Source organism: Bradyrhizobium sp. AUGA SZCCT0222 (genome assembly GCF_018130205.1).
Lineage (GTDB): Bacteria > Pseudomonadota > Alphaproteobacteria > Rhizobiales > Xanthobacteraceae > Bradyrhizobium.
Genome location: NZ_JAFCLX010000021.1, coordinates 56484 through 114154 on the forward strand (window position 1 = coordinate 56484; position 57671 = coordinate 114154).

Here is a 57671-nt window from a genome sequence, read left to right on the forward strand (position 1 = left end):
GGCAGCTTCAGCGTGAAGCAGGGCTGCATCGGAAAGCCGTCATATGGGCTGAGCGGCCATTGGCTCTCGCTAATTCCGGGCGGCAGGCCGTAGCACCAGCCGTGATCGGTATCGGTCCCGCGGGCGGGCGCGGTCTTGAGGAGTTCGAGGTCGTAGGCGGTGTTTGGCGGCGCCAGGCTCATGCGGGGGGTCCTGTTGGTTCGAGCCCTCTTAGTGGCTGGCAGCGTCGCCGCGGTTCAGTCGCAGCAAGCGTGCGGGCAAAAAAAATCCGGCTGCGATGCAGCCGGATTTTGTCCGTCGAATGATACCCGGCGTCTGGCTTCAGCAGGTCGCCTTGCCGCAGCGGGCGATGCCGATCTTTTCCTTGAGGGTCTCGACGCCGACCGCGCCGATCACGACCTGCTTGCCGATCACATAGCTCGGGGTGCCATTCATGCCCATGGCTTCGGCGAGCTTCATGTTCTCCTCGAGCGTGGCGCGAATTTCGGGGCTTGCCAGATCCTTTTCGAGCCTGGCCATGTCGAGGCCGGCTTCCTTGGCGACCGCAAGCGCGCGGGCCTTGTCGGCGGCGCCGCGGCCGGTGAGCAGCTTCTGGTGGAAGTCGAGATATTTCTTTCCGGTCGGATCCTGCATCCGCACCGCGACCCCGACCTGGGCGGCTTCGACTGAACCTGTGCTCAGCACCGGGAATTCCTTGAGCACGACCTTCAGCTTGGGATCGCCCTTCATCAATTCCATCATGTCGAGCATCGCGCGCTTGCAGTAGCCGCAATTGTAATCGAAGAACTCGACGAAGGTGACGTCGCCGTCCTTGTTACCGAGCGTCACGTTGCGCGGCGAGTTGAAGATCGCATTGGCATTCTTGGCGATGCCGGCCTGATGCTTCTCGGCTTCGGCGGCGGACTGGCGCCTGGTCAGTTCGGCCATCGCCTCTTCCAGCACCTCGGGATGGGCGATCAGGTACTCCCGGACGATGGTCTCGATGTCTTTGCGCTGGACATCGGAGAAGCTCTGCGCGGAAGCCGGCAGCGACGCGCCGCACAGGGCGATCGCAAGCAGGGCGGAAGCAAGGTAGCGGAGCAAAGGCATCGGTAAATCCTTGGGTGGCGAGTTCCGGGCCGTTCTCATGAAGGCCGGCACTTGGAATACGCTGGGTGTTCAGGTTCGATTGTAGTGCAACTCAGTTTATTTCCGGTAGCGGCGCTAGTTGCTTCTTTGGCCGGGAAGCGGCTTGGCGCTCACAATATCGTCAGCTTTGACCCATCCCGGGGTCCCGATCGCGAACCGCGTCTTGGCCCGCGAGGCAAGGTCGCGCGCGGTCTTGTTGTCGCCGCGCAGGTAGGCGGCCTGGGCCGATGCCAAATCGGCCTGCGCGTAGTCGCCCTTGCGGCCATAGGCCATCGCGAGCTGCATGTAGCCGATCGGGGCTTCGGTCTCGCGCGCCAGTGCCGAGCGCAGGATCGCGATCGCCTCTTCGGTGTAGGCCTTGTTGTCGGACGCCACCAGCGCCTGCCCAAGTAACATCTCGATGAGCGGAGCGTTGTTGGAAAGCTGTGCGGCCTTGCGCAGCGGCGCGATGGCCTCGGCCGGCTTGCCGCCTTCCAGCAAAGCCTGGCCGCGGAGTTCGTAGAAATAGGCATTGGCCGGTTGCAGCTGGATCAGCCCGTCGATCTGGGCCAGCGCGCTGCGCAGGTCGCCATGCAGATAGGTGGTGATGGCGCGCGCATAACGCGCAGGCACGCCGGTGTTGGACAGCGGATAGCGCCGGAACACGGTGTCCTGCCGCTCCATGAAGCCGGAGATCTTGGCGCGCACCATGTCGTGGCGCATTTGCAGGGCCGGGTCGTCCTTCTTGTCCCAATAGGGGCTGGAACGCGCGAGCTCTTCCAGGGCGCGGACGCGCTCGGCCGGCATCGGGTGCGACTGCACGTAGGGGTCGGTGCCGCGCGCCGCGAACAGGCTCTCGTCGGAGAAGCGCTTGAAGGTCTCGTACATGCCGCGGGCCGACTGGCCGGTGGCATTGAGGAATTTCACCCCGGCCTTGTCGGCATTTTCCTCCTGCTGCCGCACATAGGAAAGCAGGGTGCGCTTGATCACCTCGGCGGGTGCCGACATCGCGGCGGCGCCGGCATTGGCCAGGCCGCTGCTGCCGCCACCGCGCGTGCCCGCCACCATGGCGCCGGCGCCGAGCAGCATGGCGATGATCATCTGGGTCTGCGCTTCCGCCAGCCGCTCGCGAAGTTTTGCGAGGTGACCGCCGGCCAGATGGCCGGTCTCGTGCGCGAGCACGCCGATGATCTGGTTCGGCGTCTCCGATTGCATCATCGCGCCATAGTTGACGAAGATGCGGCGGCCGTCGGCGACGAAAGCGTTGAAGACGCCTTCGTTGATGATCACCATCTGGATGTTCTGCTTCTCCATGCCGGCGGCGCGCAGGATCGGCCTTGTGTAGTCGCGCAGCAATTGCTCCGACTCGGTATCGCGCAGCACCGGGGGGCCCTTGTTCTGGGCCGCCGCGAGCGTCGGCGTCATGACAAGCGCGGCCGCCGTGGCGAGGGCGGTCAGTTTCAGCGTCGTTTTGCGGTGCGCGAGGCGGAACAGCATGAAGCGATCTATTGGGCGTTGGCGGCGGAACTGGCGGCAATCGGCGGTCGGGCCGGGCAGCCCTGATTAAATCAGAACCGAACGCCAGTCTCTTGTTTTGACGCTTTTTTCTTCCCGCGGACCGGTATCCACTTGGCTTGAAAGGGCTATAAGGAGCCACCGAATACGGCCGGTCTGGGGCGGTAACGGGTGCCGGAACTCGAAATCGGCGTTATCAGATCAAATTGCAGATAGCGATGCTCGAATCGACTCTTACGGACCACGCCAAAACCCTGCTAACGGCTTCCAGCCGGAGCGATGTTCCGCCTTTCATGGTGATGGACGTGATGGCGGCGGCGGCCCGCATCGAGGCGGCCGGCGGCCACGTCATCCACATGGAGGTCGGCCAGCCGGCAGCGCCGGCTCCGAAGACCGCGCTGGCGGCGGCGCGTCTCGCGCTCGACGACGGCCGGATCGATTATACCTCCGCGCTCGGCATTCCCTCGCTGCGGGCGCGCATCGCCCGGCACTACCGCGATACTTACGGCTGCAGCGTTGATCCCGAGCGGATCGTGGTCACCACGGGCTCGTCGGGCGGCTTCATCCTGGCCTTCCTTGCGATGTTCGAACCGGGCGACCGCGTGGCGGTGACCGTGCCCGGTTATCCGCCGTACCGGCACATCCTCACCGCGCTCGGCTGCGAGCCGGTGCTGATCGAGACCACGAGCGAGACGCGCCACGCGCTGACCGGCGAAGCGTTGCTGGCCGCGCATCGCAAGACGCCGCTCAAGGGCGTGCTGGTCGGCAGTCCCGCCAATCCGACGGGAACCATGATGTCGCGGGAGGCGCTCACCAGCCTGATGGCGGCGGCCGAGAGCGCCGGCATTCGCTTCATATCGGACGAGATCTATCACGGCCTCGATTACGCATTTCCGGCGGTGTCCGCCGCCGAGTTGTCGCCGCAGGCCTTGGTGATCAATTCGTTCTCGAAATATTTCTGCATGACCGGCTGGCGCGTCGGCTGGATGGTGGTGCCGGAGCCGCTGGTGCGGCCGATCGAACGGTTGCAGCAGAACCTGTCGATCTCGGTGCCGACGCTGTCGCAGATCGCAGCGGAGGCCGCGTTCCAGGGGGCGGCGGAAATGGAAGCGATCAAGCGCGGCTATCAAAAGAACCGCCGCATCCTGATCGATGGATTGCCGAAAGCCGGCCTGACCAATTTCCTGCCGGCCGATGGCGCGTTCTATCTCTACGCCGACGTCTCGCAATTCACGTCCGACAGCTTTGAATTCGCCAGCCGGATGCTGGAGAAGGCCCACGTCGCGGCCACGCCGGGCGTCGATTTCGACCCGATTCACGGGCGCGCCTTTGTGCGCTTCTCCTATGCGCGCTCTTCCGACGAGATGCGCGAAGCCGTGAGCCGCATCGCGCGCTGGCTCGGGTAGGGCGCGTCAGCCACCATCATCATCCATATCTGCCATTTGAATCGGGGAACCATCTTGTCCGACACATCTCAGCCTGTCGCTGCACCGCATTTTCCGCTCGCCGCCGTACTGTGGCCGCATCCTGTAGATCGATCCGGTCTGATGCGCGGCGTGATCCTGATTGCATTGGGAACCGCGCTGCTGACCCTGTCGGCGAAGGTCAATCTGCCTTTGTTCTATGTGCCGATGACGCTGCAGACGCTGGTCGTATTGATGATCGGGGCGGCCTATGGCTGGCGCCTCGGCAGCGCAACCATCGTGGCCTATCTCGCCGAAGGCGCAATCGGATTTCCGGTATTCGCAGGCCCCGTCGGAGGTCTTGCGCCGTTGCTCGGGCCCACGGCCGGATATCTCTACGGCTTCGTGGCGGCGGCCTTCGTCACGGGATGGCTGAGCGAGCGTGGCTGGGATCGGTCAATACCTCTGCTTTTCATCGCCATGGGACTTGGCCACGTCATCATTCTCGCGGCCGGGTTCGCCTGGCTGGCATTTGGCATCAAGCTCGGCGTAGAAAAGGCATGGCTGGTCGGCATAGCGCCGTTCATCGCGGCGTCGCTGATCAAGAACGCGCTCGGCGCTACGCTCGTACCTTTGTTCCGCTGCCCATTCGACCGCCGCTGTCAGATCCCGTTCGGACACCGGCGCAACGCCACCGATTTCCGCTGGCCGAAATAATTTGGCTGTGCTAGCGGGCGGGGGTGTGGCAGAACGCCGCAGGTCGAACGGGAGTAGACGTCATGGCGGCAACGATTGCGGCTGAAGCGCCGGTGAGCGCAGGCAGGCCCTGGTACAAGATTCTCTACGTCCAGGTGCTGATCGCCATCGTGCTCGGCGCGCTGACCGGCTGGCTGTGGCCGGCGCTCGCGACCAACGACTGGATCAAGGCGCTCGGTGACGGCTTCATCAAGCTGATCAAGATGGTGATCGCGCCGATCATCTTCTGCACCGTGGTGTCGGGCATCGCCCATATCCAGGACGCCAAGAAGGTCGGCCGCATCGGCATCAAGGCGCTGATCTATTTCGAAATCGTCTCGACCTTTGCGCTGATGATCGGGCTACTCATCGGCAATGTGGTCAAGCCGGGCCATGGCTTTGGCGGCGCGATGGCTGACGCGGCCAAGGTCGCCGGCTTTGCCAAGCAGGCCGAGGCCCAGAAGTCGGTCGATTTCTTCCTGCACATCATTCCCGACACCGTCGTCGGCGCCTTCGCGCAGGGCGAAATCCTGCAGGTGCTGCTGTTTTCGATCCTGTTCGGCTTTTCGGTCATGGCGCTCGGCAAGCGTGGCCATAGCCTGCGTTCCTTCATCGACGACGCAGCGCATGCGGTGTTCGGCGTGATCGCGATCGTGATGAGGGCCGCGCCGATTGGCGCGTTCGGCGCCATGGCCTATACCATCGGCAAGTTCGGCACCGGCGCCATCGTGAACCTGGTCGGGCTGATCGCGACCTTCTATGTCACCGCGGCGCTGTTCGTCTTTATCGTGCTCGGCACCATCGCCCGCACGGTCGGTTTCTCGATCTTCAAGTTCCTGTCCTACATCAAGGACGAGCTGTTGATTGTGCTCGGCACCTCGTCGTCCGAGAGCGCGCTGCCTTCGCTGATGGAAAAGCTGGAGCGGCTCGGCTGCTCGAAGTCGGTCGTCGGCCTGGTGGTGCCGACCGGTTACTCGTTCAACCTCGACGGCACCAACATCTACATGACGCTGGCGACGCTGTTCATTGCGCAGGCGCTCGGTTTCGATCTCACGATGGGCCAGCAGATCACCATCCTGTTGGTGGCGATGCTGACCTCGAAGGGTGCCTCGGGCATAACAGGCGCGGGCTTCATCACGCTGGCGGCAACGCTCGCGGTGGTCGATCCGCGGCTGGTGCCCGGCATGGCCATCGTGCTTGGCATCGACAAGTTCATGAGCGAGTGCCGCGCGCTGACCAACCTCTGCGGCAATGGCGTCGCCTGCGTCGTGGTGTCGTGGTGGGAGGGCGAACTCGATCAGGAGAAGCTGCATGCCAATCTCAACAAGCAGATCGATCCGACCGACATGGAGACCGCGCTCTCGACCGATTGACGATCGCTAGAGCCCCGTTCCGATGAATCGGAACGGGGCTCCAGATTCTTGATTTGACGCGTTTTCTTAACGCGAACCGGTATCCACTTCGCTGGAAAACGCTCTATTGAAGATCGCGTTGCTGCAACAAAAAAACCGCCCGGCGTTACCGGGCGGTTTTTCCGTTTGAACTTAGGTCGTCCTTATTAGGTCGTCCTTATTCGCCGCTGCCGAAACGCCGTGACCACCAGCCGGCCTTGCGCGGCGCGGCTTCACTGGTTGCGGCAGGCGCGGGCTCAGCGGGCACGGGAGCAGGGGCCGTTGCCGCCGGCTCCGCCTCGCTATGGCTGACGGCCGGTGCTGGCTCGGACGGGGCGCTGGTCAGGAACGAGACTTTTTCGCGCACCGTCGAACGCCGCCGCGCGGCGGCCCGGTCGGCCTCCTGTGCGGTTTCCTCAGGCGTCGGCGTCGGCGCGCTGCTGACGGTTTCGAGCGAGGCGTGTTCCGCGGGCTGCCATTGCGGTTGCGGCGGCTGCGAAACGGGCTCGGGTTCAACCAATGTCGGCGCCGGCTCAGAAGAGGGCCCGTCGAAATCGGCTACCGCGCTGGCGACTTCCGAAACCGGGGTCGGTCCGAGTTCGTCGGAGATCGATCCGGCGAGACCGTCTTCCGGTCCGCCGCCACGCCGGCGGCGTCCGCCGCGACGTCCGCGACGGCGCGGGCGCCGCTCGCCGTTTGGTCCCTGTTCGCCGCGCGCAACAGCTCCCTGTTCGTCGCCCTCGTCGTCGTCGGCTTCGCCGTCGTCGGCAACCGTGACCGCGCCATCGGCGCTTTCGGGTGCAACGCGCAGGGCGTCATTGTCGTCGCGCGGGGCTGCGCCTTCGCGCGGCTCACCACGGCCGCGGCGGCGCCGGCGCCGCTTGCGGCGGTGGCCGTCGGCTTCGCTTTCACCGGCGACTTCTTCGCCGCCTGCGGCTTCCTCGGTCAGACCTTCGGTCTCTTCGGTCTCGACTTCACCTTCGACATCGAACGGCTCTTCGTCGTCATAGGCTTCCTCGACCTGGGACGGGGAGGCCGCGGCCTGCGCTGCGAGCAAGGCCTTGGCTGCTTCCAGCGTGTGCACCTGTTCGCCGCGATCGATGATGAACGATTGCTGGCCGGCCACGGTGGGATCGGCGACCACCGCAAGCGTGACCTTGAAGGCGTTTTCGAGATCGCGCAGATGTCCGCGCTTGTGGTTGAGGACGTAGAGCGCGACGTCGGTGCGGGTGCGTACCACCAGATTGTGGGTCGCGCCTTTCATCAGAATTTCTTCGATGCCGCGCAGCAATTGCAGCGCCACCGACGACACCGAGCGGACATGGCCGCTGCCGCCGCAATGTGCGCAGGGCTCGGTCGAACTCTCCAGCACGCTGGCGCGGATGCGCTGGCGTGACATTTCCAACAGGCCGAAATGCGAGATGCGGCCGACCTGGATGCGGGCGCGGTCCTGCCGCAGGCAGTCGCTCAACTTGCGCTCGACCGCGCGGTTGTTGCGCTTCTCGTCCATGTCGATGAAGTCGATGACGATCAGGCCCGCGAGATCGCGCAGACGCAGCTGCCGCGCGACTTCCTCTGACGCTTCGAGGTTGGTCTTGAGCGCGGTGTCCTCGATGTGGTGCTCGCGGGTCGAACGGCCGGAGTTGACGTCGATCGAGACCAAAGCTTCGGTCTGGTTGATGACGATGTAGCCGCCCGAGCGCAATTGCACCGTCGGCGAGAACATCGCATCGAGCTGGCTCTCGACGCCCATCCTTGAGAACAGCGGCTGGCCGTCGCGATATTGCCGGACCGCCCGCACGTTCGAGGGCATCAGCATCTTCATGAAGTCGCGGGCTTCATCATAGCCGGCCTGGCCGGCGACCTGGATTTCGTCGATTTCCTTGTTGTAGAGGTCGCGCAGCGAACGCTTGATCAGCGAGCCTTCCTCGTAGACCAGCGTCGGCGCCTGCGACTTCAGCGTCATGTCGCGCACGGTTTCCCACATGCGGATCAGATATTCGAAGTCGCGCTTGATTTCGGGCTTGGTGCGCGAGGCGCCGGCGGTGCGCAGGATGATGCCCATGCCCTCGGGCACGTCGAGATCCTGCACCACTTCCTTGAGCCGCGAACGGTCCTGGGCCGAGGTGATCTTGCGGCTGATGCCGCCGCCGCGCGCGGTGTTGGGCATCAGCACGGCGTAACGGCCGGCCAATGACAGATACGTGGTCAGCGCCGCGCCCTTGTTGCCGCGCTCTTCCTTGACGACCTGCACCAGCATGACCTGGCGGCGCTTGATGACTTCCTGGATCTTGTACTGGCGGCGCGGGCGGAAGGCGCGCTCCGGCACTTCCTCGAGCACATCGTCGCCACCGACGGATTCGACGACTTCCTCTTCGGCATCGTCGCCATCGTCTTCATCGTCCTGCGCTTCGTCGTCTTGCTCGTCGCCTTCCGGCGCGGGGGCACGATCCTCGTGGGAGGCGGCGGCGTATTCCTCGCCGGCATGCTCGGCGCGCGGCGCATCATCGGCATGGGCGGCGTTTTCGAGCGCGTGTTCGTCGTCGTGCCTTACGTCGTGCGCCGGCTCGTCGTGATGCGCATGATCCTCGTGGCTTTCGGAACTGGACGTTGCCTCTGCCGGCGCGGCGACGGCCTCAACCGGTGCCGCATCGGGTTGGAATGAAGCTACCGGGGCTTCGGCGGCGGCATGATCAGGGGCGTGATCCTGGACGCGATCTTGGGAGCGATCTTGGGCGTGATCTTCCTGGGGATGACCCTGTTCATGCGAATGATCGTCGTGATGATGCGCAACGTGCCCATGATCGTGGCCGTGCTCGGCTGAATCGGCGGGATGGTGATCGCCATCATGGGCGTGGGCTTCGTCGGGGTGCGCGCCATCATGCAAGCGCTGCGCCTCGCCTTCATAGGGCTGGGCGGCCTGCGCCGGATCGATCGCGGCGTTGTCGACGACGTCGCTCTGGACTCGCTCGCCATGGCCGCGGCGGCGGGCGTTGCGGTGGCGTGAACGGCCGCGGTGACGGTTGGAGGAGCGGTTCTCGCTCTCTTCCTCGGCCTCGCGATGGGCGCGTTCGTCGGCCTCGATCAGTGCCTGCCGGTCGGCGACCGGGATCTGGTAATAGTCGGGATGGATTTCGCTGAAGGCCAGGAAGCCGTGGCGGTTGCCGCCATATTCGATGAAGGCCGCCTGCAGTGACGGCTCTACGCGCGTGACCTTGGCGAGGTAGATATTGCCGCGCAGTTGTTTGCGCTGGGCGGTCTCGAAATCAAATTCTTCGACGCGATTGCCGCGGACCACGACGACCCGGGTCTCTTCCGGGTGGGTGGCATCGATCAACATCTTGTTGGGCATTTTGGAGCTCTTGACGGCGGCGGGCGCGGTGCAAGGCGCGCGCATATTGCGCGGCCCGGTGACGCGACGGTCCACCTGATTCGGGGGTGAGGGGAAGGCCAAAACGCAAACCTTGGCGCCGCGCCGAACGGGGACCCACCGGAACAAGGCGACGCGCGAAGCTCTCGCTTCGCATCGGCGCGATCGATCCGTGGATCCTGGTCGGCAACACAGTCTGGCGCATCAAGCGTCGGCCCGTCTGAACATGTTGGCGGCAAAATTGACCGCCGTGTCTATCGCTGAAGGCCCGGCGCGGCGCCAAAGCGCTCGCCGGCCATCGCATATCGGACCGTTTGGGGTCCGGATAATCAGTTCTGCCGTGTTTTAAACCGTCCCTGGAGCAAGATAGTACCTTGCAAGTTAGTACCTGGGAGCGGACGCCGCTCGGGCTCGAAACCGCCACTCCGTGTCAGCCGCGCGCAGCGCTGGCTGGTGGAGGGGATCGGGAAAGACGCAGGAAACTTCGGCTTCGAAGGTTCCGGCGCTGCACCGGGAGGCTGAACGCGACACAACCGGGAGTATTAGCCGTCAGCACCTCGTACATACGTGGATTGCCCGCCCGGTGCAAGGGAAGCATCAGGGAAGCGTCGCAGCACGGCAACACTCATCCCTTTTCGCTTTTGGATCCTTAAGGTTCGATTAACCCTGTGGTTCTAATGCGGTAAGAGAGCTGCTCGGAGGCGTCGAATCGTTGGCTAACCGCGCAAATCACCGGGTTTTGCTGGGGCGCGGCCTGTTGTGCGCCGCAGCATTTCTGTGTGCCAATTTCATCACCCCGAGCGCGGCGCAGGGGCCTGCGCCTGGTCCCGCTGCGGCAAGCGCCCCCCGTCCAACCCCGGTCGCCGCCTCGAATTTTCCGGTCGCCTCCGATGCAAGACTGGCCGGCGATAGCAAACAAACCCGCTTCGTCCTCGATCTCGACAGGCCGATCCAGTTTCGCGCCTTTGCGCTGGCCGATCCCTATCGCGTGGTCGTTGATATTCCCCAGGTCAGCTTCAAGCTGGCCGCGGGCACCGGCAGCACGGGGCGCGGGCTGGTCAAGGCGTTCCGCTATGGCCTTGTCATGCCGGGCGGTTCGCGAATCGTGTTCGACCTGACGGGACCGGCCAAGGTCGCGAAATCCTATGTGCTGGAGGCGGCCAACGACCAGCCGCCGCGGCTGGTGCTGGAGCTGGAAGAGGTAGACCGGACCGCCTTCGTGCAGTTGCTGGCGCCCGAGAATCGCCCCGAACTGAGGCCCGCGATTGCGGCAGCCAATGCCGCGGTCGGGCCGGACGATGCAGCGGCGGCGGCAAAGCCCGCACAGACGCAGGATACCCGTCCCCTGATCGTGATCGATCCCGGTCATGGCGGCATCGACAACGGCACCCAGGCCGGCGGCGAGATGGAAAAGAATCTGGTGCTCGGATTTGGCCTCGCGCTGCGCGATCGCATCGAGAAATCGGGCAAATACCGCGTCGTCATGACCCGTACGGACGATACGTTCATTCCGTTGAACGACCGCGTGAAGGTCGCACGCACCCAGTCGGCCGCGCTGTTCGTCTCGATCCATGCCGACGCCCTGCCGCGGCGGGAGGGCGATGCCCACGGCGCCACCATCTACACCTTGTCTGACAAGGCCTCCGATGCTGAAGCCGAGCGGCTGGCCGAGGCCGAGAACAAGTCGGACGCCATTGGCGGCGTCAATCTCACCGACGAGCCGACCGAAGTCGCCGACATCCTGATCGACCTGGCGCAGCGCGAGACCCGAACGTTTTCAAACCGGTTTGCCCGCATCTTGATGGGCGAGATGAAGACGACGGTGCGGATGCACAAGCACCCGTTGAAATCCGCCGGCTTCCGCGTCTTGAAGGCGCCGGACGTGCCCTCGGTGCTGGTCGAACTCGGCTATGTCTCGAACAAGGGTGACCTCGAGCTCCTGATGTCGGAGAACTGGCGCAACAAGACCGTCGGATCGATGGCGCAGGCGATTGATGCATTTTTTGCCAAACGGCTGGCAACCGCCGGGCCCGGCAAATGAAAAGCCGTATGAAAATGCTGATTAAATGCACGCGATGCCATGGAGGAAGCCCTAGTTTGGCCACAGCGGCAGCGGTATAGAAACTGACGCAGGGTCTTCGGAATCGGCCATTATTGTCCGTCGGCCCGTTTATTGTTGGTACGCGCAACGGCGGTCCGTTGGGCGAGGGCTTGAGCGCTTCGATTTGCGCTTGGATTTTGATGGCAAGGCAGACGCCGAAAGTCACGGCGCAAGGGTTGGAACGGAACTTCGATCATGCGCTTGCTGGTGCGGTTTTTGGGTTTCTTGTTCGCCGCCGGAACCGTGGTGTTCCTGGTTGGCGTCGCCGGCGTTGCCGGCGCGATCTGGCATTTCTCCAAGGACTTGCCGGACTATTCGCAGCTTCAGGATTATGAACCGCCCGTGATGACGCGCGTGCACGCCTCCGACGGCGCGCTGCTCGGCGAGTATTCCAAGGAGCGTCGGCTCTATCTGCCGATCCAGGCGGTACCGAAGCTCGTCATCAACGCGTTCCTCGCGGCCGAAGACAAGAACTTCTACGAGCATGGCGGCATCGACTTCACCGGCATGGCGCGCGCGGCGGTGCTGTATGCGCAGAACTACGGTTCCAACCGCCGGCCGCAGGGTGCGTCGACCATCACCCAGCAGGTCGCAAAGAACTTCCTGTTGACCAACGAGGTCTCCTTCGCCCGCAAGATCAAGGAAGCCTTGCTGGCGATGCGCATCGAGCGCGCCTATTCGAAGGACCGCATCCTCGAACTCTATCTCAATGAAATCTATCTCGGCCTCGGCGCCTACGGCATCGCCGCGGCGTCGCTGGTCTATTTCGACAAGTCGGTGAACGAACTCACGATCTCGGAAGCCTCGTATCTGGCGGCGCTGCCGAAAGCGCCGGCGGCGCTGCATCCGGTGCGCAACCGCGACCGCGCGATCGAGCGCCGCAACTACGTCGTCGATCGTCTCGTCGAAAACGGCTGGATCAAGCAGGCCGATGCCGACAAGGCGCGCAAGGATCAGCTCCTCGTCACCAGCCGCGGTACCGGCGCGCATATCTTCGCCGGCGAATATTTCGCCGAGGAAGTCCGGCGCGACATCTTCGAACGCTACGGCGAAAAGAAGCTCTATGAAGGCGGCCTATCGGTCCGGGCGACGCTCGACCCGAAGATGCAGGTGATGGCGCGCAAGACCATGGCGGCCGGCATGGTCAATTACGATGAGGCGCAGGGCTGGCGGGGTGCGCCGAGCAAGCTCGACATTTCCGGCGACTGGGGCGTGAAGCTGGCCGACGTCAAAGCGCTGGGCGATATCGCGCCCTGGCGGATGGCTGTGGTGCTGGAGACCAGCGACCAGTCGGCGCGGGTCGGGTTCCAGCCGGGCCGCGAGCTTGGCGGCGCCGTCGCCAAGCAACGGCAGACCGGCATCATCACGATCGATGGCGTCAAATGGGCCAAGGCGGCGTCGGGGCCGACCAAGGGCAGGACGCCGACATCGGTCGCGCAAGTGCTGGCGCCGGGCGATGTGATTTATGTCGATCCCCTGTTCGGCAAGGACGGCAATCCGGTTGAGGGGCAGTACCGGCTGCGCCAATTGCCTGAAGTGTCGGGTGCGATGGTGGCGATGGACCCATGGACCGGACGCGTGCTGGCCATGGTCGGCGGGTTCTCGTTCGACCAGAGCCAATTCAACCGCGCGACGCAAGCCTACCGGCAGCCGGGCTCCTCGTTCAAGCCGCTGGTCTATTCGGCGGCCATGGACAATGGCTACACGCCGTCGACCGTCGTGGTCGACGCGCCGATCGAAATCGATCAGGGGCAGGGCGCCGGCGTCTGGCGCCCGGAAAACTATTCGTCCGGCAAATACAACGGTCCGGTGACGCTGCGCAACGCGCTGCGGCAATCGCTCAATACGGTGACGGTGCGGCTGGCGCAGGACATCGGCATGCCGCTGATCGGCGAATATTCACGGCGCTTCGGCGTTTACGACGAACTGCCGAACTATCTGTCCTATTCGCTCGGCGCCGGTGAAACCACGGTCATGCGCATGGTCACGGCCTATTCGATGTTCGCCAATGGCGGCCGCCGCGTGAAGCCGACCTTGATCGACCGCATCCAGGACCGTTACGGCCATACGATCTTCAAGCATGACGCGCGCGAATGCCGTGGTTGCGATGCGCCCGGCGGCTGGAAGAATCAGCCCGAACCGCAACTGGTCGATCGCCGCGAGCAGGTGCTCGATCCGATGACGGCGTATCAGATCACCTCGATGATGGAATATGTCGTGCAGGCCGGCACCGCGACTGTCGTAAAGGAAGTCGGCAAGCCGATCGCCGGCAAGACCGGAACCACCAACGACGCCAAAGATGCCTGGTTCATCGGCTTCTCGCCGGACCTCGTGGTCGGCATCTATGTCGGCTACGACAAGCCGCGTACTCTCGGCGGCAAGGCGACCGGCGGCGCGCTGGCCGCGCCGATCGCGCGCGACTTCCTCAAGCTCGCGCTCGCCGACAAGGCCGCGATCCCGTTCAAGGTGCCGGCCGGAATCAAGCTGGTTCGCGTCGATGCCAAGAGCGGCATGCGCGCAGGTCCCGGCGAAGGTGGCCGGACCATCCTGGAGGCCTTCAAGCCGGGTACCGCGCCGCCGGACAATTACTCCGTCATTGGCGTGGCAGATGCCGATGGGCGCGCCCCGCAGGGATATCCGGCAGGATATCAGGGGGGATATCAGTCGCCTGACTCCGGCCACATCATGCGGCCCGGCGGGCTGTACTAGGCTTGTTGGTGTGAAGAAACCGCTTGGGACCAAGCCCCAGGCGGATTGCGCTTTGTGAGAGACGCCGCTACATCCCTGCGAGCATCTATAGTTAGCGGTTTGCACCGCAGATCAGAGACACCATGCGCGCCGAAGTCGAACGCCTCGTTGAAGAGATCAAGCAGTCAGTCGGGCTGCTGAGGAGGCATCTTTGACGTCGAACAGTCCACGGCACGTCTAGCCGAGCTGAACAAGCTCGCCGAAGATCCCAATCTCTGGAACGATCCGCAGAAGGCCCAGAAGCTGATGCAGGAGCGCACCTCGCTGGAGGATGCGCTGCAGGGCATCGGCAAGGTCGAGCGCGAGCTCAACGACAATGTCGAGATGATCGAACTTGGCGAAGCCGAGAACGATGCCGGTGTCGTCACCGAAGCCGAGAACGCGCTGAAGGCGCTGAAAAAGGAAGTGGCGCGCCGCGAACTCGAGGCGCTGCTGTCGGGCGAGGCCGACCGTTTCGATTCCTATCTCGAGGTCCATGCCGGCGCGGGCGGCACCGAAAGCCAGGACTGGGCCGAGATGCTGCTGCGCATGTATACGCGCTGGGCCGAGAAGCACGGCTTCAAGATCGAATATCTCGAAGAGACGCAAGGCGAAGAAGCCGGCATCAAATCCGCGACCATCCAGATCTCGGGCCACAACGCCTATGGCTGGCTCAAGACCGAGGCGGGCGTGCACCGGTTGGTGCGGATATCGCCGTATGATTCCAACGCGCGCCGTCACACCTCGTTCTCGTCGGTCGCGATCTTTCCCGTGGTCGACAACAGCATCAAGATCGACATCGCGGAGTCCGACGTGCGCACCGACACCATGCGCTCGGGCGGTGCCGGTGGTCAGCACGTCAACAAGACCGAATCCGCGGTGCGGCTGACGCATATTCCGACCGGCGTCGCGGTGGTCTGTCAGGCCGGCCGCTCGCAGCACAAGAACAAGGCGCAGGCCTGGGACATGTTGCGCGCGCGGCTTTACGAGATCGAGCTGAAGAAGCGCGAGGAGCAGGCCGCCGCCGATCAGGCCGCCAAGACCGATATCGGCTGGGGCCACCAGATCCGCTCCTACGTGTTGCAGCCCTACCAGATGGTCAAGGATTTGCGCACCGGTGTGCAGACCTCGGACACGTCGGGCGTGCTCGACGGCGATCTCGACGAGTTCATGGCTGCGACGCTGGCACAGCGTGCGTTCGGCACCGGACCGGGCTCGGTCGAGGATGTGGATTAACCCATGGCCAGAGTTGCTTTCATCGGATTGGGACGGATGGGCCACGGCATGGCCGGCCGTTATCTCGACGCGGGATTCACCGTCTCGGTGTGGAATCGCAGCAAGGCCAAGGCGGAAGATCTGATCGCACGCGGCGCACGATGGGCAACGTCGCCGGAGGATGCCGCGATTGACGCCGATGCCGTCGTGACCATGGTCGCCGACGACAACGCGTCGCGCGAGGTATGGCTCACCAAGGATGGCGCCGCCGCCAATATGAAGGCCGGCGCGCTGGCGATTGAATGCTCCACGGTGTCCCACCAGCACGCGCTTCACATGGCGGGTGTGTTGGGCGCGCGTGGACTGATCTACATCGATAGTCCGGTGACCGGCCTGCCGGATGCGGCGGCTGCGGGCAAGCTGACGCTGTTGGTGGGCGCCGATCCCGCCGATCTTGAATTAGCGCGGCCCTATCTGGTGCCGCTCTCGACCACCATCCGTCATTTCGGCGCCGTCGGTTCCGGCACCGTCTACAAGCTGATCAACAATCTGATGGGCGCGATCCAGATCGCCGGCATTGCCGAGGGGCTGGCGATCGCCGAGCAGGCCGGGCTCGACATGAAGCTGGTGCTGGAAGCGGTTGAGACCGGCGTCGCCGCAAGCCCGCAGGTGATCCGGCATTCCAAGCGGATGGCGGAACGCAATTTTGTCGGCGCGACCTTCACCGCAGCGCTGCGCCAGAAGGATGCGGCTTACGCCGTTGCGTTGGCCGAAAGCCTGTTGTCGGCGCCGCCGATCATGGGACGCGCGGCGGTGCAGTCCTACGACCGCGCCAAGGCCTACGCGCCCGACGACGACGAAGGCAAGATGATCGAGATCGTGTCGCGCCCGAAATAGGCGCGCCTCCGTTCGGGAATCGGGTGGGAAAGACTCGCGCGCCGGAATAGATCTGCGTCAAACGCAGATATGAGCCGCAATGACCGCTAATGATGTCAGGATCGACGCCCGCGACTGGTCGCTGCTCGGCGTGCTGTCGGTCCTGTGGGGCGGCTCGTTCTTTTTCAACGGCGTGGTGCTGCGCGAATTGCCGCCGCTGACACTGGTGCTGCTGCGCGTGGCGCTGGCCTCAATCATCCTGCTGCCTCTGCTGTGGGTCTACCGGATCGATTTTCCCAAAGGGGTTTCAGGCTGGAAGCCGTTCTTCGCGATCGGGCTCTTCAACAACGTATTGCCGTTCTCGCTGATCGTGGCGGGGCAGACGACTATCCCGAGCGGGCTGGCCTCGATCCTCAACGCCACCACGCCGTTGTTTACCGTTGTGGTGATGGCGGCGGCCGGTGAGGAGAAGCTGCAGGCGCGGCGGATCGCCGGCGTCGTCGTGGGGCTGATCGGCGTCGTCATCCTGCGCGGCTGGAATTTTGACGGCGACGGATTTTGGAGCGGGCAGGGCATCGGCATCCTGCTCTGCCTTGCGGGCGCGTTCAGTTATGGTTTGGCGGCGCTGCTGGCGCGACGGCTGCTGTCGAACTCGCCGCCGCTGGGAACGGCGACGTTCCAGTTGCTGGCCTCGAGCATCATGATGATGGTTGTCGCCGGCTTCGTCGAACGCCCCTGGCAATTGCCGATGCCAGGCGTTGCGACGTGGCTCGCGGTGATGGGTCTGGCTGTCCTGTCGACGGCGCTGGCCTATATCGTGTTCTTCCAGATCCTGCGGCGCTCCGGCGCTACCAACGTCATGCTGGTGACGCTGTTGATTCCGGTCACCGCTATCGTGCTCGGCTATTTGGTGCTGGGCGAGGAGATTTCGCTGCGCGAGATCGCGGGCGCGCTGGTGATCGGCAGCGCGCTGCTGTTGATCGACGGGCGGGTGCTCGGGTTATTTCGACGGCCGGCTGTTATCGGATAGATGGCGCTTAGCCGGTGTGTTCGGTGTATTTTTTGTAGATCCAGCGCCTTCCGTCATGACGCCGCCAGACCTGGCCGGTCAGCAACCGTCCGGTGATGGATCGCCGCGGAATGAAAATCTTCCGCAAGTGCCAGACCTCGGCCCAGGCGGGCTTCGGACTGAGGCTCAATATTCGTAACCGCTCCTGGCTTTCAATATGCATGGCGCGCGCTCACGATTTAACGAGGCCGCCGGGCGGAATATGATCGCTCGACGGCGAAGTTAACAGGGGTTGGGACGGATCAAATCGTCCACTGCATGCACGATACCGCGCGGCGGTCGTGACGCAATCGCAGTCGCTGGTTAAGCTAACCTGTCAACCTTACCGTCGGCTCTTCCACTGCGCTAACCAGCCGGAAAATCGCCCGCTGTCGCGCTCGCCGCCGTGCCAGGCGGCATAAACCGCGCCGTCATCTGCGACCAGCACGACGGCATCGAGCCCCTTGGAGCGGCGCAGCGTGTCGATGGCCTGTTGCGGCGTCTGCGCGATTGGACCGGCGACATTGAAGGACGTGTTGACGGATATCTCGACGCCGACGTGACGGCCGAGCGCCTTCAGATAAGCATGGGTGAGGGGATCGTCATCCGCATTGACGATCTGAATTCGGCCGGTGCCGTCGGCATGAATCGCCGCCGGAATTTTGTCCCGCGCGCCCGGCTTCGATTGCGCCGTCAGCACCATGTAATTGTAGGCGTTGTAACTGGCATCGGAGGCGCCCGGCAGCAGCTCGAAATATTGGTGGGCAGCTTCCAGCGTTGCCATCGGCGCCAGCGGGCGGATCGCCTCGCGGTACTTGACGCGCTCGTTGAGCCGCTCGCGCGCGTTGGGATCGCAGGGATTGGCGAGGATCGAGCGGTGGCCGAGCGCGCGCGGACCGGTCTCGGCGGCGCCCTGATAGAGCGCAATCACGCCGCTCTGCGCAACCACGAACGCCATCAGGTCGGCGACGGCGTCGCGCCCATCAGCGGTCGAGATATCGCCAATGCGCTGCGAGGCGATATCATCGGCTCCGAGCGCGCTCACAATGGCTTCGTTGGAGGGTGGCAGGCCGCAATAGAACGCATGTGTCATCGGCGCGCCGCGCGGGGCGCCCGCCAGATGCGCGAACAGCCACGCCGCGCCGATGGTGACGCCGGGATCGCCGGGCACCGGCGGCACCCACAGATGCAGGCGCGCGTTGCGCTGCTGGGCGCCGGCGAACCACGCTTCATTGAAATGCTCGAGCAGGCGCATGTTGCCGATCGCGTTCAGCGCCACGCCGCCGGTGAGCACCAGCCGGCTCGCGCCCGTGATGCGCAACAGGTGATCCACGACGTGGATCATGGCATCCTCGAACACCAATTGCGTCGCGGCGGCCTTGTCGAGGCGATCCTTGGTATCGGGACGGTGATGGATGTCCTCGACGCGCAGCACCGCGTCGGGATTCCAGAGCTGCTCGGGCTTGAGCGGTGGCCCCAGGATGTCGGTGAGCGCCGCCTTGTAAGGGTTGTCGAACGGATCGCAATACCAGTTGGCCATTGTGCGATTGAGCCTGACTTCACCGGCTTCGCCGAAGTGCAGGACGTTTCGCAGCCGCGCGTAATACGGATTTGTCGCGCGGTTCATGTCGCCCCAGGCCGCCGCGCCCATATAGCGGCCTTCGCTGGAGAGCCAGGTCCAGCCGCCCTGCGTCGATGAAATCACGCTGTAGAACGCGCCCAGTGAATCGAACATGCTGTCGTTGCAGTAGAGCCGGCGCATCTTGCCGTTCTGGACGACGTACAGCGTGATCGACCCCTGATCGCCGGTGCCATCGAGTACCGCCACCGCAACCGGCTCGCCGTCGTCGGCGAAGGGCGACGCCGCATAGGAAAACCAGGCATGGTTGTCGTGATGCGGCAGGCAGATCAGTGGCACGCGTTCGGAAAGCACCAGTTGCTTCGCTAGGATCTTCGGAGTGCGCGTCATCTGGTCGAGACGCCGTCCGTCGAAGCCGGCGGCTTCGGTGGTGCGCAGCAGCTTGAGGCTTTGCGGGATTTCTTCCAGCACCGAGCGTGCCAATGTTCCCGCCAATGTCGGGTAGTCCCAGCTGGTCAGCCAGGCGTCGATATCGCCGATGTCGCGCCCGATGCCGCGCAAGGCTGCAACCATCGCGTCAACAGAGGCGCGCGGATATTCCGTCGTGTGCTTGTTGCCGGAAAAGCGTTCTTCCTCGTTGTTGAGGATCAGGCGGGGGCCATGGGCCTGCGTCACCTCGACCAGCGCCACGCCTGAATTGTGCGTGCCGGGCGCGCCGAGGCCGGCGAGATAGACCGTTTCCCCGCGCGCGAGCTTGTCGCGCACATGCGCGATCCGCCCATCGGCAAATTTTGAGCCGAGCTGGTGAAAGCCGGCTGCGCCAAACGCCTTCGCAGCCAGCCATCGCGCGGCCCGGAATCCACCTGCGGCGAGCTTCGGATGTCGGGGGCCAATGCGTGTTGTCGGGTTCAATTCCAAGGAAGCCTTGCAGGGGAAAGGTGTCGCCATGCATCAATCATAAAAGGCGGCGCGCAACAATGCTGTTTCATCCAGCGGAATAAGCGGCCGCTTGCCAGCCCGCGCGGGGCTTGCGACACTTTGCCAAAATTATAAACGACATAATAATAAACGACTTGGGAGAGAACGATGACGGCTCGAATCCGAACTCTGGTTGCCATGACGGCGATCGCCGCGATGACCGCGACCGCAGCCCACGCGCAGAAGAAATACGATCCGGGCGCGTCCGATACCGAAATCAAGATCGGCAACATCATGCCCTATAGCGGCCCGGCCTCCGCCTACGGCACCATCGGCAAGGCTCAGGCCGCCTATTTCAACAAGATCAACGCCGAAGGCGGCATCAACGGCCGCAAGATCAGTTTCATCAGCTATGACGACGCCTACAGTCCGCCCAAGGCCGTCGAGCAGGCACGCAAGCTGGTGGAGAGTGACGAGGTTTTGCTGGTCTTCCAGCCGCTCGGCACGCCGTCGAACTCGGCGATCCAGAAATACATGAACGCAAAGAAAGTCCCGCAGCTTTTCGTGGCGACAGGGGCCACCAAGTTTGGCGATCCGCAGAATTTTCCGTGGACCATGGGCTGGCAGCCAAACTACCAGAGCGAGGGCCGGATCTACGCGGCCTACATCCTGAAGAATTATCCGAACGGCAAGATCGCCGCGATCTGGCAGAACGACGACGCCGGCCGGGATCAGATGAAGGGATTGCGCGACGGCCTCGGTACCAAGGCCAACATGATCATCGCGGACAAATCATACGAGGTTGCCGACCCCACCATCGATTCGCAGATCGTGGCGCTGAAAGATTCCGGCGCCGACATCTTCATGACGTGGGCAGCGCCCAAGGGCGCGGCGCAGGCGATCCGCAAGGTCGCGGAACTCGGCTGGAAGCCGGTCTACCTGCTCGGCAACGTCTCGACGTCGGTGGCCACCGTGCTCAAGCCGGCCGGATTGGACAACGCCAAGGGCATTATCTCGACAGCCTACATCAAGGATCCGACCGATCCCGTGTGGAAGGACGATCCCGGCATCAAGGCGTGGGCCACCTTCATGGACAAGTATTTTCCGGACGGCGACAAGACCAACAACAACAACGTCTACGGCTATGCGACGGCGCAGACCATGGTCCAGGTGCTCAAACAATGCGGCGACAACCTCACGCGCGAGAACGTGATGAAGCAGGCCGCCAGCCTGAAAGGCTTTACCAGCGATGTGCTGCTGCCCGGCATCCAGATCAACACCGGCCCGAACGATTTCTTTCCGATCGAACAGATGCAGCTGATGAAGTTCAACGGCGTAAGCTGGGAGCTGTTCGGCGACATCATCGCGGGTGAGGTGGGGCACTAGACGGGATGCCTTTGGGTTGATTCTATCCCGCGCAACAGACTCGCCGTCATCCTGAGGTGCGAGCGCAGCGAGCCTCGAAGGATGGGCCACGGGCCGTGCTCATCCTTCGAGGCGCGCAAGAGCGCGCACCTCAGGATGACGGGGAGAACTGTGCGAGCGCTAACCCAATCTAAGGTCATCACGCACCAGGTGAGAAGCGCCGTCGCCGGACTGCTTCAGCTCATCCTGCGCAGGGTCGAGGACGGCGTTTCGCCGAATTTCCGGCCGTAGGCGTGCGCCATGCGGCTGAGATGGGTAAATCCGAGTTCGAACGCGATCTCCGTGATGCTCTCGCCTGGGCGGGCACTGGTCAGCCGGGCATTGAGGTGCGCCAGCCTGATATCGAGCAGCATCTGCGAAATCGACGTGCCGAAATGGCGGCGGAAGCCGATCTGCAGCGCGCGGATGCCGACGCCGGTGATTTCGGCGAGTTGGGCCAAATCGAGCGGCTCGGCTGCGTGGGCATGCAGACAGTCCCGCGCCCGCCGCAGCGGTCGCGGCAGCGTTTCGGCGTGGCCGCCGAATACTTGCATCGCGTCGCTCCGGCTGTGGTGCTGACCATGGAGCAGGGAGCCGAGCAGCGTTTCGCGCAGTTCGGCCGCCGCAACCGCTGCCAGGCGGCGGTTTGGTCCGAGACGCTCGGCCAGATCGACCAGGTCGGCGGCTCGTGACCGCAGCTCGCGCCCACAGGCCTGGTTGAGATCGATCGCCGGCGTAAACTCGACCGCACCGGCCGGCTTTCCCGAAAGCGCCGCGGCCCGCTGTTCGACCAGCCGCCGGTCAACCAGAAGGATGAGCTGGGCGCAATCGCCGTCCCATGTCATCCGCGTCGGGATCGTCGGGGACAGCAGCGAAGCGCGCGTGCCCGGGCTGCTTTCAACCTCGCAGGCCGCGGTGGCTATTCGCGCCGATCCGTGCAGCGGAATCTGCAGCAGAAAGAAGCGGTCGAGGCAGCCGGGATCGATCGATACCGATCCGCCATAGGCGACATAGTTGATGGAGAACCCGTCGAAGGCGGCGCAATTGTGCAGGGCGTAGAAACCCGGCGCCGACGGGCGATTGGGCGTCAACTGATGGGGGCAGAAGATGCGTCCGATCGCCTCGGCAGCGGCATCGACATCGCCGGTCGATACGCGGTTGAACGCGGCCAGCCTGGCGTCTCGAACCTTCTCCGCAACGGCTGCGCCCATCGTCGTCACACGGCCTTCGGGTTTGTTTGAACCCTATAATATCTCCGGGACGGGTGCTTGGAAAGGCGATTTGGCAGCGGATTGTGCCCGATCGTTGCGCAGCCGGCGACAACAGCGTCACGACGATCGTGCGCCGCAGCATCGCCTGTGCGGCCAAAAGAAATCCTTCGGCGCCGATGGCGGATTCGTTTTGCGGCTAGACGGCCCGGCGGGATCCTGTGCAAACACGACGGATTGATCCGGACGGACAAATTATCCAACAGGAGGCGGCACATGACGGCGCTCGAAAAGGGTATCACCGCTGATGGCACCGGCTACGGCGGCGTGACCTGGAATATCCTGGGTCAGGTCTATTTCCCGAAGGCGGTGACCGATTCCACCTTCGCCTTCGAGACCAACAGCGACCCCGGCCAGTTCGTGCCGGTCCATATCCATCCGACCCAGGACGAATTCATCCTGGTGCAGGAAGGTGAACTCGATCTCAAGCTCGACGGCGTCTGGGTGAAGGCGAAGGCCGGCGACCTGGTGCGTCTGCCGCGCGGCATTCCGCACGGTTACTTCAACAAGTCAGACAAGCCCGCGCGTGCGCTGTTCTGGGTTTCGCCGATGCAGAAGCTCGAAGCGCTGTTCAACCGGCTGCACAATTTGACCGACCCCGCGGAGGTGGTCCGGGTTTCCGCCGAGCACGAGGTGAACTTCCTGCCGCCGGAGGCCAACGAATAGCGGCGCGAGCTTTCACCTTCACGACGGAGACAAATCCATGGTCAAGCAAAAGCAGGTCTGCATCATCGGCGCCGGCGTGTCCGGGCTTGCTGCGGCCAAGGCGTTTTCGTCGCGCGGACACCGCGTCACCATTGTCGAGCGCAGCGGCGATCTCGGCGGCGTGTGGGAGCCGGCCAGATCCTATCCCGATGTGCAGACCCAGAGCCCGAAGGAGCTTTACCGCTACACCGACAAGGCCATGCCGGCATCTTATCCGGAATGGCCGAAGGGTCCGCAGGTCCATGCCTATCTGGCTGAATACGCCCGCGATTACGGCCTCGATCGATTGATCCGCTTCAATACCGAGGTGGTGCAAATGAATGGCCGCCCGGACTCACAGCCGGGCTGGCGGCTCGACCTTCGCAGCCCCGCCGGCAGCACGCAGGAGGATTTTGACTTCGTCGCTGTTTGCATCGGGCAGTTCAACGAACCGCAGACCCTCAACCTTCGCGGCGAGGAGGCATTCAAGGCGCAGGGCGGGCGCATCCTGCACTCCTCGCAATACAACGATGCCGGCCTCGCCAGGGGCAAGAAGGTGGTGGTGCTCGGCGGCTCGAAATCGGCCACCGACATTGCGGTCAACGCGGTCAATTCCGGCGCCAGCGACGTCACGCTGGTGTACCGCGAACCGGTGTGGCGGATTCCCTACTTCATCGGCGGCCTGATCAACTTCAAACGCATCCTCTACATCCGCGCGCAGGAGGAGATGTTCAAGAGCTGGGGCATTGGGGCGCTGTCGCGGTTCAAGCACGCGGTGGCGAAGCCGTTTGTCTGGGCCAACTGGCGCGGCCTGGAAAGCATGCTGAAGCTGCAGCTCAAGCTGAAGAAGTGCGACATGGTTCCGAAGCAGCGCATCGAGGACGGCGTCAATTGCTCGGTGCCGATCGCCACGCCGGACTTCTTTCCGATGGTGGCCGATGGCCGGATCAAGGCGATCCGCGGCAGCTTCGACCATTACGACGGCAACAGCATCGTGATGACCGGCGGCGAGCGCGTTGCGGCCGACGTCGCCATCCTCGCCATCGGCTACAAGCTCGGCGTGCCGTTCCTGCCACAGGCGCTTCGTGAACGGCTGGTGGACGCCGATGGCCAATACAGGCTCTACCGGCTGATCGCCAACGCGGACCTGCCGGACATGGGTTTTGTCGGCTTCAACTCCAGCTTCTGCACGGTGCTGTGCGCCGATCTGGCGGCAAACTGGCTGGTCCGTTACGCCGACGGCCAGTTGGCGCAGCAGCCGAGCCCGGCCGAGATGCGCGACAATATCGAATTGATGCTGAACTTCAAGCGCGTGGAGCGGCCGGCGGCCGGCGTCTATGGCGGGTTGTGCGTGGCGCCCTACCACTTCAAGCATTTCGACGAGTTGCTGGCCGACATCGGGACAACAGCACGCCGGCGCAGCGCACTGGCGGAGAAATTTACCCCGCCCGATGCGGATGCGTATGCGCGGTTTCTCGCCTCTGCACCGGACTACAAGGTATCGGCATGAAGCGGGGGGAGACGGCCAATAACCGAGCTAGGCCGCATTCCGGCTCGCAGTAATTTCTGAAGATCGAGGGCCCCATATCGTCGCGCGCAGCGACATGCCACCAGCGACGCCGACGCCGAGCACGTACATCCAGCCCTCGTGAAAATCGAACAGGTGCGAGTTCAAGAGCGAGCTGACGAAGTTCTGCACAACGGTGATGAGGCCGATCCAGGCCGCCAGGCCTTCACCGCGGAACAGCAGCAGATGGCTCAACCACATCCCGTACAGCGTAATGACGCCGAGCAGTCCCCATTGCACGGCAACGTTGAGGGTCTGGTTGTGCGGATTGCTGACCACCTCGGCCGACAGCCCGGTCTGCCCGGCTGCGCGCGCGAACAGCTGCCTGGTCGAACCGGTGCCATGGCCGAACAAGGGGGCATCGGCAAAGAAGCCGAGCGACTTGCGCCAGTAGTGCAATCGTTGCGCCGTCGACACCACCGTGTTGGTCTCATAGCCCTGATACTCGGTCGCAATGTCGGCGATGCGCTGCCGCAGATAGGGCGAGGTCGACCAGACGATGGCGGCGGCAACGATGGCCGCCGCAAACAGCGCCGGCATGGTGCGCCGGCTCAGATGCAAGGCGGTGAACAGCACCAGCAGCACCGGCATGTAGACGAGCGCCGTCCGCGCCGAGGCCACGAACATCATGTTCGCAACGAATGCCAGCGACAGCACCAGCCAGCCGATCGCCACGGCCAGCCGCCGCTCGCGGATCGCGATCAGCGCCGGCAACGCCAGCGCAAACGCACACAGCGCGAACTCCTGGCTCTGGTCGATATAGTTCTTGACCGGGACCCCGTCCGAAACCGTCCGCGTGATCTTGAACGCCGGATAGAACAACACGATCCAGGACAGCACCATCATCAGCGTGCAGGAACCGAGGAAGGCCGCGAAGACCCACATGGCGCGCTGCGAACGCTGAAAGTGAAACAGCAGAAACGGAATCACCAGCAGCTTCGCCGCCGGCTTGATGCCGCTCAGGCTTTCCGACCAGGTGCCATCGGTCCAGAGCACGCCCAGAACAGCGAGCGCGACGAACGCCAGGGGCAGGGCGCACGCCGGATGCGCCAGATGGCGGGCGAACGGGCCCCAATCGAGCGTCGGAATGAGGACGATGAGCCAGAGCACGATCAGGATCGCTGTGGCGGAGGTCGACCACGGCAGCGCCGCCGCGGTCAGGGCCGCCAGGATATAGGCATTGCGGACATCGACCGCCAGACGGCGCAGCGTGCCGCGCCATCCCGCTTGGCCGGCCGGTCCGGCATGATCGCACAGCAAATTACGCTCGACGCTCGTCATCGCAGCATCCCAGGGTTCTGCAAGGTTCTGAAGGTCTCGTCCGGCCGTCGCCAGAACGGCGTCGGCGTTTTCGGCTGCGTCCTATTGCGCGGCGACCAGGTACTCGACGGTTCTGGGCGGAGCGAGAAGGTCGCGGGCCTGGGTCTGGGGACCGAAGCGTTCCACCAGTTCGCCGCGGCGCTCGCGAATTTTGCGGCGCCATTCATCCTGACAGGACAGCACCCGGGTGACGGACGCGCAGATGGATTCGGTCGAGAACGGATCGAAATAGTCGGCAAGCTCGCCCGCCACTTCGCGAAACACCGGAATGTCCGAGCATAGAACGGGCGTGTTGGCCGCCAGCGCTTCGATGATGGGCACGCCAAAGCCTTCGGCCAGGCTGGGCATGATCAGGCCGTGCGCATCTGATATCAGCGTGGCCTTGTCATGTTCCTCGACATAGCCCGCAAACCGGACGTTCGGCGGCGGATTGCGCATGAGGCTGGTGCCGCCGGCGTAACCGATCACGACGAGGTCGGCATGGGGCATCTTGCGGAACGCGCGGACCACCGCGTTGAGATTCTTTCGCGGTTCTGCCGAAACGATCACGACAAAGGTCGGTTGTCCCGGCCGTGCGGTCGAAACCGGCACCGGCATCGGCACCGGCGCGAGCCGGAACGGTTCGAAGCGCGTACGCGGGTAGACCACCCGCGCCGGAAGGTAGAAGAATTGCGGCAGCAGATCGCGGAAGCGGTTCATGCTGTAGTTGGAAACGAAGGCCAACTCGTCGGCCTGATGCAGGCTGGTCATCAGGCGCGACAGGAACAGGCGCGTCGCGACGTCGCTCAGTTTCAGATCCGTGAGCGGCAGCAGGTCATGGACCACGCAGATGACCTTGGCGTTGGGGCCGCGCTTGATCGCAACCCGCGTCGGCGTATCGACCAGGATGACGTCATAATCGCGGGCATCGATCTGCGGCGGTGGCAGCTGGGTCAGCGCCGAAGCGTCCTGGTAGCTGTAAAATCCGGGCTCGAGCAAAAAGTCGCGAAACAGTTCGAGGTGGCGCAAATCGGTCGGGATGTATTCCAGCCCGGCGGTCTTGTTCTCGATCAGCTTGACCCGCAGGGGCAGAAGCCCGATCGCCCGCAGCAGGCACGCGCCGAATTCCCACGAGGTGCACGCGCGGATCCGGTGTTTGACCCAGTCGATCGTGCGCCGCACCGCGCTCCGCGCCACCGGCTCGTTCATGTCGGCTTCGTCCAGAAACCGGTAGAGCGCCAGCAGCTCGATCAGGCGCGAATCCGCAGGGAACAGTTGCGCGCGCCGCTGCCGGGTCCGGAGCTGACGATAGCGGCGCGTCGTCTCGACGAGCAGCGTCAGGTCGTGGCCGTCGGCGGCGAGCGACCGGATCAGCTCGCGCGTGAAATGAAAAATGCCGCGCTTGTGGTTCGGCTCGCCGAGCGCCTCGCTGACAACCAGGATCTTCATGCTCTCTTCTCTTCCAGTTCGAATTGGCGTTCGGGATATCTGTCGAGCGGTACCGTGCGTACGATGCGCCCTTGATCGAGGTTGATGACGCTGGTGCAGGTGCGGCGCAGCAGCGCCTGATCGTGGGACGCGATGATCACGATCGCGGCCATCGAGACCAGCTTGAGCATCCGCTGCTCGGCCTTCGCCGAGAATTTTTCGTCGACCACACTCAGCCACTCGTCGAGCAGCAGGATGTCGGCCGGAAACGCCGTGGCGGTGGCGAACAGCACCCGCATCAGCATGCCCGAGGAGAACATGCGCAGTGGCATGTGCCGCATGCGTTCTTCGAGCTCGGTGAACTGCCAGATCTCGTCCACGACGGCCTGCGTGGGCTTGTGTCCGCTGATCCGCAGCAGCAGGCGGATATTGTCGTCAGCCACAAAATCCATGTTGGCGCCTGCGTTCAGGCCGATCAGCGGCACGACATTGCCTGATATCTCCATGCGGCCGCGCGTCGGCGGATAAACGCCGGCAAGCAGCCGCAGCAGGGTCGATTTTCCGGAGCCGTTCGGTCCGGCAAGGCCGATGCGCGCACCGGCGGCGGCTTCCAGCGAAATGTTGTCGATGGCGCGGATCGTGCGCGTCTCGCTCCGCTCGTTGAGCAACCGTCCGAGCAGGCGGCGCTTGACCGAGAAGTCGTAGGCTCCATAGAGCGGATAGTCGAGACTGACGTCGCGCAGGCTGATGCTGACCATGATTCAGATCCAGAACGCGGCTTTGCGCAGCTGCTTGACCGTCACGATGCTCGCTACCGCGAGTACGGCGACGCACACCAGGGCGTAAACGGTGCTCATCATGCTGACATGACCGGTCGCCAGCGGTTCGCGCCACACCGCGAACAAATGCGTTAGCGGGTTGAGCCGCATGACCGTGGAATTCGGATTGATCATCTCCGCCGTCCAGATCACCGGAGAGGACAGGAAGGCCAGCGTCAGGGTCGATTCGATGATCGGCTTCATGTCGCGGAATCGCGTTGCCAATGCGCCGAGGACCAGGCCGAGGCCAAGCGTGCAGGCGACGAACAGCGCAAATCCCGGCAGGGCGGCGATACAGCCTTCGATATCGGTCCGGGCCAAAGCAAGCCAGAGGATAAACGGCACGCTGGCATTGTGGAGCGCGAACAGCGCCTGCCGGAACAGGCATTGCAGCAGGAAGGTCACCGGCGGCAGCGCGCGATCCTTGATCAGGCCGGCCGAACTCTGCAGCGCCGTCGTCGCGTCCAGCACGACATTGTTGAGAAAGGTCCAGGCCGTCAGGCTGATCGCCAGCATCGGAAGCCGCGCGACGGCGTTGGCGTTGGACAAATGTCCGATCACCGAGCCCAGCACCGCGACCATGATCGCCATCTGGATCGACATCCAGAACGGACCGAGCAGCGAGCGGACGTAACGGTGACGCATATCCGACCAGGCGAGGGTGGCCGCGATCCTGACAGCGCCGACGAGCCCGGCGGTTTCGGGTCGCATGGTGCGGGCGGACCGCACCTCCGCCTTGCTGGTGACGGCATCGAGATAGATCGCCTCGATCGCCTGCTTGAATTGCGTGGTGGAATATTTCGACATGGCGCGCCGCCGGGCGGCAAGGCCCATGCGCTGACGTCGCTCCGGGTCGCGGATCAGGATGTCGATCGCTTCGGCAAGCTTGCCGTGATCGCCCGGCGGCACGGTGATGGCCTCGATCCCGTCACGTGCGATGTGCGGAACGGCGGTGTCGAGCGACGTGTTGATGACCGGGCGACCTGCCGCCATCGCTTCCAGTTGAACCAGTCCGAAGGTTTCCGCCGACGTCACCGACGGCATCACGAAGACATCAGCGATGTACATCAGTTTGACCAGTTCACTGTCGGGAACGGAGCCGAGCAGACGTACGCGATCGGCGACGCCGAGGCTCAGGATCAACTGCTCCAGCCTCGCGCGTTCGCGGCCCTCGCCAACGATCCAGACCTCGAAGTTCTGGCCGACAGCGGCGCGGATCAGCACGTCGAAGCCCTTGTAGGGAACAAGGCGGCCGCAAGCGAGCACCAGCCGCCCGCGATCATGCCCGACCTTGAGGTCCGGGTGACGCGGGACCGGTCGCCCATACTTCGAAACGTCGATGCCAAAGGGGACGACGTGGCATTTGTCGGCGAATTCACGCAGCAACGGGGTTTCGTCCAGCAGGGCGCGATCGGAGACGATGATCGCTTCCGCCCGCGAGAGCGTCCGGCGCATCAGTGGTTCGACGAACCGCCTGAGCCTGGCGTGCGTGACGATGTCGGCATGCCAGTGCACGACGAGCGGCCGCTTGCGGCCAAACCCCAGCGCGAACACCAGGTCGGCCAGTGGAAACGGCGCATGCAGCACCAGCAGATCGTGCTGTGCGATCCGGCGCCACAGCCGCAACGGATAGGTCGGCGCAAACGGCAGTGACAGGATGTCTCCGAACGAGCGCACGCGCTCGACCGGCACGTCGTGCACGACGATCCGGCGGCGTCCATTCGCGCTGGAACAGACCAGCACGGCGAAGGCGAAGCTGGCCTTCAGTCCGGTGCAGATGTCGCGGATCACGGTGAGAGTCCCGCCGAACAGGTCGGGATAATAAACCTTGAAGATGTGAAGCACCGACAGGCGGCGGGCGGAAGCGTCGATCGAAGTCATCATGCAGCTCGCGCCGGTCAGCGGATCAAAAGGGCAGCGACGAACGGCGTCGCCAGCGCGGCAAAAAAGGTCACGCAGCGGATCAGCGCCGGCAGCACGGGCACGACGACCGCCGGCCTCGCGCTTTGGGCGAGGTGACGTGCCGCCGGGAGGAATGGAGCGGAATTGCGGGGCGAAAGGACGTGCATGGTTGGGTTCCCCTGGTTGGATGATTTGCGTATATGTGGGAAAATTTCACACGTCAATAACCAACCGCAAAAAAGTGGGATTGTGTCCCACGCCGGGCGCGGCTACAATTTCGCCATGAGTGCTAACCAGCCGCCGCCAAAGCCGGCCTCGCATCAACCGATCGCCGCGGACCGTCTGCAGGCGCCGCTGGCGCGTCTGTTGCGTCCGCTGGTGAGGTTATGCATCCGCGGCGGCATGACGTTTCCCGCGCTGGCGCAGCTGCTGCGCGAACTCTTCGTCAATGTCGCCGAGCATGACTTCGCGCTTGACGGCAAGGAGCAGACCGACAGCCGGGTCAGCCTGCTGACCGGGATCCATCGCAAGGAAGTGGCCCGGCTGCGCGGCGCCGGAACGCCCGTCAACGAAACGCCGGCCACGCTGTCGCGTACCAGCGCGATCATCGCCCGCTGGATGGCCGCGCCCGAATTCACCGACAAGGCCGGCGACCCCTTGCCATTGCCGCGCACCGCTGATGGCGATGCGCCGTCGTTCGAGGCGCTCGTCGAATCGGTCACCAAGGATGTCCGGCCGCGCGCGGTGCTGGACGAATGGCTCGACCGGCAACTTGTCAGCATCAACGCGAATGAAGAGATCGTGCTGGTGGATACCGCCTTCGTTCCGCGCGGCGACGACGATCGCAAATGGCACTATCTCGGCCGCAACCTGCACGACCACGTCGCCGCGGCGGCGGACAACGTTTCGGCCGTCACGCCGCGCTTCCTCGAGCGCGCGGTGCATTACGACGGCCTGTCGCCCAAATTGGCCAAGCGCCTCGAAGCACGTTCGCGCGAACTTGCGATGGACGCGCTGAAGACCGCCAACCGCGAAGCCAACCGCGCGGTCGCCAAGGACAAGGGCGGCGACGCCAGGTGGAATTTCGGCGTCTATATCTACCACGAGGCGCCGGACGGCGATGACGCCAAAGAAGGCGGCCAATCATGAGCAAACCGCCGATCATCACCCGGCGGTCGCTGCTGGCGGGGTTTTGGCTGGCTAGCGTGTCCTCGGCCTGGGCACAGGTCCGGGGCGGCCGCAGCGGCGACGATCAGGGTATCGGCGGCACCGGCGCCGCGAGAATCGGCGACGATCACGGTATCGGCGGTACCGGCATTGTCGGGGTCATCCAGCGTTTCGGCAGCATCTTCGTCAACGGCGAACGCATCGGCTATGCGCCTGACGTGCCGGTGCGGATCAACGGCGAGTCGGCGTCGGTGAAGGCGCTGCGGATCGGACACGTCGCCCGCGTCGTGGCGATGCGCCAGGCCAATGGCGCGCTGACCACCCGCGGTATCTCGGCCGTCAGCGAAGTGATCGGACCGATCCAATCCGTCGGGGCAGGCGAGATGTCGGTGCTGGGTCAGAAGGTGGCGTTCGCGGGGCGCGAAAGCTGGCGTCCCGGCACCTATGTTGCGGTGTCCGGGCTCCGCCGAACCGACGGCGTCATCGTCGCCAGCCTCATCGAGAAGCGCCGCGACAACGCCACGCGGGTTACAGGATTGCTCGAGCGCGATCGCGATGGGGTGCGGATCGGTGGCTTGCGCCTTGCGGGCGCGGATCTGGCGCTGGCCGGTCAGCGCGTTCACGCCGAGGGCCAGTTTGCGCAAGGCGTGATGCAGGTCGCGCGCGCCAGACGGGACGATTTTTCCGATCTGACCGGCGCCAGCCGTTTGTCGATCGAAGGCTATGTGCGAAGGGTCGGCGACAATCTGCAATTCGGATCGGGCTATGTCGCGCGCGATGTGTCGCGCTTCCAGCCTGCGGCCGGCGACGCACGCGTGGTCGTCAACGCCGTGCTCGACAGCTCGCACGGCCTGCGGGTGGAATCCGTTCAATCTGTCAGCCAATTCCCGGGTGCCTCGATCGGAAATCCGGCTGGCCCTGCCAGAGCTCCGGGCTCAGCTCCCGGTCAGGGCGGCACACACGTTCCCGGCGGTTCACCGCAAGGGCCGGCTTCCGGCCCGGGTCGGGCCAGCGATCCCGGTGCTCCCACGTCACCCGGCGGCGGCCCCGGATTCCCGGGCGGCCCTTCAGGACCGGGCGGATTCGGGGGTCCCGGTGGCGGTGGCCCAGGCGGCTTCGGCGGAGGTGGAATGGGCGGAGGCGGTGGTCGGCGGTAGTTGCTCCGCCGATGCAACATGCACCGGCATCATCGCTTCCGGTTCTAGCCGGCGCTGAGCCGCACGCCGGCGCGCAAAAACTTCTGCGGATCGACCGCGTCGCCGTCGATCCGTGTTTCATAATGCAGATGCGGACCGGTCGAGCGGCCGGTTGAGCCGACCGCACCGATCACCTGTCCGATCTTGACGACGTCGCCGACCCTGACGTGGATCTCCGACAGATGGCCGTAGCGGGTCGACAGCCCATTGCCGTGGTCGATCTCGACCATGCGGCCATAGCCGCCCATCCATCCCGATGAAGCCACTTTGCCGTTCGCGGTTGCGCGCACGGGATCGCCGGTCGCCGCGCGGAAATCGAGACCGGTATGCATCGCCGGCCGACCGAGGAAAGGATCGCTGCGAACGCCGAAGCCGGAGGTGAACTCGACCTCGCCGACGACGGGTTTGCGATAGGGCACCAGGGCCAGCGTGCGGTTAAGTCGCTCGACCTGGGCACGGGTGGTGTTGATCCGGTTGAGCTGGCGCTCGAACGGGCCGGCATCGGCCCCAAGCTTCACCGGAACGAAGGGACCGCCGACGCCCGAGCGTGGCGTCGCGGCTTCGAGTTGCGCCATGTCGAGACCGAGATCGGTGAACACGCCGCGCATCCGGCGGACGCGCGATTCCATGCTGTCTTCGACCGAGCTCAGCGCCGCCATCTGGCGCCGCTCAACCTGGTCGAGCGAGGTCTGCAGGCGGACTAGGACGTTGTCGACGCCCTGAACCTTGGCGTACTGGTTGGCTTGCTGCTTGACCACGACCGGTGCGCGCGACTCCAGACGGGCTTCACGATCCGGCGGCGCCACAAAGATCACGGTGTCGCTGATCGGGCTGGGCTTCGGTGTCCCGGGAGCGGGGGTCTCGGCGGCGGCGCCGCGGGCCGGCGGCCGGATCGATCCGGTGGCCGTGCTGTCCGGAATCGAACCGAGCGCGGTGGCGCGGGATTCCAGCGCGGTCTGGCGCTTCATGATCTGGTCGAGCTTCTGGTCGAACTGTTCCTGGTCGAGCAATTGGCGGCTGGTGGTGCGATCGACCTTGGCGCGTAGCTCGGCGATGCGGTCTTCATAGGCGTATTGCATCTCGGCCTGGCGGGCGATCAGCCGGGTCAGGACGTCGTCGCGAAAGGCGAAATAGGTGGCGGTCGCCGCCGACCACATTCCGAGCACGATGATCGTGCCGACGACGATCCAGAACACCACGGGCCCGAACCGCACCTGCTTGCCGGCATGGACAATGGCATAGCCGTCATTGGCCGGGGGGAGTGCCGCGGCCTGCGCCACGGGACGTCGCGCCCGGCTGTCATGGGGATGATGGTGCTGGTGGTACTCGGAATGATGACCGGAACGGTACGACATCGGCTCTCCCGCGCCGGTCGGACTGGGGTTCCGTACGGCTCAATTTGCGAGGCCGATTTGACCCACTCATGGTTAATTTTTGGGAAATGGAACCTGGAAAACTATAATCCTTGCGCTGTGGCCAATACCTCGTCGGCGTGGCCATCGACCCGCACGTTGCGCCAGATTTTGGCGATCTTGCCGTCCTTGCCGATCAGAACGGTCGTGCGAAGAATCCCGAGGAAGGTCCTGCCATACATGGATTTTTCGCCCCAGGCGCCATAGGCTTCCAGCATCTCGTGTTTTTCATCCGAAATCAGAGGAATCGAGAGCTGGTGCTTGTCGCGAAAGGACTCCTGGGCCTTCACGGTGTCGGCGGAGATGCCCAGGACGGCCGTTCCGCTTTCGGCGAACGCGTCCTTGAGGCGGGTGAAATCGATTGCCTCCCTCGTGCAGCCGGGAGTATCGGCGCGCGGGTAGAAGAACAGGACCAGTTTCCGCCCGGCGTAATCGGCCAGGGATACGCTGTCGCCACCATCCCGGGGCAGCTGGAAGCTGGGCGCTTTGGCGCCTTCAACCCGACCTGAGACCAAGCCTGGTTTGCTGTCCGGCTTCGCAGCGGCCTCGGGAATGGGCGTCAAATCAGGCTTCGGTGCCGTCGATGGCTTGGATTTTAACGATTTCGACGCGGGCTTGTGGGATTCTTTGGTCAAGGCGCCCTTGGCTGCCGTGCCGGACTTCTTCGCGACCACCTTGCCGGCCTTGGCCGCGGGCGTTTTGACTGGAGCTTTCGAGCCACTGCGGGCTGCCTTCGCCGGGATCGTTTTGTGGGCGGATTTCTTGGCAGGCGTCTTCGCGGGTGACTTGGCTGGTGTCTTTGCGGATCCCTTGGAGGATTTCTTGCGCGTTTTCTTGGACATACGCCTTCCTTTCGTCGCTTTCGGCGGATCAACCAATAGGGTATTGCGGGTCTTGTCCCGGCCTATCGGATTCGCTCCGGCCGCTGGGCAAGTTTGATGACCTCGGAGTATGGTTACAAGGAATTCGACGCACCACCCGTCCGCTCGTTGAAGGTCCGTTTGATTGAGTCGGCGATTGAGTCCTTGGGCCTGGCTACGAGTAACAGTATTAATCGAGGATTGGCAGCGATGCCGACACAGGAGCGCTCGATACAGATCGATGGGCGCGCCTGCGGCGACGATCAACCTCAGCGCCAGCACCGAGAGGCAATGGCTAGGAATAGTTCGCCCCAAAGTCCTGGGCTCCAAGGTTCTGGGCTCAAAGGTTCTGGACCCCAGGGTTCCGGACCCCAAGGGTCGAATCCGCGTGCTGAGGCTCATATCTCGGAATGGGATGACGAGGCCGGCTGGGATACCGACCAGGACGAGGCGGCGCGCCACCGCGCACGGCGATTATTGTCCCGTTCCAATTCCCGTTTTCACCGCTTCAGCGACAATGTCTCGGCGCTGAACCGATGGGTCACCGGCGAACGTTGGGTCAAGCGCCTGACGGTCGTGATTGCGGTGCTGGCCGTGATCTTTGCCAGCTGTTTCGGCGGGCTTTGGTGGCGGCTCGGCGCCGGGCCGATCAATCTCGACCTGGCGACGCCCTGGCTTGCGGCGGCGATCGAGGAAAATATCGGGCACGGCAATACGGTCGAGGTCGGTGGCACGCAAATCGAGCGCGCCGGCAAAATTCGAATCGCGGTGCGTATCCGCGACATCGTGGTCAGGGATCGCGACCAGGCGATTGTCGCAAGCGCCCCGAAAGCCGAAGTGAGATTATCCGGCACCGCGTTGTTGATGGGGCGGCTTCGCGCCGAGAGCCTCAATTTGGTCGATGCCGAACTCGCGGTACGAATCACACCGGATGGCCAGGTGACGGTATCCGCCGGTGACACGGCCAAACCATTGGCGACCGGCGTAGCCTCCAAGCACGACGCTGGCTTGGCGCCCACATTCCCGCGGCCGGCACCGCCGCCTGGCACGCCGGCGCCCGAGACGGCACAGAACGGATTGCTGGCCGGCCTCGATTGGCTCGACAGCCTGAGCCTGACCGGTCTCGACGGACAAAATCTCAACGAAATCGGCTTGAAGAACGGCAATCTGGTCGTCGACGACCAGCAGCGCGGCAACAAATGGACGTTCGACAATATCAGCATGAGCCTTCGCCGGCCGAGCGCCGGTGGAGTGGCGCTGAGCGTGGGCGAGGAGGGCGCCCGACCATGGTCGCTGCGGGCGGTGATCGGGCCGCCGACCAACGGCGTGCGCTCGGTCGATCTGCGTGCCGACAAGGTGCCGACGGCCAATATTCTGCTGGCGATGCGGGTCAAGGATCTCACCTACAGCGCAAACCTGCCGCTCTCGGGCGAACTGAAAGGCGAACTCGGCCGCGATGGCCTGCCGACCTATTTCCGCGGCAAGCTGACCGCCGGTGCCGGCCACATCATCGACAGCGATACGCCCGATTATCCGATGGCGATCGATGCGGCGGAAATGAACGTCGAATGGGATTCCGCGCGGCGCGTGCTGGTCGCCCCGTTCAAGATCATTTCCGGTGCCAACCGGGTCACGCTGCTCGGCCATCTGGAGCCGCCGAATGGAACCACCACCGAATGGCAGGCCGGGTTGAGTGGCGGCACCATCGTGCTGGCCGGCAATGAGGGCGAACAGCCGCTGATCTTCAATCGCATCGCGATCGGCATGCGCTTCGACACAGACAGGAAGCGCTTTTTGCTGACGCAGGCCGATATCAGCAATGGCGAGATCGGCGTCGCCGGAACCGGCAGCGTCGATTATTCCGGCGAGGCGCGGCTCCAGCTTGGCTTTGCCGGTACGCCGATGTCGGCCGCCGCGCTCAAACGGATGTGGCCGGTCCTGATCGTGCCGGAAGTGCGCGAATGGGTGATCGAGCGGATCGAACGCGGCACGCTCCAGCGCATCGAGGTCGGCGTCAATTCGCCGGTGCGAAATTTGTCGCGCAAGGGCCCGCCGATTCCCGACGACGGCCTGGCGGTCAATATCACGGCGACGGGCGTGACGGTGCGCCCCGTCGATGACATGCCGGTCGTACGCGACGCCGACCTGAAGGCGCGGGTGACGGGCCGCACCGCCACCGTCAACATCGGCCAGGGCATCGCCGATACGCCGGCCGGTCGCAAGGTCACCATTTCGGATTTCAGCTTCGAGGTGCCGGACATGGCGCCGAAGCCATCGCCTGCAAAGGTCAAGTTCCGCATCGACGGCACCATTCCGGCGGCGGCCGAGATTCTGGCATCCGATCGCCTCAGCGACGTATCCGCCACCTTCGTCGATCCGAACGCGAGCAAGGGAAATGTGACGGCCACCGTCATGCTCGGCATGCCGGTCAAGGGCGTGCTGACCAAGGCCGATACCACTTATTCCGTGACCGCCGATCTCGGCGGGGTTTCCATCGACAAGCTGGTGATGAACCAGAAGCTGGAGGCCAACACGCTGAAGGTCGTTGCCAACAATAACGGCTATCAGGTCAGGGGCGACGTCAAGATCAACGGCCAGGCGGCGTCGCTGGATTATCGCAAGCCGAACGAAGGCGACGCCGACATCAAGCTGTCGGCGACACTGGATGACGCCAGCCGCGCGCGTCTTGGGCTCGATCTTGGTCCGGCCGTCAGCGGCGCGATCCCGATCAAGTTGATCGGCAAGATCGGCGAAAACGACACCCGCGTCGGTATCGAGGCCGATCTCACCTCGCTCCGGCTCGACAACATCCTGCCGGGTTGGGTCAAGGTGCCGGGCAGGTCCGGCAAGGCGACCTTCAGCGTCGTCAAAAAGGAGCAGTCGACGCTGTTCCAGGACATCGTCGTCGATGGCGGCGGCGTCTCGATCAAGGGCTCGCTGGAAGTCGACGCGAATGGCGAGCTGATGACCGCGAACTTCCCGACCTACTCGCCGTCGGAAGGCGACAAGACCTCGCTGAAAGCCGAACGCAATGCCGATGGCGTCGTGAAGGTGACGATGCGCGGCGACGTGTTCGACGGCCGTGGCTTCCTCAAATCGGCGATCTCGGGCAAGGAAGCCGACGCCAAGAAGACCAAGAACATCGATCTGGACATCGACGTCAAGCTCGGCGCGGTCGCCGGCCACAATGGCGAGGCGCTGCGCAGCGTCGACGCCAAGATGTCCCGGCGCAATGGCGTCATCAAGACGTTTGCGATGACGGGCAAGGTCGGGCGCGATTCGCCGGTGTCCGCCGATTTGCGCGGTCGCGTGCAGGGGCAGGGGCGTGACCTGATCATTCTGCAGACCAATGACGCCGGGGCGTTCCTCCGCTTCACCGATACCAACTCGAAGGTCTTCGGCGGTCAGCTCTCACTCGCGATGGAACCGCCGACGGTCGAACCATCAGCCAAAGAGGGCCTGATCAATATCCGCGACTTCTCCGTCAAAGGCGTTCCTGAACTGGAGCGCGCGGCGGCGGGCGGACCGGCAGGCGTACAGAACGGCGTGTCGTTCTCGGCGTTGCGCGCGGAATTCACCCGGCAAAGCGGACATCTCACGATCCGGGACGGCGTCGTGAAGGGCCCGACCATCGGCGCCACCATCGAAGGCACGCTCGATTATATCGGCAACTCCGTGCGCATGAGCGGGACCTTCGTTCCGATGTACGGGCTCAACAACATGTTCGGCCAGATTCCAGTGCTTGGGCTGTTCCTCGGCGGCGGCAGCAATGAGGGCCTGATCGGCGTCACCTATGAGGTCGTCGGCACGCCGGCAGCGCCGGTGTTGCGCGTCAATCCGATTTCAGCGATGGCGCCCGGCGTGCTGCGCAAGATTTTCGAGTTCAACACCGGCAAGCAGAACAACCCGATCGAATTCCCGCCGACCAATAATTAGGGCGTGAACTGTTGAGGGATTTTGTCATCAGCGATTGATCTGGCCAATCGGCATCGTCCCGCGCTAGCTTTCAAAAAACCGGGAGGCTGGCGTCATGCAGATCACCAACGTCCGTGCGCATCATATCCGCATCCCCTATGACGCTGGCGTGGCGAGCTTCAAACAGGGCGCCTCGGCGATATCGGCGCTCGAAATCGTTCTTGTCGAGGTCTCGACCGATGCCGGACTGACCGGCTGGGGTGACGCCTTCAGCTATGTGTGCCCGCGATCCTGTGCCACCGCCATCGATGAAATGATTGCGCCGCAGGCCCGGGGTCTCGAGGTCCCCGACGCCGCGGACATTCCCGCCTTCATGGATCGCATCCAGCGCAATCTGCATCTGTTCGGCCGCTACGGCATCACGATGTTCGCGATCTCCGCCCTCGATATCGCGTTGTGGGACCTCGCGGCGCGCATGCAAGGCGTCCCGCTTCACCGCCTGTTGGGTGCGCGCAAGCGGGCGCGGATTCCGGCCTATGCCAGCCTGCTGCGGATCGGAACACCCGATCTCGTCGCCAGCGAATGCGAGGCGGCGCTGCGGCGGGGTTACACCGCCATCAAGCTTCATGAGACGACGGTATCAGCCGTATTCGCCGCACGGCGCGCGATCGGCGACGGCATCCCGCTGATGGTCGATATGAACTGCCCGATGACGTCGGCGGAAGCCATCGCCTTCGCGCATGAATGCAAGGCGGCCGCGCCGATGTTTCTGGAGGAGCCGGTATGGCCGCCGGAAGATTTTGCCGCGCTGGCGGAGACCCGCACGAAGGGCGGGCTCGATATTGCCGCCGGTGAGAATGCCTGCACCGTCAATCAATTTCGCCTGATGATGGATGCGGGCGCGGTCAGCTACGCGCAGCCCTCGGTGACCAAGGTCGGCGGCATCACCGAATATCTGAAGGTGGTTGATCTGGCCGATCAAATGGGCGTCAGGCTGGCGCCGCATTCGCCCTATTTCGGTCCGGGCCTTCTGGCGACGCTGCAGTTGCTGTCGCTGCGTGACGACAAGACCTTCGTCGAGTTCTTTTATATGAAGCGTGCCGCGTGCCTTTGGCGCGGTGCGATCGATGTCGGAGCCGATGGCGCGGTCGCGGTGCCGGAAGGGCCGGGGCTCGGTTACGAGCCGGACCGCGAGGTCATGGAGCGTTATCGGGTCTAGCGGGGGCTTCACCCGGCCGTACGGCCCTTGTTGTGGCCCTGTACCGCCGTCGAAGGCGGTGTCAGGAACGCATCGAAGCGCTCCTTGACGATGGCGTAACATTCGCATGACGCCTTCTCTAAGCCCGCTCGGTCAAGTACCTGGATGGTGCCGCGGCGATAATGGATGAGACCGGCGGTCTGCATCGACTGTGCGGCAAGCGTTACGGATTTTCGGTTCGCGCCGAGCATATGCGAAAGAAACTCGTGTGTGTAAGGCAGCGCTTCACCGCCGGCGCGGTCGTGCATCATCAATAGCCACCTGCACATGCGCTCTTCCGTCGTGTGCATGGAATTGCAGGCAACCGTCTGCTGAACCTGTGAAAGCAGGGTCTCCGAGTAACTCACGAACAGATCGCGCACGTGTTCGCTGCTTTTGAATTCATACCGCAATAGCTCGATCGGGCAACGGACTGTATGACCTGGCAGTTGCACAAGACAGCGGTTGAACGAGACGCGGCTGTACATGGCCGCAAAGAGGCCGAACGCACCTTCGCGACCGATGTTGGCAGTCTCGATGGCGGCGCCATTCTCCAGAACGGTCAATAGCGACAGAACCGAGCCTTGCGGAAAATAGGCGTGCTTGAGCAGACCGCCGGCATCGCAGACCATTTCTTCGAGCTGAAAATCGATGGGCTCGAGGTAGGAATCTATTCTCTTGCGGCTGTCCGGCTCCAGGGCGCCGAGCAGTTGATTGCTTCGCGGGTCATGGTCCATTTGTGCCTGGGACATCGCTTTTGGCAGCGTGTTGATGCGAGTGCTTCGGGCCGATCATCACAAGAGTAGAGTCTATGAGATCGGGCAGGTTAGATTTGCACGAATATGGTGCTCACGTCTGAGCAAAACAGCTCAGTGGACATTGCTGGGTTCCCGATAGGGATGGCCCAAGGGAGGCGCCAGCGTACACAGCGCCTCGACCAGCGCCGCAGTCTGGTAAGGCTTTGGGAGAAAGCAGCTGTCCTGCGGAAGTTCGAAGGGCTGTAGCCGCACTTGTCCCGATACGACGAGAATTTTGATTGGCGGCCAGCGGTTGCGCACCGCGTGGGCCAATTGCAATCCGTTCATGCTGCCGGGCATGTCGATATCTGTGAGCAGCAACGCAATGTCTAAGCGGGATTCCAGCAGGGCCATCGCTGCGTCTGCATCAGCAGCTTCAATGACTGCAAAGCCTGCTTCCTCAACAATCTCTGCGACACACATCCGCAGCAGTGTGTCGTCCTCTACGATCAGAACGATGGTCGGTGATTTGCTGGGCAATTCTGCAGCCATGTTGACGGGAACTTTCCAAAGCGGGCTACTGGCTGCCGTGTCCCAAATTTGCCTGCTCGGTCAATTCGGCTGCCATCCGCAGACACTGCGCCTTCAATTCCGGGGTGAGCGACATGGATGCGAGTTCAATGAGGTCCGATGCCAGGCGCAGGCACTCGAGGTCGCGCTTTCGGTCGCTTTCGGAATCGAGCATGCGCACCTCCTGGAAGGCGTGAGTAATCGCACGCCGCCTTTCGTGCTGTCGGTGGTCCACACCACAGACCATGACCCACGTATTCGTGATGCTGCAGGAGCGGGCGCTCACGCACCGGGGCGCTGAAGTGAGCTGTTTTGCTCAGACTGGCCAACGCCGGGCTGCCATAATGCTCTGAAAGCACTGGCTGAAATCTGAACTGATCCCTGGCGAAGGCCGTGCTCGGGAGGTCCGCGATTGCATATGCCGTCTGACGCAGTTCAGGAACTATTCGAGTTTCCTGCAGAATCGCCTGATCGGGACGAGCTTCCATACCGACTTCGGCAGCAATCCCTGCTCGGCGAGTTCGGCCGCATCGCTATGCAAACCCGCGACTACCGACAAATCCTGCAGCGGGCCACCGAGCTTTGCGCCGACGGGCTTCAGACGCGATTCGCCAAAGTTTTGGAATATGTGCCGGAAGAGGACCACCTGAGGGTGCGCGCCGGCGTCGGCTGGGACCTCGACACCATCGACAGCGTCTCGCTCACCGCCGATCTCGGATCGCCGGCCGGATACGCCTACCAAACCGGGGCCACCGTTATCTCGAATCACCTGGAGGTCGAGACCCGTTTCCGGACACCCCAGCTCCTGAAGGATCACGGCGTCAGGCGCGCGATCAACGTGCTGATCGAAAAGGGCGGGGAGGGCAAAACGTTCTTCGGCGTATTGGAGGTCGATAGCGCCGATCCCGGCCAGTTTGACGAGGCGGATGCCGACTTTCTGGCCGGCTTTGCTGGCCTGCTCGGCGTCGCCATCGAACGTCAGCAGGCGGACGCCAAGCTGCAGGAGGCACTCGAGCACCAGGCGCTGCTGACGCGGGAGATGAGCCACCGCGTCAAGAACAGTCTGACTTCAGTGGTCGGGTTGCTGCGCGTGCAGGCCCGGACGGCTCTATCCCCGGATGTCAGAAATGCGCTTGACGATGCAAGCCTGCGCGTCGACACCATCGCCCAGGTACATGATCATCTATGGCGTAGTTCGCACGTCGGTTTTGTCGAACTCGTAGACTTCATGAACGAGCTTTGCAAAAAGCTGCAGGGTACGACGGATGGCCATACGCTGCACTGCCATGCCGACCCAATGCTGCTTTCGGCTGACCATGCCATTCCATTGGGGCTCCTGATCAACGAACTCGTTACAAACGCGGTGAAATACGCCTACCCCGAAGGCGGTGGCGTTATCGAGGTCAGTGCGCGGGAAATCGACGAACATCTTCATGTCGAGGTTTCCGACCAGGGCGTCGGCCTTCCGCACGGCTTCGACATTGAGCAGCCGCAAACCAGTCTGGGGTTCAAGGTGATCGTCGGCATGGTGCGGCAGCTTCAAGGCCACCTGACGCTCACCTCCGGAAATCCCAAAGGGGCACATTTCCTGCTCGACCTGCCTATCCTGCCCCGAGTCAAAGAATAGATTCTTGCCTCTCGCGCCGTTCGATCCAGGCAGAACACGTGAAGATGTCGCAGGAACCAAAGGGCCGTCGGCCTATTGGGCCCCTGACACATCAACCCCCGGAGAAAAAATGAAAACGCTCACCCTCGCGCTGGCAGCCGGCGCTGCGGCGTTGTTCGCCACTGCTGCCTCGGCGGCTCCACTTTCGATTGGCCCGGTCGCATCGGACAGCCACATTCAGAACGCACGCATGGTTTGCGACGAAGACGGCCGTTGCTGGCGTGAGCGCGGGGAGCGCCGCGTGATCCTGCGCGAGTCTCGCGACTCGTATGGCTATGCGCCGCGCGAGCGCTACATCGAGCGGCGCGGCTATGAAGAGCGCGGACCGGGTATTGGAATTCATGCGCCCGGCGTGAGCATTGGTGTCGGCGGCGGTCGATACTGAGCCACGCGCTACGAATGACCAAAGAACCGCCCGGCCGACTTTGTTCGGTCGGGCATGATCAATCTGATACAGACAAATGCGGACCAGCCTGCAATGCTGGCTCTGCGGCCAGCTGCTGAGGTGACGATATGCATATGTCGGGCGAGAGTTTGCTGGTCATCTTGTTTGTCGGTCTCGTGGCCGGCTGGCTCGCGGGCCAAATCGTGCAGGGGACCGGTTTTGGGATCGTCGGCGATCTCCTTATCGGGATTGTGGGCGCCTTTATCGGAAGTTGGCTTTTGCCGCAGCTCGGCATTCATCTCGGAACCGGAATCATCAGCGCAATCATCAATGCGACCATCGGCGCGATATTGCTGCTTGTCGTCGTGCGGCTGGTTCGTGGCGGCGGCCAATGGCGAAGGAGCTGGTGGCGCCCGTGATGACGATTGCGCCGTCCCTGGATTGTATCGTCAGCGCCGCAGCGCCGGCACCACCAGGAACGGGATCAATCCCAACACCACGTTGACCAGCGCGAATACGAACAGCGCGTTATAGCTGTGGGTCCAGTCATGGATCAGGCCGCCGGCCCACGAGCCCAGCCCTGATCCGAGGCCGCTGCCGATCGAAATCGTGCCGAAGATGGTGCCAACCCGTTTGCCGCGGAAAATGTTCAGCGCAGTCGCGGTGATCAGCGGCCCACGCGAACCGATCATGCTGCCGAAAGAGATGATGAAGCCGGTCAGCAGCCAGTAGTTCGGATAATATTGCAGCAGCCAGAGCAGGATGATTCCGACGATCGAAACACCGTAGCTGAACAGCACCGACGGCCTGCGGCCGATGATGCCGTCGAGCGTCGAAATCCCGAGCATGCCGAACAGCAGTACCACGCCGGAAAAGCCCCAGGCGGTGGCCGCCTCCAGGGGCGGGAAGCCTGCGTCGATCAGATACGCCACGATCTGCGCGGTGATGGCGTACATCGCCACCGCGGTGAAAAAGAATGTCGAGAACAGCGCCCAGAAGACGTGGTGGAGCATCGCGCTCTTCAGCGTCCAGCCGTCATCGACGAAGCCGTCGTCGGTCTTCTTGACCACATGCGGCGAGCCGGTCGCGAACAGCCGCCACGGCATCAGCAGTAGCGGCAGCAACAGACAAAGCGCCAGGATGCCGAACCATTGATAGGCGTCACGCCAGCCGATGCGGTCGATCAGCACCTGCGAGGCCGGCAGCAGCACCAGGATGCCCGCACCGGTCGCCGAATAGAGGATCGCCATCGCGGTCGGCAATCGCGGCCCGAACCAGCGGCCGAGCAGGATCGAATTCGGCACGACGCCGATCAGCGCGATGCCGATGCCGACGCACAATCCCGTGGAGAGCTGGAACTGCCACAGCGCCTGCGCGCGGGACGCGACCAGGAACGAGCCGCCGAGCAGCAGCAATCCGAGCGAATAGACGAGGCGCGGCCCGGAGCGGTCGAACAGCCGGCCGACGAACGGCGCCATCAGCCCGCCTGCGAGCCAGGTCAGCGAATAGACCGAAACCACTTCGGCGCGGTCCCAGGCGAAACTCTCCGCGATCGGTTTCAGGAAAACCGTAAAGCTCTCGCCGAGGCCGCGGCCGACCACCGACAACGCAAAGCACAGCGCCAGCACGTTGAGGGCCGTGCGCGCCGGTTTCAGCGGCTTCGCTAACGCGTCTCCCCCTGGTGCCTTTTGATCCATGGAAAGCATGGGAGCGCGCTTCGGCAATCCCACACAAGCGTCAAAACCGAATACGCCTATGCAGGCTTGAGCAGGACGTGCTTCTTCTTGCCCATCGACAGCTTGATGACGCCTTCCTGCGTGAGATTATCAGCGTTCAGGACCATCTTCTCGTCGGTCACGGCAGCATCATTGACACGAAGGCCGCCGCCCTTGATCTGGCGGCGTGCCTCGCCGTTCGATGCGACGAGGCCGGCTTTGACGAATGCCGCGAGGACGCCGATGCCGGCATCAAGTTCGCCGCGCGGAATTTCCACCGTCGGCAGGCTTTCCGCGATTGCGCCTTCCTCAAAGGTTTGCCGCGCGGTTTCGGAGGCGGTGTTGGCGGCTTCGCGGCCGTGCAGCAGCGCGGTGGCTTCCGTCGCCAGCACCTTCTTGGCCTCGTTGATCTCGCCGCCTTGCAGCGCCGCAAGCTTGTTGATCTCGCCCATCGGCAGGATCGTGAACAGCTTCAGGAATTTCACGACGTCGGCGTCCTCGACGTTGCGCCAGTATTGCCAGAAATCGTAAGGCGAGAACGCGTCGGCATTGAGCCAGACCGCGCCTTGCGCGGTCTTGCCCATCTTGGCGCCCGAGGCGGTGGTGAGCAGCGGCGTGGTCAGCGCGAACAACTGTTCCGTGCCCATGCGGCGGCCGAGATCGACGCCGTTGACGATGTTACCCCATTGGTCGGAGCCGCCCATCTGCAAGCGGCAGCCGGTGCGCCGGGCCAGCTCGACGAAGTCATAGGCCTGGCAGACCATGTAATTGAACTCGATGAAGCTCATCTCCTGCTCGCGTTCGAGCCGCAGGCGCACCGAGTCCATTGTCAGCATGCGGTTGACCGAGAAATGCCGGCCGATGTCGCGCAGCATTTCGATCCAGTTCAGCTTGGTCAGCCATTCGGCGTTGTCGAGCATGATGGCGTCGCTGGCGCCGTTGCCGTAGCGCAGCACTTTGGCGAACACGCCGCGGATCGAAGCCTTGTTGGCCTCGATTTCCTCGATCGAGCGGATCGCGCGGGATTCGTCCTTGCCCGAGGGATCGCCGACCATGGTGGTGCCGCCGCCCATCAGGGTGATCGGCTTGTTGCCGCTTTGCTGCAGCCAGTGCAGCATCATCATGGTCAGGTAATTGCCGATATGCAGCGACGGCGCGGTACAATCGTAGCCGACATAGGCGGTCGCCTGGCCCTTCGCGGCGAGCGCGTCGAGGCCTTCGAAATCGGAACATTGGTGGATAAAGCCGCGTTCCTGTAAAATGTTCAGGAAATCTGATTTAAATGCGGTCATTGGTCTGCGACTCTGATCATTCTATTTTCACGGTAATTGTAACGAGTTGCGGAACCATAGCGGAATGGCCTGCCGCAAGCGCGTGCGGTGTGGCATTATAAGATGTCCGTGTTTGGCACAAGCTGGTCGTCGTCGGCGGGACGATTCGAGCAGGGCGTGGCGAAGGCACGATTACTATGATGTTGACGGCAATAGGTTTGATGAGCGGCACCTCGCTCGACGGGGTCGATGTCGCCATGATCGAAACCGATGGCCGGAAAGTCCGGGCTTTCGGGCCATCCGGATACCGACCCTACAGCGAAACGGAGCGCCGCCTGCTGCGCCAGGCGCTGTACGAGGCCGTCAACCTGCCGCAGCGCGATGCGCGGCCGGGTGTCCTGCGGGACGCCGAACAGGCCGTCACTTTGGCCCATGCCGAGGCGGTCGCCGCCTTTACCGCGCAACACGGCATCTCCGCCCAGGACATCGACATCGTCGGCTTTCACGGCCAGACCGTGCTGCATCGGCCCGAGCGCCGATTGACGGTACAGATCGGCGATGCCGCCGCTTTGGCCAAGGCAATCCACATCCCCGTGATGCATGATTTTCGCGCCGCCGACGTCGCCGCCGGCGGGCAGGGCGCGCCGTTCGTGCCGGTCTATCACCGCGCGCTGGCCCAATCGCTGGAGCGCGAGGGGCCGATCGTCGTGGTTAACATCGGCGGGGTCTCCAACATCACCTATATCGACGGCACCGACACGCTGATCGCCTGCGACACCGGTCCCGGCAACGCGCTGCTCGACGATCACATGTATCGCGTCCTGAACCAGCGGTTCGACACCGCAGGCCAGACCGCCGCGCAAGGCAAGGTCGATGACGCCTGGATCGCCCGCGCGCTGGCGCAGCCGTTCTTTGCCAAGCCGCCGCCCAAATCGCTCGACCGCAATGATTTTGCCGCGCTGAAGATCGACGGGATGTCGCCTGCGGACGGCGCCGCGACCCTGACCGCGTTCACGGCCGCGTCGATCGCCCGGATCGTGCCGTTGCTGCCGAAGGTGCCGAAGAGCTGGATCGTGGCCGGCGGCGGCGCCCGCAACCTGACCATGCTGCGGATGCTGCGCGACCGGCTTCAGCCCGCCACCGTCGAGGCCGCCGATGGGCTCGGCTGGGCCTCGGATGCGATCGAGGCGCAGGCGTTTGGCTTCTTGGCGGCGCGAGGGCTCAAGGGCCTGCCGTTGAGCTATCCGGCCACCACGGGGGTGCCGATCCCGATGACCGGGGGGCTCATGGCCCGGCCGTAACGGCCGGGATCAAGATCTGTTGATGCAATTGCATCGACCTTGACGACTACATGCATGTGCATCTAGTTTGATGCAGATGCATGAAGCGAGCCGCTCGGCTTCGCCCCCGGAGGTCGTCATGACGGCAAAACTGACTTTGATCAGCCACAAGCTTTGTCCCTATGTGCAGCGCGCCGTGATCGCGCTGAACGAGAAGGGCGTGCCTTTCGAGCGCGTCGATATCGACCTCGCCAACAAGCCGGACTGGTTCCTGAAGCTTTCGCCGCTCGGCAAGGTGCCGGTGCTGTTGGTGCGCAGCGATGACGGCGAGGTGGCGTTGTTCGAAAGCAACGTGATTTGCGAGTACATCGAGGAAACGCAAGCGGGTGCAAAACTGCATCCGCAGGATGCGTTGCCGCGGGCGCAGCACCGGGCCTGGATGGAATTCGGCTCGACTATTTTAAGCGAACTGTGGGGCCTCGAAACCACCGGCGATGCCGCGGTATTTGAAGCCAAACGGTTGGCGGTGGCCGCGAAGTTTGCACGCGTCGAGGAGACGCTAGGTTCGGGTCCATTCTTTGCCGGCGAAAAATTCAGTCTCGTGGATGCCGTGTTCGCGCCGATTTTCCGGTACTTCGATGTGTTCGACGAGTTGATCGACCTCTCGATCTTCGCACAGACGCCGAAGGTGCGCGCATGGCGGATGGCGCTGGCGACGCGGGAAAGTGTCCGCAACGCCGTCGGCGCCGACTATCCGCAATTGCTGCACGCCTTCCTGGTTCGTCATAACGCGCACATGCTGAAACTGGCGGTCTAGCCATGTCGCCGCAGGTCGCCTGGGTCGCGCTGGTTACCGCCGGGGTGCTCGATGTCGGCTGGGCGATCTCGATGAAATACGCCGAAGGCTACACGAAGCTCGGCTGGAGCATCGCCTCGCTGGCGCTGCTGGCAGCGTTCGTGTTTTTGCTCGGGCGTGCGCTGCAGGTGCTGGAAATCGGCGTCGCCTACACGGTGTGGACCGGCATCGGCGCGGTCGGCACCTTGACGATGGGCGTGCTGCTGTTCGGCGAGGCGCTCAACCCGGTGAAGATCGCCGGCATCGTGCTGGTCATGTCCGGCATCGTCGCGTTGAAGCTGGCATGAATGCATAGGGTGGGTGGAGCGCAGCGATACCCACCTCATCCGTCGAATGAAATTGATGGGTATCGCTTCGCTCCACCCATCCTACAATTCTACAAATCTGCTGCCATCTTCGCGAGCGCCGCAATCGTATTCATGTTGCGCGCCGTTCCAGCCTTGGCGGCAGGGATTACCAGTTTCGATTGTCCGATGCCGTCGCCGTAATGGACGAAGATCTCGCGCGCGCCCAGTCCGATTTCTTCGTCCTTGCAATGTCTGACAGCGGCAAGCGTATCCGCCGGCGGCTTGGCGTCGAGAAAGATCGCGACGGTCAGGTTGCCCGGTGCCTTTGGAAACGGATTGGCCTTCAGCACGGCCTGCATCTCGGCCGCCGTACGCACCATGACGCCGATCGCCTTGCCGGCATAGGCTTCCAGCCTCGCTTCGAGCGCCTTCTTGACGGCGGATTCGGATTTGCGGCTGGTGAAGACGACATTGCCGCTGGCGATGTAGGTGCGGACGGCCTCGAATCCGAGCGCCTCGCACATTGCCTTGAGCTCGCTCATCGGCAGCTTGCCGGTGCCGCCGACATTGACGGCACGGAGCAGGGCGATGAAGGCGGTCATCGCAAACCGCCCAAGCCAGAGCCCCCGAGAACGGGGGCTCTGGATTTTTGAACTGACGCGTTTTCTTCACGCGAACCGGCGTCCACTTCGCTTGAAAACTCTCTACCGGACGTTGGCGAGCCGCATGTCGAGATAGCCGGTCACCGTCTCCATCAGCGGCTGCAATTTGCCGTCGAAGAAATGGTTGGCGCCGGGAATGATCTGCTGGTCGATCACGATGCCCTTTTGGGTCTTGAGCTTCTCGACCAGGGTGTTGACGTCCTTCGGCGGCACCACCGCATCCTTCTCGCCATGCACGATCAGGCCCGACGACGGGCAGGGTGCGAGGAACGAGAAGTCATAGAGATTGGCGGGCGGCGCGATCGAAATAAAACCTTCGACCTCGGGCCGGCGCATCAAAAGCTGCATGCCGATCCAGGCGCCGAACGAAAAGCCGGCGACCCAGCAGGCGCGCGCTTCGGGATTGATGGTCTGGGCCCAGTCGAGCGCGGATGCCGCATCCGACAATTCGCCGGTGCCGTGATCGAACGATCCCTGGCTGCGGCCGACACCGCGGAAATTGAAGCGCAGCACCGAAAAGCCGCGATGCGCGAACGCGTAGTAGCACTGGTAGACGATCTGGTGATTCATCGTGCCGTGAAACTGCGGATGTGGATGCAGGATCATCGCGATCGGCGCATTCTTCTGCTTCGCCGGATGGTAGCGGCCTTCGAGACGGCCCGCGGGACCGGTGAAAATAACTTCAGGCATCAGTGATTCCTTGATTGATCCCTTGAGAACGACCCTTGGCAATCAACCTGGTGGTGCGGACTTCATCCGCGCGACCCGCAGACAAAGTGGCTCATGAATGGCTGATCAGCGTCGTTGGGCGATCGCGCGAACGGCGCCGGTGAACTTTGTGGCCGCGTTCTAGCATGAGGCGAGGGGCAAAAAGCAAGGATTTTATGCGTCCGAGGCCGGGCCAAGGCGAATCCGGCGCGCGGGATAAGTATTTGATGGATTTTGAAGATTTCTTTTCGTCGAGGGCCGCCTTAGTGCCGGCCTGGCAAGGTTGCCGCTCAACTTGAAGCGGTAATGCGTTCAAGCGAGGCGATGGCGTTGCGGTAGCGCCGGCTGCCCACAGCGGTCTGGCCGGTGTCGAAGGTAAGCTCGAAATCTCCCGATGGCTTCAACGCCACGGCGGTCACCCGGCCGAGATTGGCGAGCCGGGTGCGGTGGACGCGCGCCAGTTTGAATCGCGCAAGCTCAGCCTCGGCCGCTGCCAGCGTTCCGCGGACCAGATGGCTGCGACCATCGGCGAGGCTGTATTCGACATAGTTCCCGGCCGAACTGATCCAGATAATCTCTTTGGGTTCGATGCGGATGCGGGTGGTGCCGTCGCGCAGCCAGACCATATGCGGCAGCGCTTCCGCTGCCGTGGCGGGGGCCGCCGTCGCAACCGCCCCGACCTCGCGGCGGCTGTCGATCAGCCACATGCCGCCACCGATCAACAGGCACGTGACCGCGTCCTTGCGGGCCTCATAGAGCAAGGTCGCAAGCGAGAGGTGGAAATCATAGCTGCCGCCGAGCATCCACAGCACCAGTTTACGCAAGGCCACCATCCCGGTGATGTGCACGGCGGAGAAGACGATGATCGCCGCGATCACCAGCGCAATACGAACCAGCCGGCGCGGTTCCCGGCGGATTCGCCTGACCGCGGCGAACAGGGCCGGCGCCAGCAGGATGATGACGGCAATGCTGGTCATCTCCCAGAGCAGCGGCGTCTTGAGGCTATACGAGCCGCCGCGCCGGGCGATGTCGTCCGCGGTCGACAGCGCGTTGACGCTGCCGATCGCAAGCGCGACCGCCGCGACTGCGGCGTAGACCAGCCAGTCGGCGCCGGTTATCCCGCGAAACAGGCCGCTGGTCCCATGTGGGGTCGTTTCGTCCCAAGCAGGCTGGTTTTGATCCCAAACCGGCTCGACGCCACGGCCATCAGGCGCATTTTTGACGTCGGTCATCCAACTTCGTCGCGCATTGAGGGATCAAGCCATGTGGCAGCAAACCATATCACAACCACCGGATTCCGCTTCCGGCTCCGAGCGGCGCATCGATCTCGACTGGGTGCGGATCGCAGCCTTCGGCCTCCTGATCTTCTACCATGTCGGCATGCTCTACGTTTCCTGGGGCTTCCACATCAAGAGCGCGCATCGGATCGCCGCGCTGGAACCGGTGATGCTGGTGCTCAATCCGTGGCGGCTGGCGCTGTTGTTCCTGGTTTCGGGCGTGGCTACCCGCTTCATGCTGGGCAAATACAAATTGGGGCCGCTGCTGCGGTCACGGTCGGCGCGGCTGTTGATACCCCTGGTTTTCGGCATGCTGGTGATCGTGCCGCCGCAGGCCTATGACCAGATCGTCGAGGCGCTTGGCTATCCGGCCGGCTTCGTCCATTTCTACCAGCGGCATTACCTCGCTTTCGGGCCGCAATTCTGCCCAACCCCCTGCATCCTGCTGCCGACCTGGAACCATCTCTGGTTCGTGGCCTATCTGTGGGTTTACACGATGGCGCTGGGCGGCGTGCTGGCGCTGGCTCCCGGACTTCTCGGCTGGATCGAACGGCGGCTGGCATCGGCGCTATCGGGCGTGCTGCTGCTGGTCGTGCCGCCGCTGCTGCTTGCGGCCTATCGTCTGGTGCTGCTGCCACACTTTCCATCGACACACGCGCTGTTCGGCGACTGGTACAATCACGCGCTGTTCGCGACCGTCTTCCTGTTCGGCTTTGTGCTGGCCCGCGCTACGGCCATATGGGAGGCGATGGAGCGTCTGCGCTGGCTGGCGCTGTCGCTGGCGGCCGTATTCTTTCTGTGCTTTCTCGCCGTGTGGGCGACCAGGTACGGCGGCATGCCGCTGAAAATCTTGGCCGGCTTGGCCTACGGATCCTATCAATGGCTTTGCATGGTCGCGCTGCTCGGCTTCGCGCGGCGATGGCTGACCGCGGATTCGTCGGTGCGGCGCTATCTCACCGATGCGATCTTCCCGTATTACATCGTGCACCAGACCGCGATCATCATGATTGCGCATGCACTGCGCGGACAGGGCCTGCCAGCCTGGCTTGAGGCGGGGATCGTCATTTCGGGCACGATCGCGGCCTGCGTGGCGACCTATGAGATCGTTCGGCGCGTCACTATCTTGAGACCCTTGTTCGGATTGCGGATGGCATCCGAACCGGTCATGCCGGTGCAGGCGAGGAGCCAGCCCGCGCAATGATTGGCCGCCTCGCGAAAGGTGTTAAGACGGCGCATGCCCGATCGGATCTATCTCGACTGGAACGCGACCACGCCGCTTCGTCCCGAAGCGAAGGCGGCGATGGCGGCGGCCTGGGAGCTCGCCGGCAACCCGTCCTCGGTCCACACCGAGGGCCGCCAGGCGCGCCGGCTGGTCGAGGACGCCCGCGCCGCGGTCGCCGCGGCGGTCGGCGCCCGGCCGCAGGACGTGGTCTTTTCATCAGGCGGAACCGAGGCCAACGCGCTGGCGCTGACGCCGGGCTTGCGGCGGGGCGCCGAGCAGCCGGTTCAGCAGCTGCTGGCGTCGGCCATCGAACACGCCTCGGTGCTGTCGGGCGGACGGTTTCCACCCGACGCGATCAACACCATCAAGGTCACGGCCTCGGGGCGTGTTGACCTCGACCATCTGCGCGAGCTGTTGAACGGCCCTCCCGCGCTGGTGTCGGTGATGCTGGCCAATAACGAGACCGGTGCCATACAGCCCGTGGCGGAGGTAGCCCGGATCGTCCGTGAGGCCGGCGGGCTGCTGCATGTCGATGCGATCCAGGCGTTTGGAAAAATCCCTTTTAATATCAACTCGATCGAAGCCGATCTGATCACGCTTTCTGCGCACAAGATCGGCGGCCCCAAGGGTGTCGGTGCGGTGGTTTTGGCCGGGGACGTGCAGGGGCTGGAGCCGCTGCTGCGCGGCGGCGGGCAAGAGCTGGGACGCCGGGCGGGTACCGAGAACGTCGCGGGGATTTCAGCGTTTGGCGCGGCTGCCAAGGCCGCCATGGCAGCTCTGGAAGTGGACGCCGGCCGTCTGGCGGGCCTCAAGAGCAGCCTTGAGGACGGTCTGAAGCAGACGCCTGGGATGATCGTCTTCTCGGAAAACGTCCCGCGGTTACCCAATACCACACTGTTCGCTGTTCCCGGCCTAAAAGCCGAAACGGCCGTAATTGGCTTCGATCTCGCCGGTATTGCGGTATCGTCGGGCTCCGCCTGCTCATCGGGCAAGGTCCAGCCCTCGCACGTCCTGGGCGCCATGGGGCAGGGCCGGGAACTGGCTCAGGGAGCTGTGCGGCTCAGTCTGGGGTGGTCTACATCACAGACAGAGATTGAATTAGCCCTCAAGGCTTGGCGAAAGCTCTCCAATACCTTACTTAAGAGCGACGAAACACAGGTTGAACGGTTCTAAGCAATCGGTTCTGAACCAATCAGGATCGATCAGGCCGGAACCGCCGGATTGATCCACCGCGGTCCTTGAAACCGCGAGCGGAGGATGAAATGGCTGCCGTACAGGAGACGGTCGATCGCGTCAGGCAGATCGACGTCGACCAATATCGATATGGATTTGAGACGCTGATCGAGTCCGACAAGGCTCCTAAGGGGCTGTCGGAAGACACCGTCCGCTTCATCTCTGCGAAAAAGAATGAGCCGGCCTGGATGCTGGAGTGGCGGCTGGAGGCCTATCGCCGCTGGCTGACCATGACAGAGCCGCAATGGGCGCGCGTCAACTATCCCAAGATCGACTATCAGGATCTCTATTACTATTCGGCGCCGAAGCCGAAGAAGACGATCGGTTCGCTCGACGAGATCGATCCGGACATCCTGAAGACCTACGAGAAGCTCGGCATTCCCTTGCGCGAAGTCGAGGTGCTGGAAGGCGTCGTGCGGCCCGAGGGCCAGCGCAAGATCGCGGTCGACGCTGTCTTCGATTCGGTTTCGGTCGCGACCACGTTCCAGAAGGAGCTCAAGCAGGCCGGCGTGATCTTCATGCCGATCTCGGAAGCGATCCGCGAACACCCTGAACTCGTGAAGAAGTATCTCGGCACGGTCGTGCCGACCTCGGACAATTATTTCGCGACGCTGAATTCGGCTGTCTTTTCCGACGGCTCGTTCGTCTATGTGCCGCCGGGCGTGCGCTGCCCGATGGAGCTGTCGACCTATTTCCGCATCAACGAGCGCAACACCGGCCAGTTCGAGCGCACGCTGATCATCGCCGACAAGGGCTCTTACGTCAGCTACCTCGAAGGCTGCACCGCGCCGCAGCGCGACGAGAACCAGTTGCACGCCGCCGTCGTCGAACTTGTCACGCACGACGATGCCGAGATCAAATATTCGACCGTGCAGAACTGGTACCCCGGCAACTCCGAGGGCAAGGGCGGCATCTACAATTTCGTCACCAAGCGTGGCGACTGCCGCGGGAACAATTCCAAGATATCGTGGACCCAGGTCGAGACGGGTTCGGCGATCACGTGGAAATATCCGAGCTGCATCCTGCGCGGCGACAATTCACGCGGCGAGTTTTACTCGATCGCGATCTCGAACGGTCACCAGCAGGTCGACTCCGGCACCAAGATGATCCATCTCGGCAAGAACACGACGAGCCGGATCATCTCCAAGGGTATCGCCGCCGGCGTCTCGCAAAACACCTATCGCGGCCTCGTCACCGCTCACAAGAAAGCAACAGGCGCGCGCAACTTCACCGCCTGCGATTCGCTTTTGATCGGCGACAAATGCGGCGCGCACACCGTGCCGTATGTCGAAGCGAAAAACTCCTCGGCGCTGTTCGAGCACGAAGCGACCACGTCGAAGATTTCGGAAGACGTGCTGTTCTACTGCGTGCAGCGCGGGCTCAGCCAGGAAGAAGCTGTCGGCCTCGTGGTCAACGGTTTTGTGAAGGATGTGCTGCAGCAACTGCCGATGGAATTCGCGGTGGAAGCACAGAAGCTGATTTCGATCTCGCTGGAGGGCAGCGTCGGGTAACCCGGATGGTTCGAAACATCTTCTACTTCGTGCGGTTTGCGCCGCTCGCGCTGTTTTTGATGATCGCAATCGTCGGGTTGTTTGCCGTGTTGATTGGCAGTTTGGCAGGATCGGTTGAGGTTACCGAATTCGGCAAACTGGCTGCAGGTGGTGGAGCTCTAGGGTTTTTTGCCTGGCTTTTTTTGCCAGTTCTAGTTCGGGCGGTTTAGGCCAGAAGGAAAGAATATGACTGCGTTACTTGAAGTGAAAGACCTGAAAGTCCGTGTCGAGGAGCGTGAGATCCTCCATGGGCTGTCGCTTACGGTAAATCCGGGCGAGGTGCACGCGATCATGGGGCCGAACGGCTCCGGCAAATCGACGCTGTCGCACGTCATCGCCGGCAAGCCGGGCTACGAAGTCACCGGCGGCGAAATCCTGTTTAGGGGCGAAGACCTCCTGGAGATGTCGCCGGATGAGCGCGCCGCCAAGGGCGTGTTCCTGGCGTTCCAGTATCCGGTCGAAATTCCCGGCGTCGCCACCATGAACTTCCTGCACGTGGCGCTCAATGCGCAGCGCAAGGCACGCGGCGAGAGCCAGCTCACGACACCGGAATTTTTGAAGAAGGCCTATGCCGCGGCGGCCAGCCTGAACATTCCGCGCGACATGCTCAAGCGCGGCGTCAATGTCGGCTTCTCCGGCGGCGAGAAGAAGCGCAACGAGATCCTGCAGATGGCGCTGTTCGAGCCGGCCGTCTGCATCCTCGACGAAATGGATTCCGGCCTCGACATCGACGCGCTGCGCGTCGCAGCCGACGGCGTCAACGCGCTGCGTTCGCAGGGCAGGGCCATGGTCGTCATCACCCACTACCAGCGGCTGCTCAACTACATCGTGCCTGATTTCGTGCACGTGATGTCCAAGGGCCGCGTCGTCAAAAGCGGCGGCAAGGAACTGGCGCTGGAGCTCGAGGCTTCCGGCTATGCCCAGTTCGAAGACGCAGCCTGAGGCGGGATACGGATTTTGTGATGAATGTGGCTTTGGTAAAAAACGAGACCGGGAGCGCGCTGAGCGACAGCTTTGCGATCGCGCGCGACCGGCTTCCCGGCGCCGGCAAGGTTGCTGCGGCGCGTGAGGCGGCTTTCGCTGCCTATGCGCAAGCGGGCCTGCCGCATCGCCGGATCGAGGACTGGAAATACACCGATTTGCGCGCGCTGATGCGCGAGGTGCTGCCGCTGGCGCCCGCGCCGGATGCGGCGGAATTTTCGCGAGCTGCCAGCGCCGCCAAGCTGCATGCCATCGAAGGCGTCCGCCGGCTGGTGCTGGTCGATGGCGTATTTGCGCCAAAGCTTTCCGAACTCGGCGGTCTGGAGAAGGGCCTCGGCATCCGCACCCTGCGCGAGGCGCTGGAAACCGGCGACGCCGCGCTGCAGGCGCTGTTGTTCACGCCTGACAATGCCAATCCCATGGTGGCGCTGAACAGCGCGATGATGACCGATGGCGTGGTGATCGATGTCGCCGACGGCGTCGTGCTGACGCAGCCGCTGCACATCGTCCATATCGCGAGCGGCACTGTGCCGGCGGCGATGTTCACGCGCTCGCTGCTGCGGCTCGGCAAGGATGCCGGTGCGACCCTGGTCGAAAGCTATATCGCGGCCGAGGGCGCCAAGGCCTATCAGGTCCACGATTCCCTGATCATCTCGATCGGCAATAATTCACGCCTCGACCATGTCCGTCTCAACGAGGACGGTCGCGACGCCTTCAATATTTCCTCTGGTGTGGTGAGCCTGGGCGCGCATGCGCATTTCAACACCTTTGGCATGATGTCGGGCGCCGGCGTCAGCCGCTATCAGGCGACCATCGCGTTTGCCGGCGAGGGCTCCAGGGTCGAGACCAACGGCGTCAATCTGCTCAACGGCAAGCAGCACGCCGACACCACGCTGTTCATGGACCATGCGGTGCCGAATGGCGTCAGCCGCGAAATCTTCCGCGCCGTCGTCGACGACCGCGCCCATTCGGTGTTCCAGGGCCGCATCATCGTGCGTCCGCATGCCCAGAAGACCGACGCCAAGATGATGACGCGGGCGCTGCTGCTGTCTGACGACGCCGAGGCCGACAACAAGCCGGAGCTCGAGATTTTTGCCGACGACGTCACCTGCGGCCATGGCGCCACCAC

At 63.5% G+C, this 57671-nt stretch carries 49 protein-coding genes (2 of these 49 cut by a window edge); 27 read left to right on the forward strand and 22 right to left on the reverse strand.

The features are described from left to right. The 3 genes from JQ629_RS19645 to JQ629_RS19655 all read right to left on the reverse strand — a co-directional run. Window positions 1-182, reverse strand: partial view of a hypothetical protein gene (locus JQ629_RS19645; RefSeq protein ID WP_212414059.1) — the beginning only. Its footprint begins 751 nt before the window's first position; only the first 182 of its 933 coding nucleotides appear in the window; the start codon lies at window positions 180-182; the stop codon falls past the left edge of the window. Window positions 183-321: 139 nt separating this feature from the next. After that, window positions 322-1089, reverse strand: a complete 768-nt coding sequence (locus JQ629_RS19650; protein WP_212414060.1) for a DsbA family protein — start codon at window positions 1087-1089, stop codon at window positions 322-324. Between the two features lie 114 nt (window positions 1090-1203). After that, on the reverse strand, window positions 1204-2604 hold the full coding sequence (locus JQ629_RS19655) for a M48 family metalloprotease (protein WP_212414061.1): 1401 nt from the start codon (window positions 2602-2604) through the stop codon (window positions 1204-1206). A gap of 236 nt (window positions 2605-2840) precedes the next feature. Between JQ629_RS19655 and JQ629_RS19660 the strand changes: the two genes are divergently transcribed. The 3 genes from JQ629_RS19660 (at window position 2841) to JQ629_RS19670 (ending at window position 6133) form a co-directional block, all read left to right on the forward strand. Next, the gene (locus JQ629_RS19660) at window positions 2841-4028 is read left to right on the forward strand and encodes a pyridoxal phosphate-dependent aminotransferase (RefSeq protein ID WP_212414062.1); all 1188 of its coding nucleotides are present in this window, start codon (window positions 2841-2843) and stop codon (window positions 4026-4028) included. Window positions 4029-4136: 108 nt separating this feature from the next. Beyond that, window positions 4137-4742, forward strand: coding sequence for a biotin transporter BioY (locus JQ629_RS19665; RefSeq protein ID WP_212414106.1), 606 nt, complete (start codon window positions 4137-4139; stop codon window positions 4740-4742). Window positions 4743-4804: 62 nt separating this feature from the next. Then, the gene (locus JQ629_RS19670; protein ID WP_212414063.1) at window positions 4805-6133 is read left to right on the forward strand and encodes a dicarboxylate/amino acid:cation symporter; all 1329 of its coding nucleotides are present in this window, start codon (window positions 4805-4807) and stop codon (window positions 6131-6133) included. A gap of 196 nt (window positions 6134-6329) precedes the next feature. Here the strand turns inward: JQ629_RS19670 and JQ629_RS19675 are convergent, their stop codons facing one another. Then, window positions 6330-9503 (reverse strand): Rne/Rng family ribonuclease, encoded by a 3174-nt coding sequence (locus JQ629_RS19675; RefSeq protein ID WP_212414064.1) that lies wholly within the window; start codon window positions 9501-9503, stop codon window positions 6330-6332. Window positions 9504-10233: 730 nt separating this feature from the next. Here JQ629_RS19675 and JQ629_RS19680 point away from each other — a divergent pair. The 5 genes from JQ629_RS19680 (at window position 10234) to JQ629_RS19700 (ending at window position 17470) form a co-directional block, all read left to right on the forward strand. Next, window positions 10234-11562, forward strand: coding sequence for an N-acetylmuramoyl-L-alanine amidase (locus tag JQ629_RS19680; RefSeq protein ID WP_212414065.1), 1329 nt, complete (start codon window positions 10234-10236; stop codon window positions 11560-11562). Window positions 11563-11817: 255 nt separating this feature from the next. Beyond that, window positions 11818-14331 (forward strand): penicillin-binding protein 1A, encoded by a 2514-nt coding sequence (locus JQ629_RS19685; RefSeq protein ID WP_212414066.1) that lies wholly within the window; start codon window positions 11818-11820, stop codon window positions 14329-14331. A gap of 122 nt (window positions 14332-14453) precedes the next feature. Then, window positions 14454-15585, forward strand: a protein-coding gene (gene prfB / locus JQ629_RS19690) for a peptide chain release factor 2 (RefSeq protein WP_212414067.1) whose coding sequence is annotated in 2 segments (ribosomal slippage) — window positions 14454-14522 and window positions 14524-15585 — 1131 coding nt in all. Because the reading frame shifts where the segments join, the coding sequence is not laid out codon by codon here. Between the two features lie 3 nt (window positions 15586-15588). Beyond that, window positions 15589-16461 carry an NAD(P)-dependent oxidoreductase gene (locus JQ629_RS19695; RefSeq protein WP_212414068.1) on the forward strand — a complete coding sequence of 291 codons (873 nt, stop codon included), beginning with the start codon at window positions 15589-15591 and terminating at the stop codon, window positions 16459-16461. A 79-nt stretch (window positions 16462-16540) separates the two neighbouring features. Beyond that, complete coding sequence (locus JQ629_RS19700) at window positions 16541-17470, forward strand: DMT family transporter (RefSeq protein ID WP_212414069.1); 930 nt, start codon at window positions 16541-16543, stop codon at window positions 17468-17470. A 7-nt stretch (window positions 17471-17477) separates the two neighbouring features. On the opposite strand, the gene JQ629_RS19705 is transcribed toward JQ629_RS19700, so the two are convergent. Both JQ629_RS19705 and JQ629_RS19710 read right to left on the reverse strand, forming a co-directional pair. Next, window positions 17478-17672 (reverse strand): hypothetical protein, encoded by a 195-nt coding sequence (locus JQ629_RS19705; RefSeq protein WP_212414070.1) that lies wholly within the window; start codon window positions 17670-17672, stop codon window positions 17478-17480. A 159-nt stretch (window positions 17673-17831) separates the two neighbouring features. Then, window positions 17832-20015: a carbamoyltransferase C-terminal domain-containing protein gene (locus JQ629_RS19710; protein WP_212414071.1), complete on the reverse strand. Its 2184-nt coding sequence runs from the start codon at window positions 20013-20015 to the stop codon at window positions 17832-17834. A gap of 138 nt (window positions 20016-20153) precedes the next feature. On the opposite strand from JQ629_RS19710, the gene JQ629_RS19715 reads away from it, so the two are divergent. Beyond that, complete coding sequence (locus JQ629_RS19715; RefSeq protein WP_212414072.1) at window positions 20154-21371, forward strand: ABC transporter substrate-binding protein; 1218 nt, start codon at window positions 20154-20156, stop codon at window positions 21369-21371. 215 nt (window positions 21372-21586) lie between these two features. Here the strand turns inward: JQ629_RS19715 and JQ629_RS19720 are convergent, their stop codons facing one another. Continuing rightward, window positions 21587-22600 carry an AraC family transcriptional regulator gene (locus tag JQ629_RS19720; protein WP_212414073.1) on the reverse strand — a complete coding sequence of 338 codons (1014 nt, stop codon included), beginning with the start codon at window positions 22598-22600 and terminating at the stop codon, window positions 21587-21589. A 273-nt stretch (window positions 22601-22873) separates the two neighbouring features. Between JQ629_RS19720 and JQ629_RS19725 the strand changes: the two genes are divergently transcribed. Then, window positions 22874-23323 carry a cupin domain-containing protein gene (locus JQ629_RS19725; RefSeq protein WP_212389704.1) on the forward strand — a complete coding sequence of 150 codons (450 nt, stop codon included), beginning with the start codon at window positions 22874-22876 and terminating at the stop codon, window positions 23321-23323. 37 nt (window positions 23324-23360) lie between these two features. Next, on the forward strand, window positions 23361-24851 hold the full coding sequence (locus JQ629_RS19730) for a flavin-containing monooxygenase (protein WP_212414074.1): 1491 nt from the start codon (window positions 23361-23363) through the stop codon (window positions 24849-24851). 27 nt (window positions 24852-24878) lie between these two features. On the opposite strand, the gene JQ629_RS19735 is transcribed toward JQ629_RS19730, so the two are convergent. The 5 genes from JQ629_RS19735 to JQ629_RS19755 form a co-directional block, all read right to left on the reverse strand. Continuing rightward, entirely contained in the window at window positions 24879-26189 is a 1311-nt protein-coding gene (locus JQ629_RS19735) for an O-antigen ligase family protein (RefSeq protein WP_212414075.1), read from the reverse strand. Between the two features lie 81 nt (window positions 26190-26270). Then, window positions 26271-27656, reverse strand: coding sequence for a glycosyltransferase family 4 protein (locus tag JQ629_RS19740; RefSeq protein ID WP_212414076.1), 1386 nt, complete (start codon window positions 27654-27656; stop codon window positions 26271-26273). Continuing rightward, entirely contained in the window at window positions 27653-28393 is a 741-nt protein-coding gene (locus tag JQ629_RS19745) for an ABC transporter ATP-binding protein (RefSeq protein ID WP_212414077.1), read from the reverse strand. Before JQ629_RS19745 ends, JQ629_RS19740 begins: the two co-directional genes overlap by 4 nt. A gap of 3 nt (window positions 28394-28396) precedes the next feature. Further along, the gene (locus tag JQ629_RS19750; RefSeq protein WP_212414078.1) at window positions 28397-30334 is read right to left on the reverse strand and encodes a glycosyltransferase; all 1938 of its coding nucleotides are present in this window, start codon (window positions 30332-30334) and stop codon (window positions 28397-28399) included. Between the two features lie 17 nt (window positions 30335-30351). Then, a complete protein-coding gene (locus JQ629_RS19755) occupies window positions 30352-30522 on the reverse strand; it encodes a hypothetical protein (RefSeq protein ID WP_212414079.1) in 171 nt (56 codons plus the stop codon). Between the two features lie 115 nt (window positions 30523-30637). Here JQ629_RS19755 and JQ629_RS19760 point away from each other — a divergent pair, with 115 nt between their 5' ends. After that, window positions 30638-31504, forward strand: coding sequence for a DUF6502 family protein (locus tag JQ629_RS19760; RefSeq protein ID WP_212414080.1), 867 nt, complete (start codon window positions 30638-30640; stop codon window positions 31502-31504). Next, a complete protein-coding gene (locus JQ629_RS19765; RefSeq protein ID WP_212414081.1) occupies window positions 31501-32679 on the forward strand; it encodes a DUF5666 domain-containing protein in 1179 nt (392 codons plus the stop codon). Before JQ629_RS19760 ends, JQ629_RS19765 begins: the two co-directional genes overlap by 4 nt. 44 nt (window positions 32680-32723) lie before the next feature. Here JQ629_RS19765 and JQ629_RS19770 read toward each other — a convergent pair whose 3' ends face one another. Continuing rightward, complete coding sequence (locus JQ629_RS19770) at window positions 32724-34073, reverse strand: M23 family metallopeptidase (protein WP_212414082.1); 1350 nt, start codon at window positions 34071-34073, stop codon at window positions 32724-32726. A gap of 101 nt (window positions 34074-34174) precedes the next feature. Then, window positions 34175-34972, reverse strand: a complete 798-nt coding sequence (locus JQ629_RS19775; protein WP_212414083.1) for a redoxin domain-containing protein — start codon at window positions 34970-34972, stop codon at window positions 34175-34177. Between the two features lie 228 nt (window positions 34973-35200). Between JQ629_RS19775 and JQ629_RS19780 the strand changes: the two genes are divergently transcribed. Together JQ629_RS19780 and JQ629_RS19785 are read left to right on the forward strand one after the other, a co-directional pair. After that, window positions 35201-38926: a YhdP family protein gene (locus tag JQ629_RS19780; RefSeq protein WP_212414084.1), complete on the forward strand. Its 3726-nt coding sequence runs from the start codon at window positions 35201-35203 to the stop codon at window positions 38924-38926. Between the two features lie 94 nt (window positions 38927-39020). After that, window positions 39021-40124: a mandelate racemase/muconate lactonizing enzyme family protein gene (locus tag JQ629_RS19785; protein WP_212414085.1), complete on the forward strand. Its 1104-nt coding sequence runs from the start codon at window positions 39021-39023 to the stop codon at window positions 40122-40124. Between the two features lie 8 nt (window positions 40125-40132). Here JQ629_RS19785 and JQ629_RS19790 read toward each other — a convergent pair whose 3' ends face one another. The 3 genes from JQ629_RS19790 to JQ629_RS19800 all read right to left on the reverse strand — a co-directional run bounded on the left by JQ629_RS19790 (window position 40133) and on the right by JQ629_RS19800 (window position 41624). Continuing rightward, window positions 40133-40894, reverse strand: a complete 762-nt coding sequence (locus JQ629_RS19790; protein WP_212389716.1) for a Crp/Fnr family transcriptional regulator — start codon at window positions 40892-40894, stop codon at window positions 40133-40135. Window positions 40895-41011: 117 nt separating this feature from the next. Then, window positions 41012-41431 (reverse strand): response regulator, encoded by a 420-nt coding sequence (locus JQ629_RS19795; RefSeq protein WP_212414086.1) that lies wholly within the window; start codon window positions 41429-41431, stop codon window positions 41012-41014. 25 nt (window positions 41432-41456) lie between these two features. Continuing rightward, window positions 41457-41624 (reverse strand): hypothetical protein, encoded by a 168-nt coding sequence (locus JQ629_RS19800; RefSeq protein ID WP_212414087.1) that lies wholly within the window; start codon window positions 41622-41624, stop codon window positions 41457-41459. A gap of 243 nt (window positions 41625-41867) precedes the next feature. Between JQ629_RS19800 and JQ629_RS19805 the strand changes: the two genes are divergently transcribed. The 3 genes from JQ629_RS19805 to JQ629_RS19815 all read left to right on the forward strand — a co-directional run bounded on the left by JQ629_RS19805 (window position 41868) and on the right by JQ629_RS19815 (window position 43919). Then, window positions 41868-43076 (forward strand): sensor histidine kinase, encoded by a 1209-nt coding sequence (locus tag JQ629_RS19805; protein WP_212414107.1) that lies wholly within the window; start codon window positions 41868-41870, stop codon window positions 43074-43076. A 109-nt stretch (window positions 43077-43185) separates the two neighbouring features. After that, window positions 43186-43500, forward strand: coding sequence for a hypothetical protein (locus JQ629_RS19810; protein ID WP_212414088.1), 315 nt, complete (start codon window positions 43186-43188; stop codon window positions 43498-43500). Window positions 43501-43628: 128 nt separating this feature from the next. After that, window positions 43629-43919, forward strand: a complete 291-nt coding sequence (locus tag JQ629_RS19815; RefSeq protein ID WP_212414089.1) for a GlsB/YeaQ/YmgE family stress response membrane protein — start codon at window positions 43629-43631, stop codon at window positions 43917-43919. A 30-nt stretch (window positions 43920-43949) separates the two neighbouring features. Here JQ629_RS19815 and JQ629_RS19820 read toward each other — a convergent pair whose 3' ends face one another. Continuing rightward, complete coding sequence (locus JQ629_RS19820) at window positions 43950-45197, reverse strand: MFS transporter (protein ID WP_249135160.1); 1248 nt, start codon at window positions 45195-45197, stop codon at window positions 43950-43952. Window positions 45198-45253: 56 nt separating this feature from the next. Continuing rightward, on the reverse strand, window positions 45254-46507 hold the full coding sequence (gene tyrS, locus JQ629_RS19825; RefSeq protein WP_212414091.1) for a tyrosine--tRNA ligase: 1254 nt from the start codon (window positions 46505-46507) through the stop codon (window positions 45254-45256). A gap of 176 nt (window positions 46508-46683) precedes the next feature. Here tyrS and JQ629_RS19830 point away from each other — a divergent pair, with 176 nt between their 5' ends. From JQ629_RS19830 to JQ629_RS19840, 3 genes are all read left to right on the forward strand, one after another. Continuing rightward, window positions 46684-47787 carry an anhydro-N-acetylmuramic acid kinase gene (locus JQ629_RS19830; RefSeq protein WP_212414092.1) on the forward strand — a complete coding sequence of 368 codons (1104 nt, stop codon included), beginning with the start codon at window positions 46684-46686 and terminating at the stop codon, window positions 47785-47787. Between the two features lie 118 nt (window positions 47788-47905). Then, window positions 47906-48583, forward strand: coding sequence for a glutathione S-transferase family protein (locus JQ629_RS19835; RefSeq protein WP_212414093.1), 678 nt, complete (start codon window positions 47906-47908; stop codon window positions 48581-48583). Between the two features lie 2 nt (window positions 48584-48585). Then, on the forward strand, window positions 48586-48909 hold the full coding sequence (locus JQ629_RS19840; protein ID WP_212414094.1) for a DMT family transporter: 324 nt from the start codon (window positions 48586-48588) through the stop codon (window positions 48907-48909). Window positions 48910-48998: 89 nt separating this feature from the next. Here JQ629_RS19840 and JQ629_RS19845 read toward each other — a convergent pair whose 3' ends face one another. From JQ629_RS19845 to JQ629_RS19855, 3 genes are all read right to left on the reverse strand, one after another. After that, entirely contained in the window at window positions 48999-49511 is a 513-nt protein-coding gene (locus JQ629_RS19845; protein WP_212414095.1) for a DUF1697 domain-containing protein, read from the reverse strand. A gap of 102 nt (window positions 49512-49613) precedes the next feature. Next, window positions 49614-50261, reverse strand: coding sequence for an alpha/beta hydrolase (locus tag JQ629_RS19850; protein ID WP_074829094.1), 648 nt, complete (start codon window positions 50259-50261; stop codon window positions 49614-49616). 308 nt (window positions 50262-50569) lie between these two features. Beyond that, window positions 50570-51511 (reverse strand): LytTR family DNA-binding domain-containing protein, encoded by a 942-nt coding sequence (locus JQ629_RS19855; RefSeq protein WP_212414096.1) that lies wholly within the window; start codon window positions 51509-51511, stop codon window positions 50570-50572. A 31-nt stretch (window positions 51512-51542) separates the two neighbouring features. Between JQ629_RS19855 and JQ629_RS19860 the strand changes: the two genes are divergently transcribed. From JQ629_RS19860 to sufD, 6 genes are all read left to right on the forward strand, one after another. Beyond that, on the forward strand, window positions 51543-52757 hold the full coding sequence (locus JQ629_RS19860) for an acyltransferase family protein (RefSeq protein WP_212414097.1): 1215 nt from the start codon (window positions 51543-51545) through the stop codon (window positions 52755-52757). A 33-nt stretch (window positions 52758-52790) separates the two neighbouring features. Beyond that, on the forward strand, window positions 52791-53951 hold the full coding sequence (locus tag JQ629_RS19865; protein ID WP_212414098.1) for a cysteine desulfurase family protein: 1161 nt from the start codon (window positions 52791-52793) through the stop codon (window positions 53949-53951). A gap of 89 nt (window positions 53952-54040) precedes the next feature. Beyond that, window positions 54041-55522 carry a Fe-S cluster assembly protein SufB gene (gene sufB, locus JQ629_RS19870; protein WP_212414099.1) on the forward strand — a complete coding sequence of 494 codons (1482 nt, stop codon included), beginning with the start codon at window positions 54041-54043 and terminating at the stop codon, window positions 55520-55522. A gap of 5 nt (window positions 55523-55527) precedes the next feature. Continuing rightward, the gene (locus JQ629_RS19875) at window positions 55528-55731 is read left to right on the forward strand and encodes a GlyGly-CTERM sorting domain-containing protein (RefSeq protein ID WP_212414100.1); all 204 of its coding nucleotides are present in this window, start codon (window positions 55528-55530) and stop codon (window positions 55729-55731) included. Window positions 55732-55747: 16 nt separating this feature from the next. Beyond that, the gene (sufC, locus tag JQ629_RS19880) at window positions 55748-56503 is read left to right on the forward strand and encodes a Fe-S cluster assembly ATPase SufC (RefSeq protein ID WP_212261867.1); all 756 of its coding nucleotides are present in this window, start codon (window positions 55748-55750) and stop codon (window positions 56501-56503) included. Window positions 56504-56523: 20 nt separating this feature from the next. Beyond that, window positions 56524-57671: the 5' portion of a Fe-S cluster assembly protein SufD gene (gene sufD, locus JQ629_RS19885; RefSeq protein WP_212414101.1), read on the forward strand. Its footprint extends 178 nt past the window's final position; the window shows 1148 of its 1326 coding nt (coding positions 1-1148); it begins with the start codon at window positions 56524-56526; its stop codon lies off the right edge, out of view.

Excerpts from the sequence above, each read along its gene's own strand:
- JQ629_RS19650 (WP_212414060.1), bottom strand. The coding sequence starts at position 1,089 with ATGCCTTTGCTCCGCTACCTTGCTTCCGCCCTGCTTGCGATCGCCCTG.
- JQ629_RS19655 (WP_212414061.1), bottom strand. The coding sequence starts at position 2,604 with ATGCTGTTCCGCCTCGCGCACCGCAAAACGACGCTGAAACTGACCGCC.
- JQ629_RS19660 (WP_212414062.1), top strand. The coding sequence starts at position 2,841 with ATGCTCGAATCGACTCTTACGGACCACGCCAAAACCCTGCTAACGGCT.
- JQ629_RS19670 (WP_212414063.1), top strand. The coding sequence starts at position 4,805 with ATGGCGGCAACGATTGCGGCTGAAGCGCCGGTGAGCGCAGGCAGGCCC.
- JQ629_RS19675 (WP_212414064.1), bottom strand. The coding sequence starts at position 9,503 with ATGCCCAACAAGATGTTGATCGATGCCACCCACCCGGAAGAGACCCGG.
- JQ629_RS19685 (WP_212414066.1), top strand. The coding sequence starts at position 11,818 with ATGCGCTTGCTGGTGCGGTTTTTGGGTTTCTTGTTCGCCGCCGGAACC.
- JQ629_RS19695 (WP_212414068.1), top strand. The coding sequence starts at position 15,589 with ATGGCCAGAGTTGCTTTCATCGGATTGGGACGGATGGGCCACGGCATG.
- JQ629_RS19700 (WP_212414069.1), top strand. The coding sequence starts at position 16,541 with ATGACCGCTAATGATGTCAGGATCGACGCCCGCGACTGGTCGCTGCTC.
- JQ629_RS19705 (WP_212414070.1), bottom strand. The coding sequence starts at position 17,672 with ATGCATATTGAAAGCCAGGAGCGGTTACGAATATTGAGCCTCAGTCCG.
- JQ629_RS19710 (WP_212414071.1), bottom strand. The coding sequence starts at position 20,015 with ATGGCGACACCTTTCCCCTGCAAGGCTTCCTTGGAATTGAACCCGACA.
- JQ629_RS19715 (WP_212414072.1), top strand. The coding sequence starts at position 20,154 with ATGACGGCTCGAATCCGAACTCTGGTTGCCATGACGGCGATCGCCGCG.
- JQ629_RS19720 (WP_212414073.1), bottom strand. The coding sequence starts at position 22,600 with ATGGGCGCAGCCGTTGCGGAGAAGGTTCGAGACGCCAGGCTGGCCGCG.
- JQ629_RS19725 (WP_212389704.1), top strand. The coding sequence starts at position 22,874 with ATGACGGCGCTCGAAAAGGGTATCACCGCTGATGGCACCGGCTACGGC.
- JQ629_RS19730 (WP_212414074.1), top strand. The coding sequence starts at position 23,361 with ATGGTCAAGCAAAAGCAGGTCTGCATCATCGGCGCCGGCGTGTCCGGG.
- JQ629_RS19735 (WP_212414075.1), bottom strand. The coding sequence starts at position 26,189 with ATGACGAGCGTCGAGCGTAATTTGCTGTGCGATCATGCCGGACCGGCC.
- JQ629_RS19740 (WP_212414076.1), bottom strand. The coding sequence starts at position 27,656 with ATGAAGATCCTGGTTGTCAGCGAGGCGCTCGGCGAGCCGAACCACAAG.
- JQ629_RS19745 (WP_212414077.1), bottom strand. The coding sequence starts at position 28,393 with ATGGTCAGCATCAGCCTGCGCGACGTCAGTCTCGACTATCCGCTCTAT.
- JQ629_RS19750 (WP_212414078.1), bottom strand. The coding sequence starts at position 30,334 with ATGACTTCGATCGACGCTTCCGCCCGCCGCCTGTCGGTGCTTCACATC.
- JQ629_RS19755 (WP_212414079.1), bottom strand. The coding sequence starts at position 30,522 with ATGCACGTCCTTTCGCCCCGCAATTCCGCTCCATTCCTCCCGGCGGCA.
- JQ629_RS19760 (WP_212414080.1), top strand. The coding sequence starts at position 30,638 with ATGAGTGCTAACCAGCCGCCGCCAAAGCCGGCCTCGCATCAACCGATC.
- JQ629_RS19765 (WP_212414081.1), top strand. The coding sequence starts at position 31,501 with ATGAGCAAACCGCCGATCATCACCCGGCGGTCGCTGCTGGCGGGGTTT.
- JQ629_RS19770 (WP_212414082.1), bottom strand. The coding sequence starts at position 34,073 with ATGTCGTACCGTTCCGGTCATCATTCCGAGTACCACCAGCACCATCAT.
- JQ629_RS19775 (WP_212414083.1), bottom strand. The coding sequence starts at position 34,972 with ATGTCCAAGAAAACGCGCAAGAAATCCTCCAAGGGATCCGCAAAGACA.
- JQ629_RS19780 (WP_212414084.1), top strand. The coding sequence starts at position 35,201 with ATGCCGACACAGGAGCGCTCGATACAGATCGATGGGCGCGCCTGCGGC.
- JQ629_RS19785 (WP_212414085.1), top strand. The coding sequence starts at position 39,021 with ATGCAGATCACCAACGTCCGTGCGCATCATATCCGCATCCCCTATGAC.
- JQ629_RS19790 (WP_212389716.1), bottom strand. The coding sequence starts at position 40,894 with ATGTCCCAGGCACAAATGGACCATGACCCGCGAAGCAATCAACTGCTC.
- JQ629_RS19795 (WP_212414086.1), bottom strand. The coding sequence starts at position 41,431 with ATGGCTGCAGAATTGCCCAGCAAATCACCGACCATCGTTCTGATCGTA.
- JQ629_RS19800 (WP_212414087.1), bottom strand. The coding sequence starts at position 41,624 with ATGCTCGATTCCGAAAGCGACCGAAAGCGCGACCTCGAGTGCCTGCGC.
- JQ629_RS19805 (WP_212414107.1), top strand. The coding sequence starts at position 41,868 with ATGCCGTCTGACGCAGTTCAGGAACTATTCGAGTTTCCTGCAGAATCG.
- JQ629_RS19810 (WP_212414088.1), top strand. The coding sequence starts at position 43,186 with ATGAAAACGCTCACCCTCGCGCTGGCAGCCGGCGCTGCGGCGTTGTTC.
- JQ629_RS19815 (WP_212414089.1), top strand. The coding sequence starts at position 43,629 with ATGCATATGTCGGGCGAGAGTTTGCTGGTCATCTTGTTTGTCGGTCTC.
- JQ629_RS19820 (WP_249135160.1), bottom strand. The coding sequence starts at position 45,197 with ATGGATCAAAAGGCACCAGGGGGAGACGCGTTAGCGAAGCCGCTGAAA.
- tyrS (WP_212414091.1), bottom strand. The coding sequence starts at position 46,507 with ATGACCGCATTTAAATCAGATTTCCTGAACATTTTACAGGAACGCGGC.
- JQ629_RS19830 (WP_212414092.1), top strand. The coding sequence starts at position 46,684 with ATGATGTTGACGGCAATAGGTTTGATGAGCGGCACCTCGCTCGACGGG.
- JQ629_RS19835 (WP_212414093.1), top strand. The coding sequence starts at position 47,906 with ATGACGGCAAAACTGACTTTGATCAGCCACAAGCTTTGTCCCTATGTG.
- JQ629_RS19840 (WP_212414094.1), top strand. The coding sequence starts at position 48,586 with ATGTCGCCGCAGGTCGCCTGGGTCGCGCTGGTTACCGCCGGGGTGCTC.
- JQ629_RS19845 (WP_212414095.1), bottom strand. The coding sequence starts at position 49,511 with ATGACCGCCTTCATCGCCCTGCTCCGTGCCGTCAATGTCGGCGGCACC.
- JQ629_RS19850 (WP_074829094.1), bottom strand. The coding sequence starts at position 50,261 with ATGCCTGAAGTTATTTTCACCGGTCCCGCGGGCCGTCTCGAAGGCCGC.
- JQ629_RS19855 (WP_212414096.1), bottom strand. The coding sequence starts at position 51,511 with ATGACCGACGTCAAAAATGCGCCTGATGGCCGTGGCGTCGAGCCGGTT.
- JQ629_RS19860 (WP_212414097.1), top strand. The coding sequence starts at position 51,543 with ATGTGGCAGCAAACCATATCACAACCACCGGATTCCGCTTCCGGCTCC.
- JQ629_RS19865 (WP_212414098.1), top strand. The coding sequence starts at position 52,791 with ATGCCCGATCGGATCTATCTCGACTGGAACGCGACCACGCCGCTTCGT.
- sufB (WP_212414099.1), top strand. The coding sequence starts at position 54,041 with ATGGCTGCCGTACAGGAGACGGTCGATCGCGTCAGGCAGATCGACGTC.
- JQ629_RS19875 (WP_212414100.1), top strand. The coding sequence starts at position 55,528 with ATGGTTCGAAACATCTTCTACTTCGTGCGGTTTGCGCCGCTCGCGCTG.
- sufC (WP_212261867.1), top strand. The coding sequence starts at position 55,748 with ATGACTGCGTTACTTGAAGTGAAAGACCTGAAAGTCCGTGTCGAGGAG.